Consider the following 57297-nt stretch of genomic DNA (forward strand, 5'->3'; position numbering starts at 1 on the left):
TCCCCGGAGAGGTTCAGGTTCGCCGTCAGGTCGGAACGAAGCTCGTATCGGCCGGTAAGGCCGAAAAAGACCTTCCTCTCGACGTCGCGCGGCACCTGTTGCTCCTTCTCGTATTTCGACCAGGAGGCGGTGAAACTCGCGAAACCGCGCGGGAAGTTGCGGCTTAAGGTGGCGTAGTGGTTTATGTTCCTGGTGGAAAGCGTCTGCGGGTCCTCGGTGTACTGCACCTTGGTCCCGATAGCCGCAACCAGAAGACCGAAATCCCGGCTGGCCCCGAGGTCCCAGAAGGGGTCGCTCTTGTTCAGGCCGCTGTCGAAGGACTGCCAGTCGTAGCCTCCCTTGGCGTACAGGAAATTCCCCGTGCCGAAGTCGTATTTGAGCCCGGCGAATGCCTCGTGGCGGTCGAGAGCGTCTGCATCGGATTTAACGCGGGCGAAGCTGTAACCTGCAGAAAGAACGAGCCCGGAACTTATCTCGTGACTCCATTCGGCATAACCGTCGTGCTCCGTCTTGTCGACCCCATCGCCTCCCCAGTAGCGGGTGTCGCGGTAACGGTAACCGGTTTTCAGGGTGGAACTGTCGGAAAGATGCCAGGTTAAAAAAGGCGAGACGATGGCGTTATTCTGCAGCGTCTGATTGACGACAAGGCTCTCGCCGGTGAGGTCACGCGCCAACTCGGAGGAGACCCGGCTGTAGGTGTCGGAGAGGTCCACGTGGAAGAAGTCGTCGAAGAAGCGGAGGTTGCCCAGCATGGCGGCGCGGTGGTCGAACTGGTCGCTGCGGCTATTCTTCGCGAAATAGCGGTAGTCGACGCCGTAGGAGAGACTGGTAGTGTACCCCCCCCCCTCGGCCGACAGCGCGATGGTCGGCTGTACGCGGGTCACGAAATCCGTTTTCTCCCGGTGGGCGGTCTGGAACAGGTTGTCGTTGTACTCCTCACTGAGCGAAAGCGAAGGGGTAACGCGGAAATCGGCTGCTAGGGCCGGGGAGGTGGCCAGAACTGATGCGGCGAAAAAGGTCGCCGCGGTGCGGCGTGTCGGAAAGGTCCCTGTCATTTTTTCACCCCGATATTGCTGACTCCGTCCATCAATCGGCGCGCGAAGCTCGCGGCGGCTGGACGCCCCGCGGAGGAGAGGACCAGGCTCTCGATAGCGTAGGAGACCGTCTCCAACTGCTCCGCGATGCCGGTAACCTTCTTCTCGTTACTCTCGATGCGCCTCGAAAACTCCCCATGCATCCGCTGCATCGCTTCCTCGAAGCTCTTCAGGGCCCTGGGGAGGCGCTCACCCAGGTCCTCCTCGATAACCTCCAGGCGCCCCTCGACCCGCGCGAGCGTTTCGCCACCGGCCTCGTTCACGGGCTCTGGCGCACCAACCCGAGCGGGGAACCCCACTCCCCAATAGGTGCGCTCGAAATCGAGATCGTCGGCCACCTCGTGCGTCATCGCGGCGGTGACGGTGCGCACCTCGTCGGCGAAGGCCGCGAGCAGCAGGAAGTCGCAGATGATGTTCACGAGCCTCGGAATGCCGCGGCTGAAGCCGTGGACCAGGTCGAGCGCCTCCTCGGTGAAGACTACGGCCTCCCGGTTCCCCGCTACCTCCATCCGATGCATGATGTAGGCGGTCGTCTCGTCACGCGAGAGCGCGGTCAGGTGGCAGCTGACGCTGATCCTTTGGCGCAGCTGCATGAGTTCGGGCCCCGCCATGGTGTCGCGCAGTTCGGGCTGCCCCACGAGGACGATTTGCAGAAGCTTGTTGTGCGAGCTCTCGAGGTTTGAGAGCAGACGCACCTCCTCCAGGAGCTCCGCATCCAGGTTCTGCGCCTCGTCGATGACGAGGATCGGCGCGTTCCCCTTCGCGTACTGCTCCAAAAGGAAGTCGTTCAGGTCGCGGATCAGGGCCACCTTGTCCTTACCCGAGACGTCGAGGCCGAAGTCGTCGTTTATCATTGCGAGGAGCTGTTCGACGCTGACGCGCGTGTTGAACACCTTGGCAAGCACCACGCGCTCGTACTTCTTGCCGATCAGGTCCCTGATCAGGGTGGTCTTGCCGCTTCCCACGTCGCCGGTCAGAAGAAGGAACCCGGCCCGCTCCCTGATGCCGTAATCGAGGTAGGTGACCGCCTTTTTGTGCGACCGGGAGAGGAAGATGAAGTCCGGGTCCGGCACGAGCTCGAAGGGCTTTCTGGTGAAGTTGAAGAATTCCTCGTACATAACAGCTCCCGGACCTACTGTCCCTGCCCCTGGTAGTGCTTGTAGTAAGCGTAGCGCTCGTCATTTCCGGACTCGCACGCCGCGTTATACACGACCCCTAAAAGCCCCGGCCCCTTCACCGACTCGTACGCCTCCAGCACCTCTTCCTCGCTGGCGAGCCGTTCCATGACCACGAGCAATACCCCGTCCACGATATTGGCGAGGGCCCGGCTCTCGGCAAAGGGGAGCAAGGGAGGGGTGTCGAAGATGATGTAGCGATCCGGGTAGCGGTTTTTAAGCTCGTCCACGAGGGCGCGCATCTTCTGTGAGGAGAAAAGCTCCACCGGGTTCTCCACATGGCCTCCCGAGCGGATCAGCGAGAGCTTCCCGAGACCGGTCTGCACGATGGTGTCGGGGATCTCGGCCTTGCCGGAGAGGATGTCGGCGAGGCCAGGGCCCTGCTCGATCTCCAGGTATTTGTGCAGGGACGGGCGGCGCAGGTCTGCGTCGACCAGAAGCACGGTGTGGTCGAGCCCCTGGGCAAGGCTCGCGGCAAGGTTGAGAGCCGTGAGGCTTTTGCCTTCCCCGGGGACCGAGCTCGTCACCATGATCGAGTTTTTGAACCTGTCCCCGTCGGTGAGCTTCACGAGGACCGACTTCAGCTTTCGGTACTCCTCGGCAGCCGGTGAGTGCGGGTCGAGGATGTTGACCAGGAAGGGGTGCCTGGGCATCAGCACCCGCTCCGGCGGAACTGCCGGCGGCGCCGTGGCGACGCGCGTCGCATTCCCCGGCGGCGCCGCCGTCGCAACCTCCGTGGTGCCGCTCCCCTCTGCCGCCTCGCGGGGAGCCCCTTCCTCTCTGAGCCGTGCCGCCTTTTCCATCGCCATCTCAATTCTGCTCATAATATCCTCGCTGCCGCTCTCCCCGCTCCCGTGTCGGGACGCGGCCGGTTCGTTATCGCTAGTGCAGCATCCCCCATAGCCCCTGGCTTATCGGCGTCAGGTGGTCCAAAAGCCTGTCCATGTACGGCAGTTGCAGAAGCTCCATGACCGGGAACACCAGCAGAAGCAGGAAATAGACCGCTGCAACCGCGATGATGCGGTGTGTCCTTCTGCGCATCGTTATCGCCTGCTGCGCATCGACCATCCTCGGGACGACGGCGAGAACCGGTACCCCCAGGGCCTTCACGAAGGAGAGCTCCTTAACCGAGCCGTCGAACTGGTCCCGAAGCACCAGGAGGCCGAGACTGCCGGCGAGCCCGCCAAATATCCCCGCCAGCATGATCATGATCCGGTTCGGGCTCGAGGGCTTGACGGGCAGGACCGCCGGATCCACGATGCGGAAGGTGGTGGATTTGTCCTGCACTTCCATCTGCTTGGAGACCTCGGACTGCCCGTGCCGCGCATAGAGCTCGTCGTAGAGCTTTTTCTGATTCTCCCGCTCCACCTCGAGCTTCGCGAGCCCCGCCTTCGCCCCCGGGATACTCTGCAGGACCTCGCGGTTCTTCTGGATATGCCGGTTAAGCCCCTCCTCGACCACCTTCAGGGCCGCGACCTCGGAGTCGATCTTCGCCACTTCCTGCGGGTCGAGCGGCTGCGGCTCTCCCCCCTTGCGGGCTTTGAGCTGCTCCTGCACCGTCTCGATATCCCCCTTCACGGTGAGCACCTCCGGGTAGCTGTCCGTGTACTGCACCCGCAACTCTTCGAGCCGCTTTTGCAGGGCGATCAACCTGGACTGAAGGGGGTCGTTGGCTCGCCTGGTCACCTGGCGCATCCCCTCGAGCTGGCGCCTTCTTAACTGCAGGTCGTAGAGTTTTTGCTGGGCCGTGTTGATCTCCTCGAAGAGCTTGCCTTCGTCGATCGAGATGATCCCACCCTTCTCGCGCTTGTAGGCGTTCACCTCGCCCTCGCTCTTCTCCAGTTTCGTGTTGAAGGTCTGGATCTGCTCGGCCAGGAACTTGGTGGCGTCGTACGATTCGCCCCGCTTCGACGAGGTATTCTGCTCGATGTACAGCCGCACCAAGGTGTTCACGAAGTCGCGCGAGATCCTCGGATCGCTGTAGGCGAAGGAGATGATGAAGAGGTTGTTCTTCTCCTTGACCTTCACCGTGATGTTTTTCTGCAGATCCCTGATCAGCTCGTCATTCCCCTCCTTGCCGAGGTTCATGTCCAGGCTCTCCATCGCCTTGGTCAGAAGCGACCGGCTGGTGATGGCGTAGGTGAGTACGTTGATGGTGTCGTCCATGGAGGGGGTGACCGTGATCCCCTTCACCAGTTCGCTGATCACGTTTTTCTCGATGAACACGGTGCTCGAGGACTCGTACTTTCTCGGCAGAAGGTAGCTCACCAGAAAGACGAGGGTCATGATCAGCAGCGCCCAAAGAACGAAGCGTTCCTTGTGCCTCGTGACAAGCTGCACGTATTTCTTGTATTCAGATTCCTGCACGGCTGCCCCCTATGCCTAAAAAAATGCTTCCTTGACCAGTATGTAATCCCCGGCCTTCAGGTCGATGTTCTGGGAGAGATCCCCCTCCTTGAACAGCTTCTTCGCCTTGACCTCCAGGGAGCGGGGCTTGTCCCCCTCCTTCCTGCGCACCACCACGTCGTTTTGGTCGGCAAACTTGGTGAAGCCCCCCGCCTCCAGGATCGCCTCCATCACCTTCATCCCCTCCCGGTACTCGATGGATTTCGGAAGGTTCACCGCACCGAGAACGTAGACGCTGCGGTCGGTAAGAAGCGGAACGAACAACGAGTCGTTCGACTCGAGCTGCAGGTCCTGGCTCGTGTCCCCCTGGATAAACAGGCGGTGCAGATCGACCTTCATCTTCTGCCCCTCGCGCAAGAGGTAGGCGTTGCGCAGGTCGGCGGTCTTCACCTCCGGCAGCATGCACAGAAGCTGCAAGAGCGTCGTGCGCCTCGAGAGGTCGTAGACCCCCGCCTTCACGCCGGAACCGAAGATGTACACCTTGGAGTTGGTGATCTCGCGCACCGTGACGGTGACGATAGGGTTCTTCACCAGCTCCTTCAGCCGCCCCCCGAGGTACCCCTGAAGCTGGCTCGGGGTGCTGCCGCTCGCGGTCACCTCTCCAAGGCCCGGGACGGTGATCTTGCCGTCGGGGCGGACCCGGACCTGGAAATTCAGGTCCTTCACCCCCCAGACCGCGATGTCCAGGAGATCCCCCTCCCCGATCTGGTAATCGCCTCCGAAGAGGGCGGCGGGGAGGGAAAAAAGCGCGACCGTTATCAGTACCAGCAGTCTCAGTCTCATTGTTTCCTCCTTTTAACTCATCTTCCGCGTCCGAAAAGCACCACCTTGACCGTCTCGAAGATGATCCGGGTGTCGAGGAACACGGAAAGGTTCTTGATGTAGTAGAGGTCGTAGCGCAGCTTCTCGATGGCGTCCTGCGCCGTGGAGCCGTACGGGTAGCGGACCTGCGCCCAACCGGTCACACCGGGTTTGATGGTGTGGCGCTTGGAGTAGTAGTAGATCTCCTGCCTCAGCTTCTCAACGAACTCCGGGCGCTCCGGCCTTGGGCCTATGAAGCTCATCTCGCCGCGCAGCACGTTTATGAGCTGCGGGATTTCATCGATGCGCGAGTTGCGCAGGACGGCGCCCACCCGGGTAATGCGCGCGTCGTTTTTCTGCGCCCAGACGGCGCCGTCACGCTCCGCATCTTCGCGCATGGAGCGAAACTTGTAGAGGGTGAAGATCTTCTCCCCGAGGCCTACGCGCCTTTGCCTGTAAAAGAGCGGGCCGGGGGAGTCGAGCTTCACGGCCAGGACGACAAGGGGCAACAAGGGGGCGCTCAGCAAAAGGCCGGTCAACGACAAGAGGATATCGATGCAGCGCTTGTACACGTTGATGAGGGCGGTGCGGCGAAAGCCGCTTGAGAATATGATCCAGGAGGGGGTCATCTCCTCCAGCAAAAGCTTTTCCTGTACCAGCTCGTAGAAGGTAGGCGCGTCGAGGACCTCGATGCCGTTTAGCTTGCAGCGCATCATCTCCTGTAGAGGCAGCACGCCGCGCCGCTCGGCTAGCGCCACCACGATCACCGACGCCTTTTGCTCCCGCGCGATCTGCAAGAGATCGTCCTGGGCCGGGATGATCAACGACCGGAACCGTTCCGGGTCGTGCACCGTCTGCTCCGGGCGATGCCCCGGGTCGCACTCGAGGTAACCGGCCAGGGTGAAGGAGCCGCTTTGCGAGGTGAGAAGCCCCCCGAGCTGGCAGGCGAGGTCGCCGGTGCCGAGAATCAGGACGCGCTGGGCGAAAGGGACCTTCCTTGAGTTGACGTTGGTGAGCGCGTACCAGGAGGCCTGCAGCACCACGAAAAAACCCAACGCGAAAAAGAGGAGCCCGCGTCCAAGCATCAGCTCCGGCCAGAGGTAATAGACCACGGAGAGGAAGAAAAAGGCGGCGCATCCCCCCTGGGTGCAGGCGGCGAGGATATCGCGCTTGCGACTCTCCCGGGGGAGCGAGTATACCTCCATCAGATAAGAGGAAAAGAGGGTGACGGAGACGAACAAGACGCCACCCATCACCCCCTGTTCCGGGCGCCATTCCTGGGCCAGGACCGGGCTGCCGAAGCGCACCCCGGCAGCCAAAAGCAGTGCGGCGATGGCGAGTACCGCGTCGGTAAATATGTAAAAAGCTACACGCAGGTCCATACAGGTTCGGATTTCCTCCCCGCCGCGGGGCTCGCGCGCCGGGCATCTATTTTCTCAACTGTGCTAAAAGCGCCTGAGCCGCCTTGCGGTCCGGGTACTCTCCCATGGCAAGGGATTCCTGGAGCGCCTTCTGCGAACGGGCCAGATCCCCCGTCTGACGATAGGCAAGCGCCAGGTGGTAGCGCACCGTGGGGTTCCCCGGAGCGAGCACGGCCGCCCGCTCCAGCACTTTGACGGCATCCGCGTTGCGCCCGTTGCGGTAAAGGGCGTAGCCAAGGGTGTCGGTCACCAAGGCGTTGCCCGGATCGATGCGATAGGCCTCGAACGAATAACGAAGCGCCTCTTCCTTGCTGCCGTACCCATCGGCGCAGAGGTAGGCAAGGTTGTTGAGGGCCGGCAGGTACGCGGCATCGCATTTAAGCGCCAGCCGGTATTTGGCGGCAGCCTCTTTCTTTTTCCCGGTCGCGTCGAGGATCTCGGCAAGGGCGGTGTGGGCGGGCGCGTAGTCCGGTCTCAGCTTCGCTGCCGCGAGGTAAGCGGCCTGGGCCTTGTCGTACTCCTTCGCGGCCTTGTAGATGTTCCCTTGCGTGATGCGCACGTCGGCGCTTTTGCCGTCCGCCTGGACCGCCTGATCCGCCTCGGCCAGCGCTTCGGGTACGGAGCCCAAGTTCAGGTACACCGAAGCGAGCAGCAGGTGACCGTCTGCGGCGCCGGGCCGCTTGGCTGCCAGCCTGCGGGCGTTCTCGATCGCCTTGGCGCGGTCCTTCATGGCCGCATAGGTGGCAACCTTTAGCCTCAGCCCGCGTTCCTGGTTCAAAAGTTCCATGTCGTCGGCCACCTTGAGCGCCCTGCGATAATCCTTCTGTGCCAGGTAGATGCGGGCCTTGAAGTCGAGTGGAGCGACTGCCGACGGCAAAACTTTGATCGCCTCGTCGAGCACCTCGATCGCCTTGCCGTCCGCGCGCTTCTTCTGGTGGTAGGCAGCCAGCGCCAAAAAGGCCTCGGGCGCCTTGGTCTGAACCGCCTTCCGGTAGAAGGAGAGTGCCTCTGCTTCCTTACCGGTCAAATCGTTCAGTGCGGCAAGCCCGAGCATGGCGCGTACGTTTCTCGGGTCCTTGGCAAGCAGCGCATTGAACTCGCTGATCGCCCTTGTGTAGTCGCCGGTAGCAGCATAGTAACTGGCCAGATTCTGGTACGAGGCGGTGAAGGCGGGGTCGATTCGTTTCGCCTGTTCCAGGTTCTTAAGCCCCTCCCCCCTGTTTCCCGAGCCCAGTTGCACAGCCGCGATGGCGTTGTAGAGCGCCGCGTCCGACTTCGCACCTTTAAGCCCACCCTGCAAAACCGAAATGGCTTTTGCCGGGTTCTTCTCGCGGCTGTAGTAAGAGGCGAGCAAGAGCCTGCCCCCCGTGGCATTCGGCGCGGACTGAACCGCTGCTGCGAGTTCAACCTCCCCTTCCCGCCCTTTCCCCTTGGACAGGTAGAACGCGCCTTTCTTTAGGTGCGCCGCCACCAGCTTCGGATCGAGCCGGGTGGCGCGATCGAGTTCGCGCACCCCCTGGTCGAAAAGGCCCTGGGACATGTACGCAGTCCCGAGCATGGCGTGGGCAGCGGCATCGGATTCGTCGGCGGCGAGGACCTTTTTGATCTCGGTGATGCCGTCCTCAGTCCTTTGTTGGGCCAAAAGCGTCTGTGCCATCACGAGGCGCGCCTGGCGCGCCGACGGCATCCTGTCAAGGATGAAGCGGAACTGGCTCAGGGCGTTCTCGAATTCCCCCTTACTGTAGTAGCTAAGCCCCAAGAAGTGGTACCCGTCGGGGTTGGGAGAGAGTTTTACCGATTGCTGCAGCAGCGTGATGGCCTCGGCGTAGTCTTTGCGGTAAAACGCCACGATTCCCTTCAGACGATAGCCGTCACCGTTTTTCGGCGACCTGTCGATCATCCGCTCCGCTGCGGCGTTAGCCTGATCAAGCTCTTTTCTCTCCACCTGAATCAGCCCGAGCTTGTATACGGCCTCACTGCGGTTCGGGTCGAGCTTGAGGATCTTCTCGTAAAGGGAGACCGCCTTGTCAGTGTTGCCGGCCACCTTTTCCAGAGCAGCCAACTTGAACAAGGCCTTGAAGTTGTCCGGTTGCGTCTGGAGCAGCGTGTTCAGCATGCCCCTCGCCTGCTGAACGTCTCCCAGGGCCTGGTACACGTCGGCAAGGTACAGCTTTGTTTCAGGGCGCTTCTGATCGGCCTGAAGCGCCCGTACCAGGTAATCCCGGGCATCCTGGTACCTGTCCCGAACTACGAATGAGATGCCGAGAACCTCGAGTCCCTGGGCATCCCCTGGATGCCTGGAAAGGTACTGCTGCCCCATTGTGAAGGCCTGGTCCCCTTTTCCCATGGCGTTGCTAAGCCGTGCCAGTTCAAGCATCACCTCATCGCGGGAGGGATTCTGGGTGAGAACCTTGGCAAATTCCTTTTCCGCCTGGCTGTTTTTACCCAGCGCGGCGTAAGCCTTGCCCAACTGGTATCTCGCTTCCAGGAAGTTGCCGTCCTTGTCGAGGGCGTTTTTGAAGTAGACAACGGCCCCGGCGGGGTTGGCAGCGTCCATCTGCTTTACACCTTCGTTGTATAGGTCTTCTTTCGTCTTGCTGCCACATCCGGGTAAGACGACCAACAACGCCAGCAGCAACAAAAATAATTTCATGGGGTTCCTCCAATTCGCTCCAACAAGGGACGCTCCCATTGACTGCTCCGTAACACCAAAGGTACGACGACGCCTCTGTCGGATATTCTTACATAGCCCGGCTGTGACGCAAGCAGGTAACACTCATTTCTTGGCAGATTATAAAAAGATAATAAGTGACGGGATCTTTTTGGTAATTGCCGGGAGGTGAGGGGCCGGGTTTAGTGAAGCCTGCGACAACGTTGAGGAAGGCCCGGCTGTTAGCTACCGGGTTTGCTGCAATGTGGGGATGCACCGGCATGGCGCTCGAGACTGCCACAGAAAAACCCGCCACTGTTCCAAGCATACTGGAATCGGTGGCGGGTCATTCTTTCATCTTCCCTATTCAGGGGTCGTCAACCATCGATGACTTTGTCTAGTCCCTCTCTTCATCTTCTCCGCGGTACGGCAACTAGCTGCGTTGACGACGTTTGCCATAAATTGCCAGGCCAAGGAACCCTGCGCCGAGCAGTACTATGGTTCCCGGTTCGGGAACGGGCGGGTTACCGCCACCTTCTGCATCATGTGAGAAGGGAGCGAAGAGGTAGCTTACGTGGTTCCCGGAGAGTATGTGGTCGTACGCATCGAAGTGGACGCCACTTGCGTAACCGGTGATATCTACGGTATAGGCGTTGATCTGCCCCGGGGTGGAGAGCGTGGACAGGTCAGGTGCGGTGACGCTGAAGTCGCCTATCATAGAGTCCGTAAGGGTGAAATCGCCGAGGCCGAAGGAGACCCAACTAGTCCCAGCACCATAGATGCCGTGGCTAGGAAGCAGGCTGCCGTCACCAAGTACGGGTTGATCGCCTACACCGCTCGGGCCTACGGTCGGGGCTGAGGGCGTTGATGGATCGATAACAGGGGAAGCCGCCGTTGTCGGGGTTAAAGTGATGGTGCCGGTCTCACCGGTCTTGAACGCGGCGGACAGGAAGACGTTGGTGATAGGCTCCTTGTTTCCCCAACCTAAAACCCAGAGGGTGAAGGAATTACTGGTTGTGACCCAGGTCTCGGTTGAATCGTAAGTAGCACCAGGGATGTACAGTTGGAGAACCGGCTCAGCAAAGGCTGATGTTGAGAACATCAGCGCGGCAGCGGCTGCTAGTATCAACTTTTTCATGACCTACCTCCTTTTTTAACCTCATTTTCCTTGAAGGGACATTAAGTTGCTTTTCCTACTGCACCAGCCGTGCCATAACTCCAAGTAGCCGTTTTTACATCGGACCTATCAAACCGGCATGCCGCCTTCTGTAAGGTATCTCGACAAAGGCAGAGAGGCTTTCAGAGCGAAGTGAGCCGAAATCACGGGAAAATCCGGGTGAGGACCGCCCGACGGGAAGGCAAATAACCCGTAACAGGCCGATTCAAAAAGGATTGGCGCTTTGCGCGGAGATTCTGTCGATTTTTTTTACAAAGAGATGGACGTCCGGGAAATGGTTTTAGACGGAGGGGATAAACGTTGGAGATGTTCTTCAGTGAAGCCGAACATGGGTGTTGCAGTGGGAATCGCACATCGCGGTGATCGTGTCGCAAAAGGGAAGTGTAGGACGCCGCCGGCGTCTTTTACCGCAGCAACAATACCGCTGCCAAAGGGGCTGTTAGAAAATCCGACAGTACCACGTCGAAGCGTCCTGATAGACGGCGTTTCATGCGGCAGCGCTTCCTATGTGCCTTCTTTCCGGACCGCCGTAGGACTTTTGATGCTTCGACCTGCGAATCGGATCGATGCCGATGGTCACCCAGCCGGAAGAACGGAGAAATCTGGCAACGACACCGGCCTCTATCAGGCTGTCGAGCATGTAATCCTTCACGTAGTCGTATCTCTTGTTTGTCCAATGCACCTGAACCAGCATGACCGCCCCCCTCGAGCCACATTCTCTGTAGCTACAGGTTAAATGCAGGACTTCTGTCAATGCCCTTGCAATATTCAGACCCCGCTAAGACTGAAGGAGCCGGATGGACAGGTCACCGGTGCTGTGGTAAATACCGCCAATATGATTGATCTAGTCGCCAAATTCTTGCGTGTGGAGCGTGCTGTCATCGCACGCGTACTTCCCTTCGCCCTTTTTATGGCCTTCATAGCGCTCGAGGAAGGGTTGCGCGAGGCCACACAGCGGCAGTGGGTCACCCTGACCGACCAGTCCTTCTACCTGTTGTATCCGCTAAAGACCATAAGCGTGGCATTGCTGCTTTACGTTGTGCGCTCTGAATTCAAGGAAGAACTGCGATGGAGGGAGCTGCTGAAGCCCGCGGCTTCGTTGGCGGCCGCAGGTGCCGGGGTAATCACCTTCCTGCTCTGGATCAACGTTCAGACGACCCTGCCACTGGTGGGATCCTCGCCCGGCTTCAACCCGATGCTTCTTCCAGAGGGGGCGGTACGGCTCCTTCTAACCGCGACGCGGGTTGCGGGGGCCGTGCTCGTGGTCCCAGTGATGGAGGAGCTTTTCTGGCGCTCCTTTCTGATACGCTACCTGATCCGTCCGGATTTCCGATCCGTGCCGGTCGGGACCTTCAGTTGGGGTTCCTTCCTGATCACCACGGTCCTCTTCGGACTCGAACACCACTTCCTCCTTGCCGGTATGCTGGCAGGCGCCATCTTCAACGTCGTCCTTTACCGAACCCGAAGCCTCGCCCTTTGCATCCTCTCCCACGCCGTCGCAAATCTTGCCCTCGCCATATACGTCCTTAAAAGCGGCGCCTGGTACTTCTGGTAGCGCAGCTAGAACTGTCCCAGCACGGTGCGGGCCTGTCTCGATGAGGCGCTGAGCGGGTTCTGAGCCTGTTGGTGCGCTTCGGCAAGGCGCAGCATGTTGAGACCTTCCTGCCTCAAATCGCAGGAAACCGCCCCGAGCTCCCCGGAGAGGCCGGCTTCATGCCATGCTGCGGAAGACGTGGTTTCGGAGGAGAAGCCCGGCCCGCTGCACGGCTTGGATCGGCGCTGTTCCCGACAGGGTGGTCTGCAGCCCGGATTTCTCATGTCGCCTCCTTGAAGGGTGGGATGGGCGGGACGGCGTGCGCCGCCCCGCCTTCATGACTAGAACAGCCTGAGGATGGACTGCGCAGCCTGCGAGGAGAGGCTGAGCGAGGTGGTACCGAGCGACTGGCGTGTCTGCAGCATCAGCATGTTCGCCCCTTCTTCGTTCATGTCGGCGAGGGTGAGGTTGTCGGCCCCGGTCTGCAGCGTGTTGATCATCTCGTCGGTGAAGCTCTGGCGGGTGGTGATGATGTTCAGGTTCGCGGCGAGGGCCTGGGTGTTCACCCTCAGCGTGGAAATGGCGGTATCCATCTTCGCGGTGTCAGTGGTGATGTCAGAAACGCTCTGCCAGTTGCCGCTGGCCGTGGTGAGGCTCAGGCCGTCCGAGCTGGCCAGGAAGCCGACGACGTCGAGGGTCGAGCTGGCATCCTCATTGAAGTTCACCGTGAGCGTGTTGATCGAACTCAGGAGATTCAAGCCCCGGTACCCGGAGTCGGAGGAGATGTTGTCGATCTGGCTGCGGATGGTGTTGTACTGGTCGGCCAGCTTCGCCTGGACCGTCGTGTCGCTCGTGGAGAGGGCGGACTGGGCGACACCCTTGGCGGCGTTGATGAGGCCGGTGATGGCGGAGATGCCGGCGTTGGTCGCACTCACCGTCTGCACCGCTTCAGACATCCCGTCCTTGCGGTCGGAGAGGTCGCTCGCCCTCTGGTTCGCGTTCTGGGCTGCAAAGTAGTTGGTCGGGTTGTCGAGCGCGCTGTTCACCCTTTTCCCCGAGGAGAGTCTCTGCTGGGTGCGGTTCAGCAGCTGGCTCGTGTTCTGCAGGTACAAAAGGTTGGTCCTCATGCCGGCGGTCAAAGAGATATCACTCACTGTCATGGCGTAGCTCCTTTTCTAGGCGACCCGGCGTTCTGCCGGTGGTTTTCCAACCGATGGTCGTCGCAACGGGAAGTATCGCGGAGTGGCCGGTTCCGTGCCCCTCCCGTGCACGACATCTCTCCTTATCGACCGCGGAGAATTATAACTTAAATATTTTTAATTCGTGAATGCAAATAAAAATACAAGCGGGGTAGTGGCGAGGAGCACCCCTGGTGCGCAGGGGGCGGCTTGCGAGGGGCAGCGAAGAAGAGGACGAAAACGAGGCGCCGCACGCACGTGACGGCGCCCTAAGGACTCGAAACTACGGACTGTTTACTTGGCCTGAAAACGCACCACCGCCCCCCCGCCCGCCGCAGCCGCGGTCCCCTTGCGGCGGTTGACGCCCCCCGCGAAGTACAGGGAGCCGTACTTCCCGTAGTGGGTTACCTTCGGCGCGTACTGGAGCGCGGCGCGCTCCGATCCCGGGAGGAACAGGGCGACCGCCCCCGTTTCCGGCACGTGGCGCATCAGCACCTGGAAGAGCAGGGAGTCTGCATCCCCCTCCCCTGCCGTGCCAGGTAGTTCCGCGCCGGCCGGGATCAGGGAGCGGTCCGCGGGCATGCCGCAGATGACGAGGTCGTGGCGCGCCGCCTCCGTCGGCGTCAGTGCGGCCTCGCCTACGATGGGGGCCGTCCCCTGGGAAAGGGAGGCCAAGAAGGCGCGGAAGGTCTCCGGACGCGCCCGGCAGTCGCGCGCTACCACGCCCATAAGGCGCGTGGAGCCCTTCACGCTGTTCACCGTGGCGGGGATCTCGTCCTTGGCGAGGATCCGGAACAGGTCCGCGGCGGGATCGAGAAGCAGGCGCCCCGGAGCGGTCGTACTAGTAAGCGTGAACGGGGTCTCTTCACGCGCAGCGACCCGAACGACCTCGGTCGTCGCCCCGCCCGCCGACTCAAGGCGCAGCGGAAGATCCACGGCGAAAAACGGCGCGGACTGCCGCACCACCCCGTTCACCCGCCACCCCTTACCGTCGCGGCGCAGCGTCACATCCGCCAGCGCGAGACGCGGGCCGCCGGGACGGGTGAGCCAGGTCCTGAAAACGGATAGGTCGGCCCCGGAGCGCTCCGAGAAGGCACGCAGGAGGTCGCTCCATGAGGCGTCCCGGTACATCCGCTCCCGGGCCACCTGCCTAAGCCCCGCGAAGAAGGCTTCGTCCCCGATATGGCGCCGGATCATGTGGAACACCATGGCCCCCTTGCCGTAACCGATGGCGCGCGAGGCGGGATCGCTGCGGCTGGCAAAGGAGGTGAGCGGGAAGTCGTTTTGCGGCGTGACCAGTGAGGCGTAGTCGATGAGGAGCTGCCTGCGGTAGTCGCTCCCCTCCGCCTCCGAGCGGCGCTCCTTCAGCAGGTAGTCCGCCAGGTAAGTCACCAACCCCTCGCACCAGTTCCCCTCGGACGCGTCGACGTCGACGCCGTTGCCCCACCAGCTGTGCGCGATCTCGTGGGGAAGGCTCGTATCGGCGATGAACGGGAGCCTGATCACGGAGCCCCCCAGAAGCGTGAAGGAGGGGAAGCCGTACCCCGTCGGGAAGAAGTTTTCCACCACGGCGTACTTCTCGAAGGGGTATGGGCCAAAGAGTTCCTGGTACATGGGGAGGTACCTGGCGACGGCGTCCAGGTAGCGCGGGGCGAGTGCGGCGTTGTCGCGCGAGAGATAGCTGTAAAGCTTGATCCCTGCCACCTCCCGTTCCTCGACGAGGTAGGGTCCCGCGCAGAGGGAGAGGATCCCGACCGGCCGCGCCTCGCGCCAGACGGAGCGGGTCACCCCGCCTGAAGTCTCCCGGGAGAGGCGTGCTCCGAAGGTGACCGCCTCGATCCCGGCGGGGGCCTCGACCTTGACCGTCCGGCTTTGCGGCACCTGCTCCGGCACCGGGTACCAAAGTGCGCCCCCCCCGAGGAAGGTACCCTCTTCGCCTATGGACGCGTTCACCCCGTAGCTCGGGTCCTCGGCCGTCTGGTTGCGTGAGACTTCGTCATGGAAGCTCGCCCGCCATGAAACGGTCACCGTGGCCGCCCGGCCGGCAAGATCGAGGGTAAGAGAGCCCGAGTCGAAGCGCCAGGGGACCTTCTCCCCCCCGGCGTCTTGGACGGACTCGACGCGCGCCGCCGGGGCGAGGCCGAGCCTGGCCTGCTTCGCCACTCCGGCAAAGATGACCGTGGTCGCACCACGCAGCTCGTGCCTTGCCGGGTCGAGGGCGACCCTTATCTCCTGGCTCGCGACCTGGGGTGCCGCGCCTTGTGCACCAAGGGCGAACAGCAGCTGAAACAGCATGACCAAAAGAAAGCAAAGGAACCCGATTCCCCTCACGCTCACCTCCGGGCGCCAGGCGCCGGCTCCTCCGATGCGGGAGGAGCAATTATGTTTGTGATCTCGCATGCATTGGTGTAACCTGCAGCGTGCCATTTCACGGGGCAACACCCCCACGGGAGCCGCATCATGTCCAAGTTAGCCGCTTGCCTGCTCTTCATCATCGTTTCCCTGGTGCTTCCGGCTGCCGCACCGGCCGGAGAGAACATCACGCGCCTAAGCGACGGAAAGCAGGTCGCCATGCGACAGGTCGTCGCCCAAGCTGAAAAGGCGGACCTGGTCCTCGTCGGCGAAGTCCACGACAACAAGGCGCATCACGCCCTGCAGCTCGAGGTGCTCCGCGCAATGAAGAAAGAGGGTATCCCCATCGCTATCGGCATCGAGGCTATGCAGTCGGACAGCCAGGGGAATTTGGACGCCTTCATCGCCGGGAAGATGAGCGAAGAGCGGTTCAAACAGGTCTTCGCCCAAAATTGGTCTTACGACTGGGGGCTTTATCGGGACATATTCGTCTTCGCGAAGGAAAACGGGATCCCCATGATCGCGCTCAACCTCCCGAAGGAGCTGGTGGTCAAGGTTTCGCGCCGCGGCTATGCGGCGCTCACCGATGAGGAGAAAAAGAGCCTCCCGCAGGGGACGATGTGCGACCTGAACAACCCGCACACCGAGTTTCTCAAGAAATCTTTCGGCGAGGTGTTCAAACACGTCACCAACGGGCGCGTCTTCGAGTACTTCTGCGAGGCGCAGACCCTGCGCAACAGCGGCATGGCGACCAACATCCGCGCTTACCTGAAAAAGGCGCCCAAGACGAAGGTGGTGGCGTTCACCGGGATCTGGCACGCCGTAAAAAATGCCATCCCGGAACAGCTTTCCCGCAACGGCTCACCCCTTGCGAGCCTCGTCATCATGCCGGAGATCAACGAATTCAAGGGAGGCGAGGCCTCCCCCGAGGTGATCGACTACCTGGTGAGCTTCACCTCTCCGTAACGCGTGCCACATTAAGTCCATTTCCCGCCGATTGCAAGCGCACATCACAGAAGCTTGTTCCACATGAGCGTGAAGCCGCTGCCGGAGCGTCCCTCGCGCATCACCCCGGATTCGTAACTCCACGCGAGGTAGAGCGAGGAGTTCCACAAAAACGCGCTGTCCAGTGCGACCGTTGCAGCGCCACCCTGGCGGTCCCTGAAGGCCACCCGGTCCACCGCCTCGGCACGAGAGCGGTCCGCCCAGATGTACGACCCCAGGGCGCTCAGGTAGAGGAAAAAGGTGAGCTCCCGGCGGTAGCCGGCAGTGGCGGTCGCGTACCCCCGGGCCAGCACCTCGTCGAAGACGACACCGCTGTAGTGCGGCCAGGCAAGGTCGTACTGCTCGCTGGGAAAGGGCGTGCCGTTGATGCGGAAGGCGTTGAAGCGGTCTCCCTTCCCCGCACCGGTGATCCCGCCGTACAGGGCGAAAAGGAGCCGGTCCCTATCTGAAGAGATCCCCGGCACGCCGTAGGCACCGACCAGGTGCCCGCGAAACTGCGCGTAATTGCGGTTACCGCTTCCTCCCTCCTCGCCGCGCCACCGGTCCCGGTGCGTGAAGTCCGCATCGAACCCGGCCGCAACCCCCTTGTGGGGGAGCTCCAGGAGGTTTCTGCGCAGGCCATCGAAGCGACAGCGCAGCCTGGCGCCGAGAAGCGCCGTGTCCGGTGGGACCCAGAGCCCGGGGGAGGTATCCCCTTCTCGGTGGGCGTAAAAGTATCCGGCGCGGGCTAAAAGCTGCACCCTGAAATCGTTGTCCACCTGAAAGGGCGACACGGGGGTCCGGTAGCCAATCCCCGCCGCACCGACGAGGGTGCCGAAGTAGAGCGAGGTCCCCCGCACATCTTCACCGTGGTTGATCTCACGCTCCGCCACCGGGAGGGTCTCGTTCTCGAACTGCGCCACCAGGTCCAGGCCGCCTGCGTCGCGGTCATACTCAATTTCGTTCACAAAGAGCGCGATCATGGCGCGGGCGTGCGAGCGCTCGGTGACGCGCCGGTGAAAGAAGGCGGCGACCGGCAGCGCAGATGTCTGTCCCTGGGGGGGCTCAAGAAGGGATGCGCCGAGGGTGATGGAGTTCATCCGGGCGCGATCGACCGCCGGGATCTCGACCTCGCGCCCCATGAAGGTGACCCGTCCCGGCTCACCCGCCAGAGGGGTGTGGTACTCACCGTCCCCATCGGCGCTGCACGGTGAGGCGAGCACGCAGAGGATGCAAAAAGGGAGCACGCCGCGCAATATAGCCCCTATAAGGCTTCCCGACCGTAACGAGCGCGCCGTGCCGCGCGCCACTCTTTCCTCGCCCCCGTTTCCCCCACTACTACGTCTTACGACCCGTCTCCATGTCCCTGTAGTCCTTCCGTCCACGCTTGTCATGGCCGCCTCCTAATCCTGGTGGTTGACATCCCCCGCACGAACACCCGCTACACTATAGTTGGATTTCCCTAACCATCAACCGAAGAGCTTTTTTCCGGCTTGACAGGGCATGGTTACCATACGGTAAAGTTCTCATCAGATAACCAAGAGTAGGAGGTGGGCTAAATGGAAGAATTGACCGCACGGCAAAAGGAAGTGCTGGAGATCGTGTCCCGGCACATAGAGGAGTACGGCTACCCCCCCACCTTGCGTGAGATCGGTGCGAAGCTCGGGGTGAGCGGCACGCTGGGGGTTCTGAAGCACCTGGACGCCCTGGAGCGCAAGGGATACCTGCGCCGGCAGGAGGGAAGCACGCGCGGCATCACCTTGAGCCAGCAGGGACAGGGGGTCCCCCTCCCCATCGTTGGCCAGGTACGGGCGGGCACCCTGCACCCCGCGATAGAGGACATCGAGGGGCACTTCACCATCGACCGCTCGCAGATGGACAAGGGGGGGACCTTCTTCCTGCGCGTGAAGGGGGATTCCATGATCCACGCCCACATCGTGGAGGGGGACCTCGCGCTGGTGCGCCCGCAGCCCGACGCCCACAACAAAGACATCGTGGTCGCCATGGTGGGTGGGGAGGCGACGCTGAAGCGCTTTTACCGGGAGGCGGACCGGATCAGGCTCCAGCCGGAAAACCCGAACTACGACCCGATCATCGTGCACGAGGGGGATGGCGAAGTCTCCATCGTAGGGAAAGTGGTTGGCATCTACCGGCAGATGGAGTAATTTCATGCAGCGCTTTTGTGAGAGCATCAGGGTGGCCGCGGTTTTCTCCCCGGGGACGCGGGTAAAGCCGGTCTGGTTCGAGTGGCGGCGGCAGCGGCACGCGGTGACGCGCTGGCCCTATTTCTGGAAGGACAACCTCGGAGGCGCGACGAGGCTGCACTTCGCAGTCTGCGACGACAGCAACCTCTACGAAATCGTGTACGACACCTCGGACCAGAACTGGACCCTCGTGGGGGTCGAGGAGCAGTAAGACGTGGCAGAGCACCGGATCATCCTGCACATCGACATGAACGCGTTCTTCGCCTCGGTGGAGCAGCAGTCAAACCCAGCCCTGCGCGGCAAGCCGGTGGCGGTGATCGGCGCGGCCAAGCGCACCATCATCACCACCTGTTCCTACGAGGCGCGCGCCTATGGGGTGAAGACCGGGATGAACACCTGGGAGGCTCGGCAAAAGTGCCGGGAGCTGATCTTCGTGGTCGGCAACAACCGGAAGTACTCCTACACCTCAAAGCAGATCATCGGCATCATGCGGGAGTACACCCCGCTCGTCGAGGTGTTCTCCATCGACGAGGCGTTTCTTGACGTGACGGGGTGCCTCAGCCTCTTCGGTTCGCCGGAAAACATCGCGTGCCTCATCAAGGAGCGCATCCGGGAGCGTTTCGGCCTTACCTGCTCCGTCGGCATCGCCCCCAACAAGCTCCTCGCAAAGCTCGCCTCCGACATGCAGAAGCCGGACGGCCTCACCGTCATCGCACCGGAAGAGGTGGCGCGTGTCATGGAGCGGGTCCCGATCAAGGATCTCTGCGGCATTGGGGCGAAGACGCACCAGCAACTGACCAAGTTCGGCATCAAGACCTGCGGCGAGCTCGGGCGCTTTCCGATGGAGGTGCTCAGGAAGGCTTTCGGGGTGACCGGGGAGAAGCTGCACTACATGGGGCTCGGCGTCGACGATGCTCCGGTCGTCGCCGAAGAGGATGCCGAGGAGGTGAAAAGCGTCGGGCACAGCACGACCCTCGACACCGACATCACCGAGCGCGCCGAGATCCTTCTGTACCTTTTGCAGCTCTCCGAGATGGTTGGGAGAAGGGCGAGAAAGCACGGGGTTGCGGGGAAGACGGTGACCCTCACGGTGCGCTACGCGGACTTCACCACCTTTTCCAGGCAGGCAAGCCGTGCCGAGCCTACCAGCAACAGCGACGAGATCTACCGCGACGCGGTGCAGATCCTCGACCAGCTCGACCTGACCCAGCCTGTGCGGCTTTTAGGCGTCAGAATCACGAACCTCACCTACCACACCGAACAGCTGCCGCTTTTCGATACCGAGCGCAAAAAGGCGCTCGTAGCGAGCGCCATGGACCGCGTCAACAACCGGTACGGGGATTTTTCGGTCACCTTCGGGACCCTTTTAGGCAAGGAGTGCGGAGCGAAGGTGATCTCCCCCGCGTGGAAGCCGGAAGGGGTGCGTAACGTGGATGCGGATTGAGAAGAATGTGCCCATAAGCTCCGACAACCTTAGCTACTTACCCCCCTAGAACCCTGGTACGCCTGTGGGGATCTGGTCCCAGTAGGTCACCGAACCATTGTGCCACCGCACGATCTGCACCGTCTCGTCCTGAGAGATCACGACGGCGATCGCCTGGTGCAGCTTCTGGCAGATCCGGTAGGCGGCCCGGTGCCTCGTCCCTACCCCCTCGCTCAAAACCGGCTCGCACTGTTCCCCCTCGGTGTCGAGGGCATGCGACACCATGCCGACGCTGTCCAGATCCCCCGAGATAACCCCGCCGAAACCAAGCAACTCCTGACGCTTGGTGATGACGACCGCCCCGTCCACCGCCGAGAGTGCCGCGATGAAGTGCGCCACGTCGAAGATCGCCTCGTCCAGAAGCGCGATCGATTCGTTCTTGCTCGTCACGTACTCCTGCCACCCCACTTTCCGTTCGGGATGTTCCGGGTCGCCGTAGCTCTCGGCCAGGGTGTTCATGATGCGCAGGGTGAGGGAGAGGAAGCGCTGTCTGGAATCGAGCTCCAGGAACTGGTACTTAACCGTGAGATACTGGTTCTCCTGCATGATCTCATCGGCCAGTTCGGGGGGGAGGTAAACGAGCAGCCCCCCGTGGTTCGAGTTCCTGATCACGCTGATGATGCGCCTGAGTGCCTGCTGCCCTATGTTGCTGCCGAAGTCAGGGTCGAGCTCGGCCCAGGGTCGCTCGGCGCGCCTGCGCGCGCAGCGGTGCAGCGCGAAGGTCTCCTCGTTCAGGGCGGCGAGGCTCTTTCCGAACCAGCGGGAGTTGAAGACGTCGATGGACGGACAGTTGATCTGCCCGCCGTTTAAGGACGCGATGATTTCGTCACCGGCGCACACCGAGATCTGCCCCGGGCCGGTGACGTAGACCACGAGGCTCTGCGGCAAGGGGGGAGAGGTCTTCCGGCCGCCGTACACGGCGTGCATCCAGCGGGTTCCCGAGTGGAGCAGCCCCCAGATCTGGGCACCGTGCGCCGGGTCGATACAGATGCCGATGAGGGTCCGGTAGAAGTCTGCGGCCGGGGCCAAGCGATGCAGCTCGTATTCGTTGAAGGGACGGGTTCTCGAGAAGATGAGCCGGTGCATCCCCGTGGGGGGACCCTCGTGGGCGGCGAAGAGGTAGGAGTCCCGGATGATCAGGCGGAACATCACCGGGCGCTCCTCCTCGCGCAGAAGGCTCGCCTGGTAGCAGGTCGAGATCACCTGCTCGAGAACGTCGCGCTCGGGAAGCCGGAAGCCTCCCGGCTCGGCCTCGTGGCAGACCCGCGCCACGAAGGCGCGGTCCTGCCACCTCTCAAAGACGAAGGCGACGAGGTCCTTGGGATAGCAGTGCCCGGCGGCCGGGCTGTGGACTTGGCTCCGTTTCATATCACCACCTCGGCTACAGGCACCAGATCCGGATGCCGGCCGATGCCATCTGCCGGCCGTCGTAGATCCCTTTCACGTCGATCAACACCGGGTTTTCCACCATGAGGCTCGCGAACTTGGCCGGCGTCCAGTTGCGGTAGACGTCGTGCGCCACCGCCACGATGACCGCGACCGCCGGCTGCAGCCGCTCCGGCTCTTTCAAGCTGACGCCGTAGGCGCTCTTCGCCTCCTGCGGGTCCGCCATCGGGTCGCAGACCTGCACGTTCAGGCCGTAGTCCCAGAGCTCGCCCAGGATATCGACCACTTTCGAGTTCCTGAGGTCCGGGCAGTTCTCCTTGAAGGTGAGTCCGAGCACGGTGACGTAGGAGCCGAGCACGTGGTGCCCCGCCCGGATGATCTCCTTCACCGCGCGCTGCGCCACGAACTTTCCCATGCCGTCGTTGATGCGCCGTCCGGCTAAGATCACCTGCGGGATGTAGCCGATCTTCTCCGCCTTGTGGGTCAGGTAGTAGGGGTCGACCCCGATGCAGTGCCCACCGACGAGCCCGGGACGGAAGTTCAGGAAGTTCCACTTGCTCCCTGCCGCGGCAAGCACCTCACCGGTGTCGATCCCCATCCGATCGAAGATGAGGGCGAGTTCGTTCATGAGGGCGATGTTCAGGTCGCGCTGCGTGTTCTCGATCACCTTCGCCGCCTCGGCCACCTTGATGGAAGGTGCCCGGTGCACGCCTGGCGTTACCACCTCCGAGTAGACCTGCGCCACGATCTCGAGGGTGGCGGCGTCCTGCCCGGAGACGACTTTCAGTATGTTGGTGAAGGTGTGCTCGCGGTCCCCCGGATTGATCCGTTCCGGGCTGTACCCCACGGTAAAGTCCTCAGGGCTCTTGAGCCCCGATACCCGCTCAAGGATCGGAAGGCAGACTTCCTCGGTCACCCCCGGATATACCGTCGACTCGTAGACTACCACGTCCCCCTTCTTAAGCGCGCGCCCCACCGTCTCCGAGGCGCTGCACAAAAGCGAGAGATCCGGCTGTTTCGCCGGATCGACCGGGGTCGGGACCGCGACGACGTGGAAATCCGCCTGCTTGAGATCATCGATCCGGTCGGTGAAGACGATGTCGGTTTCGGTGAGATCCGCCCCCTCCACCTCACCTGTGCGATCCTTTCCGGAGCTCAGTTCCTCGATCCTTTTCGCGTCGATGTCAAACCCGATGGTACGCTGCACTTTTCCGAAGGCCACCGCAACCGGCAGCCCGACATAGCCCAGCCCCACCACCGAAACCTTGCGTCCATGTCCCATACAGCACCTCCCTTGCCGGCAACCGGTTTGCCGGCTTTCGCGACTGCTGCTCCTGCAGAATTCATCCCGCCGTGCGTACCGCCCCGAGCGGGTCGGCCGCAAAACTTTAGGCGATTCTAAGTCATATAGGCCAAAACTCCAGAGATAGAAGGCAAAAAATTGGCATTAAACCATTTATCCCGCCATGAAGTCGGACATCCCGGGCACGAGACTGAGCTCAGCCACCCCGAAACGGATCGCAACGACACTGACTTCGGAGGCGAGCCTGCGAAGCTTTACATGGTGCCGCGATTTTGCTAAGATGCCCCGCGTTTCTCTTCCCCCAAAAGGTTCCCAAATGTCTGAAATAACACCCATGATGCGGCAGTTCCTCGAGATCAAGGCTGAACATCCCGACGCGATTCTCTTTTTCAGATGCGGCGACTTCTACGAGATGTTCCTCGATGACGCGGTGAAAGCCTCCCGCATACTCGGTATCACCCTCACCTCGCGCGGCAAAAACGCTGACGGATCCGAAGTCCCGCTTTGCGGCGTCCCCTATCACTCCTGCGCCCCGTACATCGCGAAGTTGGTCGAGGCGGGCGAAAAGGTGGCCATCTGCGAGCAGGCCGAAGACCCGAAACTCGCCAAGGGGATCGTCAAGCGCGAGGTGGTGCGGGTAGTCACCCCCGGCCTCGTCGTCGAGGACGCCTCGCTCTCCCCGAAGGAAAACAACTACCTCTTGGCCCTTTGCTGCGACGGCGAGTGCTACGGCCTTTCCTACCTGGACCTCTCCACCGGTGAATTCCGGGTCACCGAACTCGCCGGGCTGCAGGCAGCACTCGCCGAGGTGGCGTGCATCGCGCCGCGCGAGATCATCCTCCCCGCCACCTTCCGCGAAGAGCCGAAGGCGAAGGATGTGGCGCATCTGAAAAACGACCGCAGCCTCACCTACTTCGAGGAATGGGTCTACGACGCCGATTACTGCAAGCGCCTGATCGGCAACCAGTTCAAGGGCGCCACCGCCGAGACGCTCGGGTGCGAGGGGCTCCCCACTGCCCTCCTCGCCGCCGGAGCGATCCTGCACTACCTGGTCGACACCCAGAAGGGGAACGCGCCGCACGTGACCGGGATAACCCCGTATAGCGAGAGCCAGCACCTCCTCCTGGACGAGTCCACGAGGCGCAACCTTGAGTTGACCGCCACCATCTCCGAGGGGAAACGCAAGGGGTCCCTGCTGGGGCTCATGGACCGGACCGTGACCGCGATGGGGGGGAGAAAACTCAAGCAGTGGATCAACTACCCCCTGATGGACCTCGCGAAGATCCGCCTGCGTCAGGACGCGGTGCAGGAACTGATCGAGGCCCCCGGGGTGCGTGCAGAGCTGAAAAACCTCCTCTCCGGGGTCTACGACCTCGAGCGGCTGAACGGGCGCATAAGCCTCGCCTCCGCCTCGGCCAAGGATATCGCTGCCCTCAATTCATCGCTCTCGAGGCTTCCCGCCATCAAGGAGAAACTCGCCGAATGCGCCGCGCCGTATCTAAAAGAGCTTGACGCAGGCATCGACCCACTCACCGAGATCTGCGACCTGATCACCCGCGCCATCGTCGAGGATCCTCCTTTCGTGCTGCGCGATGGGGGCATCATCGCAGACGGCTACAACGGCGAGCTCGACGAGCTGCGCGCCATAAGCCGCGAGGGGAAAGGGTTCATCGCCCGCCTCGAGGCCCAGGAGAAGGCGCGCACCGGGATCACCTCGCTGAAGATCCGCTACAACAAGGTGTTCGGCTACTACATAGAGGTAACGAAGGCGAACGTCTCGTCCATCCCCGAGGACTACATCAGGAGACAGACCCTCGCCAACGCCGAGCGCTACATCACCCCGGAGCTAAAGGAGTACGAGGAGAAGGTGTTGGGCGCCGAGGACCGGATCAAGGACCTCGAGTTCACCCTGTTCCAGGAAGTGCGCGAGGCCGCTGCGGCCCAGGGTGAGCGGATCGCCAGGAGCGCGGACCGCCTCGCCTGCCTGGACGTCCTCGCCTCGATCGCCGAGCTCGCCCACGACAAGGGGTACTGCCGTCCGGAGGTGCACGAGGGGACCGAGCTCTCCATCACCGAGGGGAGGCACCCCGTCATCGAGGACCTCTACGCCGCCGAGCGCTTCGTTCCGAACGACACGCTCCTCGACAACGGCGAGAACCAGCTGATCATCATCACCGGCCCGAACATGGCGGGTAAATCGACCTTCATGCGCCAGGTGGCCCTCATCACCCTGATGGCGCAGATGGGGAGCTTCGTTCCCGCCGAGCGGGCGCGCATCCCGCTCGTGGACAGGATCTTCACCCGCGTCGGCGCCTCGGACAACCTGGCCCGCGGGCACTCGACCTTCATGGTGGAGATGATGGAGAGCGCCGCCATCTTGCGGGGAGCCACGGCGAAGAGCCTCGTGATCCTGGACGAGATCGGCCGGGGCACCTCCACCTTCGACGGCGTCTCCATCGCGTGGGCCGTCGCCGAATTCCTGCACGACAACAAGGCGCACGCGGCGAAGACGCTCTTTGCCACCCACTACCATGAGTTGACCGAACTCGCCGTCACGCGCTCCGGCATAAAGAACTTCAACATCGCGGTCCGCGAGTGGAACGAACGCATCATCTTCTTGAGAAAGATCGTTCCGGGCGGCGCCTCGCACTCCTACGGCATCCAGGTCGCTCGCCTGGCCGGGCTGCCGCAGGCGGTGATCGACCGGGCCAAGGAGATCCTTCTCAACCTGGAAAAGGGGGAGTACGGCGAGGGGGGAGTTCCGCGCCTGGCGCGCGGCAAGAAGGCCCCCACCCCGTCCCCGCAACTCTCGCTTTTCGATGCCGGCGAGGATCTCATCAGGGAGAGGCTGAAAGAGGTGGAAGTGGCGCTCTTAACACCGCTCGAGGCGCTCAACCTCGTGGATGAGCTGAAAAGGATGATGTGAAATGAAACGCAGGGAGTTCGTTAAATACCTCGGGCTGGTCCCCCCCTACTATCGCTGGCTCGCCTGCCGTGCCCTCGCCGCCCAGGGGGGGATGCTCCTCACGCCCTGGCTTGCAGAGGCGGCCGGCACGACGCCGCTCGCCGGCCTCGTGCCGGTGACAGAACTCAGGCACTGGTCCACCCCGGACTACACCCGCGTCTCCATAGCCGCCGACAGGGAGGTGGCCTTCGAGCATCACAAGCTTCCCGGCCGGCTCTACCTGGACCTGCCGGGCACTCACCTAAACACCGGGGTGAAAGATCTCTCCGTAGGTGACGGCCTTTTAAAAAGCGTCCGCATCGCCCAGTTCGCCCCCTCCACGGTCAGGGTCGTCCTCGATCTGGACAGCATCAAGGAATACAAGGTCTTCACCTTCTCGGATCCCTACCGCATCATCATCGACATCAAGGGAGACCGCAGGCAGGAGATCTCGGCGTCGCGGGAGGTGATCGAGAACGCCCCGGCCGAACCGAAACAGGCCGACAAGCTCGCCCAGCCCGAGAAGCCGCAAAAGGCAAAGGAGCCCAAAAGGTTCAAGCCGGGTAGGATCAGGAGGATCGTGGTCGACCCGGGGCACGGCGGGCACGACCCCGGCGCGGTCAGCCCTTCGGGCACGAGGGAGAAGGACATCGTGCTGCAGATCGGCCTGGACCTGGCCCGTAAGATCCGCGAGGAGCTCGGCATCGATGTCGTGATGACCCGCTCCACCGACGTCTTCATCGAGCTGCAGGAGAGAACCGCGATCGCCAACAAGGTGGGAGCCGATCTTTTCGTCTCCATCCACGCGAACGCCTCGCTGAACCACGGCGCCAACGGCATCGAGACCTACTATCTGAACCTCGCCAAGACTGAGAAGGTGGCGCAGTTGGCCGCGAAGGAGAACGGCACGAGCCTTGAGAAAGTGAGCACGCTGCAGGCAGTCCTTTTCGACCTGATGGCGAACTACAAGCTGAACGACTCCGCGCATCTCGCGGAGGAGGTACAGAAGGCCCTGCACAAAAAGGCGCTCTCGGCGTACCCGACGGTGAAGAACCTCGGGGTGAAGCAGGGCCCCTTCTACGTACTCGTGGGTGCTACCATGCCGAGCATCCTTGTAGAGACCGCGTTTTTGAGCAACGAGCGGGACGAACAGAAGCTCAAGGACCCGCACTACCAGGATGTGACCGCCGACGGCATCCTTGCCGGTATCAAGGGGTACATCACCGCACTGAACAAGGCACCCGCCTGAGAGAAGAAGACACACTCCAAACGCAAAAAGGCCGGCTTTTAAGCCGGCCTTTTCCATTTTTCATCCCCTACCAGTTTTACTGTCCGGCAGCCACCGTGGAGCCGACCACCTCGACGCCGAAGTCCGCCGCCTCTTTGGGGACGTTGGCGAGGGCGACGACGAAGCCGATGGACTGGTCCGGTTTCACCCCCAGGTTCGAGAGGGAGTCGCCGAACTGGTTGTTCATGATCGATTCGAGCTTCACTACGGGAAGCGTACTCAGCTGTTCGTCGGAGAGCCGGTTCCCGCAGTAGGCTGTCTTTTGCAGCAGCACCCTGCCCGCCTTGTCGAAGATGCTCACCTTCACCTGGATCGAGGCGCGCGCCTTGCGGAAGGAGTTCACCGCCTCGCCGGTTACTACGAAGAGTTCACCGGCCTCCTTGTTCTGGTGGAAGGAGGCGAGAGGGTTCTTGATGGTGATGCGCCCCTCTTCCGGGACCTCCATGCCGAACCACTTGGCGACGAAGCCTATGCCGAGCTTGTCGAGCTTTTTAAGCGCATCCGGCCCGCTTTGCAGCACGTAAAGCCCGGCGCCGGTGAGGGCGAGCACCACTATCATGCAGATGGTCACGACGGCGATGGTGAGCACCGAGCGCCCCTTGCGCCTCGAGGATATGGAGAGAGGCGGAAGCTCGTCGTCAAAAGCCTCATCGGGAACCGAAGCGGCAAACGATTTATCCCCGAAGCTGAAATCAAGGGACGAGGACTTGGCGGCCGTTTTGGCGGCCTCGTCTTCGGTCGCCGCGGCACCTGCCGGCGCCACGGGTTCAGCAGGTGTCCCCTCCCCGGCAGAAGCCTCCTCGGATTTCGCTCCGAAAGAGAACCCGCCCAAGGAAAACTCACCGGCTGCGGCAGTAGGAGGTGCCGGCTCGGCGACCGCGGGCTGCTGCGGCGCGGGCACCTCTTCTTCAGCCGCGAAGGACTCAAAGCCTGCGGACGAAGGTCCGGCGGGCTCTTGCGCCTCGGCTGCTGCCTGCTCTTCGAAGGAGAAATCGCCAAAGTCGAACGATTCCCCGGCCGGGGCTTCCTTCACGGCGGGAGCCGCCGGTTCATCAAAGGAAAACTCACCGAGATCCGGCGCAGCGCCGACCGGAGGAGTCTCCTCCTTGGCAGCGGCAGGCGTCTCGTCGAAAGAGAACTCGCCGAAATCAAAATCATCGGTCGCGGTAGCGGGGGCGGGAGCGGGCTCTTCCTTCGCCGCAGCGGGCGCCTCATCAAAGGAGAGTTCGCCGAAATCGATCGCTTCGCCCGCAGCCTCCGGGGCCTTTTCCGCAGGTGCCGCAGGGGTCTCGTCAAAGGAGAATTCGCCGAAGTCGACCGAAGCGGACGTTTCCGCGGGAACTGCCTCCTCTTTCACCGCTGCGGGGTTCTCCTCGAAGGAAAACTCACCGAAATCAACCGACGTCGATGCCGCCTCAGGAGCAGGGTGCTCTTTCACCGCCGCAGGCGTCTCGTCGAAAGAGAGTTCACCGAAGTCGAGCCCGCCGGTTGCAGCGGCGGGAGCCGGCTCCGTCTTCGGTGCGGCGGGCGTTTCGTCGAAGGATAACTCCCCGAAATCCAGATCCGCTGCAGCAGGAGCCTTCGGGGCAGCAGCCACCGGTTCCGCGCTGAACTCGAACTCGTCAAAAGATGGCTCGGCAGCGCCGGCTGCAGGCTCTTCCTTGCCGGCAGGAACCCCGGTCTCGATGTTTATGGAGCCAAAATCGAGGCCACCTTCCTCTTCGGCGGCTTTGGGAGCCTCGGTTTCGACTTCGGACTCGGTCTGCGGCGCGGCAGCGGAGGCTTCAGCCTCAGCCTCGCCTTGGCCCGGCGCCGGAGCGCCCAACCCCGAGAGCAAGGCATCGAAGTCCGATTCTTCCGGCTTTTGTTCCGCTCCGGCAACGAAGACGTGTCGGCACTTGGAACAACGTACCTTCACGCCCCCCGGCTTAAGCTTAGAGTCGTCCAGCCTGAACTTTGTATTGCATTGGTCGCATTGGAGTATCATCGACCCTCCGAACTTGGTGGCACAGCGTCACATTAATTTTTCCAACGGTTTCCTATAACAGAAGCAAATTATAGTGTCAATCATTCTGGTCGCTCCAGCACCTTTGTGGTATATATCTCCGATGTGCTAAATCCCTCAAATGATGAAGAGGTACCACATGAAATTGCGCCGCATCCTTTACGCCCTTCTTATTAATCTCCTCACCGTCACGATGGCCTGGGCTGCACCGGAAGTGATCGTCGACCAAGGCAGCTTCAATTTCGGCAGCGTTGCCCAGGGAAGAAAGGTACAGCATACCTTTAAAGTCAGAAACGGCGGCGATGCGCCGTTGCAGATAAAGAAGCTGGAGGCGTCCTGCGGCTGCACCGCCGTGAAGCCGTCCACCACCGTCGTCCCCCCCGGCAAGAGTGCCACCATCGAAGTAACCTTCGATTCAACCTCGTTTTCCGGAAAAGTGGTCAAGACGGTTACCCTCACCAGCAACGCCGGGAAGAGTCCGAGCTACACCTTCAGCATGGAAGGGACGGTGACCGAAGAACTGCAGGTGGTCCCGCGCCAGTTGAGCCTCGGTCCGGTGAGCAGCAGCTTCGCCACCAAAGGTGTACTGAAAGTCACCAACAACGGGACAGGTAAGGTAAAGCTTCTCGCCGTGAATGTCACGTCCTCATCGCTGCAGATCAAGCCGGTGATCAGGAAGGGAGAATTGAATCCCGGAGAGACCGGGACGATAGAAGTTTCGGCACAGGCGAAACCGGAAGCGAAGGTGCTGAGCGGCTACCTGCACATAGTGACCAGCAGCGCGCAGAAAAAAGAGATCACCGTCCCGGTGTACGGAACGATGACCAAATGATTTTAAACTTTCACCTTGAGTTGGTCCCAGAAATAGTGTAGTAAATAGATCTTTCCCGGGCGGGTAGCTCAGCTGGATAGAGTACTGGCCTCCGAAGCCAGGGGTCACGGGTTCGAATCCCGTCTCGCCCACCATTTTTAAAAACACATCCCTGTGAACAAAAGGCCCTGAGCGATCAGGGCCTTTTTGTTTTTCAACGATGCACTCCTGATACGGAGTTTGCCTTACGGAATCATCGCTCCGAACTCCTTTTCGACCTCTTTCGGGGCATGGAGCAACCCTTTGCGCACATCCAGTGACATCGCATCCGGGAAGATGTACTCTTCGTCTTTCGCGATGCCGTCCAGGATCATCTTGGCAACCTGAGACGGAGTCGCTTTTTCCATCTCCTGCCCGGCGGTCATCCTGGTGTCGACCGGGCCGGGATACACCCCGTAGACCTTGACGCCGCGCGGCGCCAACTCGGCGCGCACCCCCTGCAGCAGCGAGTGACCGGCCGCCTTGGAGGCTGAGTAGGTTCCGTTCACGGGGAGGTTCACGAGACCGAGGATGGAGCAGACGTTCGCTATCGCCCCGCCGCGTGCGGCCAGTACCGGCGCGAAGGCACGGCACATGGAAAGGGTGCCGAGGTAGTTGACCTTGATCTCCTGGCGGGCGCAATCGAGCCCGTCCGGGTCGAGCAGGCTCTTGCAATGGTTGACCCCGGCGTTGTTGATGACGAGATCGACATCCTGGCATTGCGCCGCCGCCGTTGCCACGCTCGTCTCATGGGTCACGTCGATCCTCAGCGCGACCACGCGCCCCGGGTCGAATTTCGCCATTTCGGCTACCGCCTGGATATTGCGGGCCGCCGCATATACTTTGGCCGCTCCACGTTCCAATAACTCCTGCACCAGTGCCCACCCTATGCCGCCGTTGGCGCCGGTGACCAAAACTACCTTGCCTGCCAAGTCCATTTTCTTCTCCTCTTCAGTCTTACTGTTTTTCTGCCCACAGCAGCCGGTGCGGATGCATTTGCACGTCCCCTGCATGACCGGCTGATCCTACCTCTGCGTGTGCTACGTCCTTCATCACCGCCCCATCTTCCAAGACAGCGTAAAGGGCGCGTGCCGCACGGCTTAACAGCTGCCCGGCATTTTCAGGTTGAGGGGCCAGGACGGCTATCGCCATCAGCGCCTCCCTTATGATCCGTTCCGATGTCGGGGCAAGATCCTCTCTCTCCAGTTTTTCACGCAGCGAGATGATGCACGCGGCCATGCCGAGCGCGGTCACCCCGCCCTCGACGGTTCTTAAATGCTCCGGGTCGTGCCGCGCGGCCATGTCCACCAAACGGATCACCCTGTGGTGCAGCCTCTCGCGCGTTCGGGCCATGACCTGCGGCGACCCGTCCTGCGCCATGCGCACGAGGTCGCGGGAAACGGCCGCGAGAATGGACCGCATGCGCAGACGAGGGTTGATCGGAACCAGCAAGGTATAGGAGATCCATGCGGTTCCCACACCCGCCACCATGGCTACGGCGCCGATGGCCAGGTCGATATTGGCGACGTGAACCGCTACCCCCGGCTGAACCACGAAAAGGAAGAAGAGGGTTGCGTCGGTCGCGGCCAGCACCGTTTTCCGGTACTGCATGGCGATGAAACCGAGCAGCACAAACGGGGCGACGACGGCGATGGTCAGGTACGGGTCAACCACACCCGGGAGCAGGAATATCCTGCAGAGAACCGCGGCCGCGGAGCCGATCGCCGCACCGACGAAGATGTTGCCGACGAAGTGGGCGGGATGGTCCTTGTTCGAGAATACGGTGGTCATGATGGAAAGGGCCATCAGCATGAGCGGTCCCTTGCTCCAGCCGGTGGCGCTCCAGGTAAAGCCGACGGCCGCGATGACGAGGCCCGAGCGGAAGGCCGCCCTACCCGCTTCAACCCAGTCCCGGTGCCGAATGAGCCGATGCTGCGGCTCGCTTTCCTGATCGTAGGCAACCGCCTCGACTCCGGAAAGGACGTCTTCCAGTGCAGCCACCAGTCCGTGCAGCGTCTCTCCCAGAAGCGGCAGGTGGGAGCGCGCTTCGGAGGAGAGAGCGGCTAGTTCGGTGGAAAAAGCCGCTCCTTCGGAAGATTCGAACGTCGCCGCAGCTTCGTTCAAACGCCGCGCCAGGAGCTCACGCCACTGCGCGTGCCTGCCGTCCTCGTCTTTGTGACGCTCAAGGTGTTCCGCGGAAAGGCGCCCGACCGAGAGCAGGGATAAAAGCGCGGCGATCAGGCTCTTTACCTGCCGCTTCCTTCTTCTGAAGCCGGGAGCTGCCGCCCCCGCCGCATCCAAAAGCACCTCCAGGTCGGCCAACTCGAGGAGCAACGCATGCTCAAGTCTCGCAACCTCCTCCGTGCGTCCGTGACGGATGAGCGAGGCCAGCCAGGACATGGCGTCCGAGACCGCCTCCCGGAGGCGCCGCTCTAACTCCTCTCGCTGCGAAGGCGGCGTGAAGAAGGCGGTTACCGCCGTGGAGACGATGATGCCTACGACGATGCAGGCGATCCGGCCGAAGGCGATCTCATTCATCCGTGAAGGGTTCATGAAGCCGCTCATCACGATGACGGCGCAGGTGCAGGCCGCCATGAGAAAGGCGTAGGAGCGCAGACCGTGTAAGAGATTCCCGATGCCGACGCAACCTGCGAGCCAGAAGACGAGGGCTAAGGTGAGCATGGACGGGGATACGGTGTGCCGGAGGAGAAATAGAGCGGCCAGCGAGCCGAAGACGGTGCCGACCAGGCGGTAGAAGCTCTTCTCGAAAAGAAGGCCTCGGGTCGGCTGGATGACGATCAGTGCTGTCATAGCGGCCCAGTAGGGATTCTCGATCCCCAGGAACTGGGCGACGCCAAGTGCCGTAAGCGCGGATAACGTTCCGCGCAGGGCGACGATGAGTTTCAAGCGGTGGTGCGAGTTCATCCTTTAAGTCTCGAGCGGGTTTCCTGCAGCCTCTTCTCCAGTCGCTCCACGAAGTAGCTCATCTGCTCGATCTCCGTGTCATCGAACGCACTGAGGAGGTCATGCTCGAGGGCCGACACCTTGCCGGTGATCTCGGTGACCATCGCCCGCCCTTGCGGTGAGAGCGTGAGCAGTTTCGCCCGGCGGTCGCTCGCGTCTTCGACGCGCTCGATAAAACCTTTCGCGATCAACTGGTCCAGTATGCGTGTGAGAGAGGGGCCTTCAATGCCGAGGGAGGCCGCAAGGTCCTTCTGCTTGATGCCGTCACCCAGATGGTGCAGGTGCAGCAATGGGCGCCATGCCGCGTCGGTTAGCCCCAGGGACTGGAAGGCCGAGTCCAGCATCTGCCGCCAACGCCTCGTCAGGAACCCCATGCGGTAGAGGAGGCTTTGCTTGTCGATTTTTTTTGTGAGGAGAGTCATAGAAAATAGATAGCATGCGAACTATTATTTAGCTATCTATTTTTTTCGAATCGGATCTTTCGTGGAGGAAGTTGAAACAGCGAAAACTGCAATCGGCACAAAATCAGGCAGTTAACATTGCGTCCGGTTCATATAATTCCGCAACGCGGTGCCAACACAGAAAATTCAGAATTCTCCATCGCGGGGGGGGGAGAGATTGCAACGGGGGGAGACCTCTGGCGGGTGAAAAGTCTGCAGTATCAGGGACTTCGTAAGGAGGGAAGGCATGAAAGGATGGCGAAGCATTGCCTGCTTCAGCCATCCCCTTTCCTATTGTTTCTTCAGGGCCCCGCGCACTTCCGGGTGGAGCTTATCGAGGCAGCTCTGGCAGATGCCGTGGGAGAAATCGACCCCGACGTATGTGTTGAAGTACTCCTCAACGCTATGCCAGTAGTCCTGATCGTCGCGGATCTTCTTGCAGTGCATGCAGATCGGAATGATGTTCTTCAGCATGGTGAACTCACTGATGTCTTCCAGCATAAGAAGAACCAGCTTCTCGCCGTTCAGCTCAACGGGACTGGTCGTTATCAGCAGCTCCAGCTCCTTTTTGGAGTCTCCGACCTGGATCTCGAACTTCGTCCGGCTCTTGGAAACCGTCTGGCCGCCGAAGCTCAGCTCAACCGAATTTCTGACCACGCAGCTCTTGCAGATCGGCGCCCTGCCGCATCCTTCCGGCACGTCGTGGGAATGCAGGCAGTGAAAAACCTCTCCTCCGCGCTTGTTGAAGATCGCATCTTTGTCGAGACCGAAGGTCGTCGCCGCAGTCTTGTTCAGGTCGCGTATCCGCACATCATTGTCCACCACAAAAATTATGAGCGGTATTGAGTTCAGCACTGACAGACAGCAGGCGTTTACATTTTCCATGGCTTCTCCTTTGCCTGAAGCCTGAGGCTCCTCTACGGCATGCCCATTCCGGGCCCATGGATATCGCATGTAACCCACCCTATGTCAATGATTTACAGCATCCTCGGCCACCAGAGCCATTTCCCGCCTCTCCTTCGCAAGGCCGCGGACAGGAAGGCGCGAAAAACACCGTCCCCTAGGACATGGCCGGTGCAGCGACAAAATACGATGGCCCGGCTTCCACTGTCTTCTCTAACTCAAGGTAATTATTGTCCCGCTGTCCAGTTCGGAAGCGGCTCACAACGAGTTTTAGGAGCGGAAGTCCCGCGTACCACTTCATGGCCACCCCTTTTCTTCCCGTTCCAAACGCGCCGCTCAAAGGCCGCTTTCTCATAGCAACTCCAACCGTCTCCGCCCTGTCGGGGCCATCGCAGGCTCAGCCTTGACTGAAGATGGGAAACTCTTGTGGCATGCCGCGCAGCAGACTTCCTTCTCACTCACTCTCACCCACGGCGTCACGTTCTTCGTGTCGCACCAGTCGCAGTACCAGATGTAACGATCACCTACCGGCATAAGATCCATGTGTTCTCTCCCTCTCTCTTCTCATTTTTGAAAGAAAAGGATAGCGCCGGTATGTTGCAGCGGTGTTGCAGTCGCGTTAATTCGATCAGAAGATTTCGCTCGCTCAGTCATCGCCACCAGGCAAAGTCCCCACACCCTTCTGGCCGGGCGCTGACAGTAGCGCAGGCAATCCGGTTTTAACGCTCTCTTAATGCCTTCGGGACCCATTTTGACGCCATCTTAAGGCTCCGAAGACTATCTTTGACAGTGCGGTAAACTGAAAGGTGGAGAGAGATAATGAATAACTACGGATGGATGCAAATCATCTTCTTTTTCGTGGTACTCCTGGCGGCGGTCAACCCGTTCGGGAGTTACCTGGCCCGCGTGTTCCGTGGCGAGCGGACCTTCCTGTCGCCGCTGCTCGTCCCGTGCGAAAACCTCCTGTACCGGGTGTGCGGCGTGGACAGAAACGAGGAGATGCCCTGGCGGCGTTACGCGCTGTCGCTGGTCCTTTTCAACCTGGCAGGGGGCGTAGCACTCTTAGCCATCCTGCTTTTGCAGGGCGTGCTCCCCTTCAACCCGCAAAAGCTCACCTCCTTTCCCTGGCACCTCGCACTGAACACTGCGGTGAGTTTCATGACCAACACCAACTGGCAGGCTTACTCGGGTGAGACATCGGCGAGCTACTTCACCCAGATGTTCGGCTTCACGGTGCACAACTTCCTCTCGGCCGCGACCGGGATCGCGGTGGCCATCGCCACGATACGCGGTTTCGTAAGGCACCGCTCCGATCTCATCGGCAACTTCCACGTCGATCTCACCCGGTCCATCCTCTACGTGCTCCTCCCGGTCTCGCTGCTCGTGGCGCCCCTCCTGGTTTCCCAAGGGGTGATCCAGAACCTGAGCCCTTACAAAAAGGTGCCCCTGGTCCAGCCGCTCACCTACGAAAAGGCGAAGCTGGACGGCGGCGGCAACGCGGTGCGTGACGCGCGGGGTAACGCAGTCACCGAGCGGATTACCGTGCGGGAGGTGACGGTACCGATGGGTCCGGTGGCCTCGCAGGAGGCGATCAAGGAGCTCGGGACCAACGGAGGCGGCTTCTTCAACGCCAACTCGGCCCACCCCTACGAGAACCCCACCCCTCTCACCAACCTGATCGAGGCCTTCCTTATCCTCCTGATCGGCGCCTCGCTCACCTACACCTTCGGGGAGATGACCGGGAACACGCGCCAGGGGTGGGCCATCCTGGCGGTGATGCTCGCCCTGCTGGTCCTGGCCGTCGGGATCAACTACGGAGCCGAGTCCGCCGGGAACCCGCTTGTCGCGAAGCTCGGCGTGCACCAGGTGAACCTGGAGGGTAAGGAAACGCGCTTCGGTATGGCGGGAAGTGCCCTTTTCACCAGCGCCACCACCGGCACCTCCTGCGGCGCGGTAAACGCCATGCACGACTCGATGACACCGCTTGGCGGCATGGTCCCCCTGTCGCTCATCCTCCTCTCCGAGGTGGTGGTCGGCGGCGTGGGAACCGGGCTTTACACCATGATCGCCTTCGTGGTGATCGCGGTGTTCGTGGCCGGGCTCATGATCGGGCGCACGCCGGAGTTTCTCGGCAAGAAGATCGAGGTGCGCGAGATGTGGATGTCCATCGTGACGGTGATGACCTCCGGCGTCCTGGTGCTCTTCTTCACGACCCTCGCCCTTTGGACCCCTCAAGCGATCGCCTCCATGGCGAACCCCGGCGCCCACGGCCTTTCCGAGATCCTTTACGCCTTCGCCTCCATGTCCAACAACAACGGCAGCGCCTTCGCAGGTCTCTCCGCGAACACCCTCTTCTACAACCTGACCGGCTCCCTCGCCATGTTCGTCGGTCGCTTCGCTCCCATCGTCGCCTCGCTCGCCATGGCGGGGTCGCTCGCCGGGAAGAAGTACGTCCCGCCGAGCCTCGGGACGCTCCCGACGGACAAGGTCCCCTTCGCCCTGTGGCTCTCCCTGGTCATCCTCGTCGTCGGCGCGCTCACCTTCTTCCCCGCTTTGAGCCTTGGGCCCATCGTCGAGCACGTGACCATGCTGGGAGGGAAATAACCATGTCCAAACACGCACCGACACCTGTTTCCATGTTCGCCCCCAATATCCTCAGACCCGCGTTCGTCGAGGCCTTCAGAAAGCTCGATCCCCGCATGCTCTGGCGCAACCCGGTCATGCTGAGCGTCGAGGTGGCGAGCCTTATAACCCTCTGCACCTTCGCCCTGTCCCTCGCGGGCAAAAACGGCGAGCCTCCCTTTTTCACCGGCCTCGTCTCGCTCTTTCTCTGGCTCACCGTGATCTTCTCGACCTTCGCCGAGTCCCTGGCCGAGGGGCGCGGCAAGGCGCGCGCAGCGAGCCTACGCAAAAGCCGCACCGAGGTGACGGCAAAAAGGCTCAGGCGCCCTGAACTGGACGCACCCTACGACGCGGTCCCGGCAGAACAGCTAAGAAAGGACGACTACATCCTGGTCGAGGCGCACGATATGATCGCCGGCGACGGGGACGTTGTCGCCGGAGCGGCCCTTGTGAACGAGGCGGCGGTGACCGGAGAATCGGCCCCGGTGGTGCGCGAATCCGGCGGTGATCGAAGTGCCGTCACCGGCGGGACCGAGGTGATCGCAAACAGCATCGTGGTGCGCATCACCGCGAACCCGGGGGAGACCTTCCTCGACCGGATGATCTCGCTCATCGAGGGGGCAAAAAGAAGGAAGACGCCGAACGAGATCGCGCTCGAGGTGCTCCTCATCGCGCTCACCCTGGTCTTTTTCCTGGTCTGCGTGAACATCCGCCCGCTGTCGCTCTACAGCGCGGGTGCCGCGGGGCATGGCGCGCCGGTCTCCCTCACCGTACTCGTCGCCCTCTTCGTCTGCCTGGCCCCCACCACCATCGCCGCCCTCCTCCCCGCGATCGGCATCGCCGGGATGGACCGGCTCTTCCAGAAGAACGTCATCGCCCTCTCCGGGCGCGCCATCGAGGCGGCCGGGGACGTGAGCGTGCTCCTGCTCGACAAGACCGGCACCATCACCCTCGGCAACCGCGAAGCGGTGGAATTCGTCCCGGTCGGCGGTCACACGGAAACGGAGGTGGCGCAGGCGGCACTCATGGCGTCGCTTTCCGACGAGACCCCGGAGGGGCGCAGCATCGTCGCCCTCGCCCGGGAGAAACACGGCCTTGGTGCCGAGCTTCCGGCCGACGCAAGGAGCGTCCCCTTCTCGGCCGAGACCCGTCTTTCGGGGCTGGACACGGCGGGGGTGAAGTACAGAAAGGGCGCTTCCGACTCGACGGTCGCCTTCGTTACGAGCCTCGGTGCGCCAAACGTTCCGGCCGACCTTCCCGTCATCGTGGACCGCATCGCCCGTGCCGGGGCGACGCCGCTCGTGGTGTCGCGCGACGCCGACGTGATCGGGGTGATCAACCTGAAGGACATCATCAAGGGGGGGATCCAGGAGCGCTTCCAGCAACTGCGCAGCATGGGGATCAAGACGGTAATGATCACCGGGGACAACCAGTTGACCGCGGCCGCCATCGCTGCCGAGGCCCAGGTGGACGATTTCCTCGCCCAGGCCAAACCCGAAGACAAGCTCCGCCTGATAAGAGAGCACCAGGAGGCCGGGTTCATGGTGGCGATGACCGGAGACGGCACCAACGACGCGCCTGCCCTCGCACAGGCGGACGTGGCGGTTGCGATGAACACCGGGACCCAGCCCGCGCGCGAGGCGGCCAACATCATCGACCTCGACTCGAACCCGACGAAGCTCCTGGACATCGTCGAGGTGGGGAAGCAGATCCTGATGACCCGCGGCAACCTGACCACCTTCTCGATCTCCAACGACGTCGCCAAGTACTTCGCCATCATCCCCGCGATGCTCCTCTCCATCTACCCGCAGCTGGGTGTGCTGAACGTGATGCGGCTCGGCAGTCCGCTCTCCGCGATCCTCTCGGCGGTTATCTTCAACGCCCTGATCATCCCGTTCCTCGTGCCGCTCGCACTCAAGGGGACGAAGTTTCGCCCCATGCCCGCCGAGAGGCTCCTGATACGCAACCTGCTCGTTTTCGGCGTCGGAGGGGTCGTCGCCCCCTTCGTCGGCATCAAGCTGATCGACATCCTGGTCGGCATGATGCTATAGGAGAACCGACATGAAAGACATGCGCCCGACGCTTATGCTGTTCATCGCCTTCACCCTGCTTTTGGGTGGCGCCTACCCGCTCGTCGTAACCGGCATCGCCCAGCTCGCCTTCCCGAGCCAGGCAAGCGGCAGCTTCATTGCCGATGCCGGTGGAGTCAGCGTCGGTTCCCGGCTGATCGGCCAGCCCTTCACCGGGGCGAAATACTTCTGGCCCCGTCCCTCGGCCACCGACGGTTTTCCCTACAACCCGATGGCCTCGGGGGGCTCCAACGCGGGCCCCACTAACCCGGACTACCTGAGAACGGTGGCGCAAAGGGTGCGGGCCTTAAGGGAAAGCGGCGTGACTCGGACGCTGCCTGCCGAGCTGGTGCAGGCGTCCGCGAGCGGTCTCGACCCGGAAATCTCGCCGCAGGGGGCCGCCATCCAGGCGGAACGGGTGGCGCGGGCGCGTGGGATGAAGGCGGTCGACCTGGAACGCCTGATCGCCAAGCACACGCGGGGGCGGCAGCTCGGCTTCATAGGGGAGCCGCGGGTGAACGTGCTGGAGTTGAACCTGGCCCTTGACGCGATGAAATAGGAGCCTCGATGCGAGACGACGAGACATCAAGACCGTCACCGGAGACGCTGCTCAAGGTGGCGCAGGCCGAGGAGGCCCAGGCCGCGAAGGGGAAGCTGAAGATCTTCCTCGGTTACGCCGCCGGGGTCGGCAAGACCTACGCCATGCTGCAGGCCGCGCACGAGCGCCTTCACGACGGCCGGGACGTGGTGGTAGGGTACGTGGAATCCCACGGCCGCAGCGAGACGGACCTCCTGCTCGAGGGGCTCGAGGTGGTCCCCCGGGCACAGGTCGAGTACCTCAGCGTCGCCCTTCCCGAGCTCGACCTCGACGCGGTGCTCGCGCGCAGGCCGCAGCTCGTCCTCGTCGACGAGCTCGCCCACACCAACGCCCCCGGAAGCCGTCACCCGAAAAGGTGGCAGGACGTGGAGGAGATCCTTTCCGCCGGAATCGACGTCTACACCACGGTCAACATCCAGCATTTCGAGAGCCTGAGGGACGTGGTGGCGCAGATCACCGGGGTCGTCGTCAGGGAAAACGTCCCCGACTCGATCCTCGACCAGGCCGTGGAGATCCGGCTGGTGGACATCCCCCCCGAGGACCTTCTGCAGCGCCTCAAGGAGGGGAAGGTCTACATCCCGGAAAAGGCGGCGCACGCAGCGGAGAACTTCTTCAAGCCCGGGAACCTGATGGCGCTGCGCGAGCTATCCATGCGCCGCGCCGCCGCCCGCGTGGACGACCAGGTGCGCGCCTACATGGAGTCCCGCTCCATCGCCGGGCCCTGGCCGGTGGCGGAGCGTCTCCTCGTCTGCGTGAGCGGCAGCCCTTTCAGCGAGACCCTGATCCGCACCACGAGGCGCCTCGCCGACGACCTTAAGTCCACCTGGCACACGGTCTACGTCGAGACACCGGGCGGCGGAAAGCAGATCCAGGAGAACCGGGAGCGGGTCTGGAAGGACCTGCGCCTGGCCGAGAGCCTGGGAGCCCAGGTGACGAGCCTCACCGGCGCCTCCGTTCCCGAGGCCCTCATAGACTACGCGCGCAAAAACCACGTCACCAAGATCGTGGTGGGTAAACCGACCAAACCGAGGTGGCAGGAGTTTCTCCGTCCCCCCCTCGTGGACCAGGTGATCCGCCTTTCCGGCAGCATCGACGTCTACGTGGTGAGCATCGCACCGGCCGAGGCGGCGACGAAGGAGGGGGTGCTGCACGCGGCGAAAAAACGTCCACCGCTGTCCGGTTACCTGAAGAGCCTTTTGCTCGTGCTGGCCGCCTCGCTTTTGTGCCAGCCCGTCCACGCCTTCCTCGCGCCGACGAACCTCGTGATGATCTATCTCCTCGCCGTGGTGCTGGCGGCGCTGCGGTTAGGGCGCAAGGAGGCGACCTGCACCGCGTTTCTGAGCGTCCTCGCCTACGATTTCTTCTTCGTCCCCCCGAGGTTCACCTTCGCGGTCTCCGACACCCAGTACCTGATCACCTTCCTCGCGCTCTTCGTTGTCGGCGTAGTCATCAGTACCCTGGTCTCGCAGACGCGCGAGCGGGCCGAGGCGATACGCCAACGTGAGGCGCAGACGGCCACCCTTTACTATCTAAGCCGCGACCTTGCGGCGGTCTCCGGCCTCGAAGCGATCCTCGACGCACTGGTGAGGAACATCGAGGAGAACCTGCAGGCGCAGGTGGTCGTGCTTCTCTCCGAAGGGGAGCGTCTCGAGGTGCAGGCCGCGAGCGGCGGTTTCACCCTGGGCGCCAAGGAGGCCGCCGTCGCGGATTGGGCCTTCAGGAACCGTGCAGCCGCCGGTCGGGGGACGGAGACGCTTGGTTCCGCGAAGCTCCTTTACCTCCCCTTGCAGACAAGCGGCGACGTCCTCGGCGTCATCGGCATCCGGTTTCGCGAGGAGCGCGAGTTCACCTCGCCCGAGTGCCGCCGGCTGGTGCAGGCCTACGCCGCCCAAGCTGCGCTCGCCGTGGAACGGGCTCAGTTCGCAAGACAGGCGGAACAGGCTCAGATCCTGAAGGCCCGCGAGAGCCTCGAGCGTGCGCTTTTGAACTCGGTCTCGCACGACCTGCGCACCCCGCTCGTCACCATCACCGGCGCGCTCGGCGCCCTGCGCGAGAAGGATGTGGCACTGGCGTCCGAGGCGAAGAGCGACCTCTTGGAGGCTGCGTGGGAGGAGGCGGGGCGGCTGAACCGTTTCGTCGGGAACCTCCTGGACATGACGCGGCTTGAGTCCGGCGCCCTGAAGGTGAAAGAGTCCCCCACCGACGTCCAGGACCTGGTCGGGTGCGCCCTGGCGGTGCTGGAGCCGCATCTGGGGCGGCGCAGCGTGCACATCGCGGTCCCCTCGGGGCTCCCCCCGGTGCGGATGGACATGGTGCTCATGACCCAGGTGCTGGTGAACCTATTGGACAACGCGCTCAAGTATTCTCCCCCTACAAGTCCGGTCGAAGTGTCAGCCGACATCGCGGGGGACTGGCTCACACTGGAGGTGTCCGACCGGGGTCGCGGCGTTCCCGCTGGGGATCTCTCCCACATCTTCGACAAGTTTTACCGGGTGCCGGTACCGGAAGGCGCGGGAGGGACCGGGCTCGGGCTCTCCATCTGCCGGGGCATCGTCGAGGCCCACGGGGGCACCATCGAGGCGCACAACCGCTCCGGCGGCGGCCTGCGCGTCTCGGTCTCGCTTCCCGCGAGCTGAAAAGGAAGGTAAAAACATGCAAAAGTTGAAAACAGATAGCGGCCGCCCCCGCATCCTCGTGGTCGACGACGAGGCGGCCATCCTGCGTTTCCTGAAGAGCGCCCTGCCCTGCGAGGAGTACTCGCTGCACTTCGCAGAAAACGGGCATGCGGCACTCGCCGCCGCCGCTGCGGCGCGTCCCGACCTCATCCTGCTCGATCTCGGGCTTCCCGACCTGGACGGTGTGGAGGTGATCAGGCGTATCCGCGAATGGTCACCGCTTCCCATCATCGTGTTATCGGTGCGCGACCGCGAGGACGACAAGGTAGCCGCGCTCGACGCGGGCGCCGATGACTACCTGGTGAAGCCGTTCGGGGTGGCGGAGCTGCAGGCGAGGATCAGGGTGGTGCTGCGCCGCTCGCTGCAGCAGGCCCCCGAGCCGGTCTATCGCTTCGACGAGCTGGAGATCGATCTGCAGCGCAGAAAGGTGACGCGCGGCGGGACCGAGATCCAGCTCACCCCCACCGAGTACGACCTGCTGCGCCTGCTGGCGAACCACGCGGGGCTGGTGCTCACCCACGGCCAGATCCTGAAGCAGGTATGGGGGAACGCCTATGCCGACCAGCAGAACGTGCTCAGGGTGACCATGAGCAACCTGCGCCAGAAGATAGAGCCCGTCCCCTCCCGCCCCCGCTACATCATCACCGAACTCGGCGTCGGCTACCGGCTGAAGTCGGCGTAAACGCCCTCCGTCGGTCGCCACGCCGCAAGTCTCACCAAAACTTTCACGCCTTCGTAACACAACCACAAGAATTCTCACTTATGCTGCGACCATCTCTAAGGAGGAGGCCACATGCAGCGAAGCCGTGCCAGGCTGGCCGACATAAGCAGGGGTGCCGTCGGCGCCCCACCGCACCTTCCGGTGCAGAGGGTGCTCGCACTGTTTCAAAAGGATCCGGATCTGCTGAGTGTCGTCATCGAGGAAGAGGGGGACTTCCTGGGGTGCGTGAACCGCAAGGAGCTCCTGACCCTGTTGAGCCGCCCCTTCGCCATGGAGCTATACGCAAAGAAGCCGGTGCTCACCCTCATGCAGGACCTGAAGGGAAAACGGATCGTACTCCCGCCCGAGCTCGACGTGGACGAGGCCGCGGTGCAGCTCCTCTCGCTTGACCCCACCCTGCAGACCGACGCGTTGGCCCTGGTGGATGACAGGCGCTGTCGCGGCATCGTATCGGTTTCCGACCTGATGATGACGGTGGCGGAGCGGCAAAAGGAGCTGCTGGGGGCGCTGGACTGCCTGAGTTCCCGCCTGCGAGAGGAGGTCACCCTCGGCATGAAGATCCAGCAGGACCTTCTCCCCCCGCCCGACTATCGCTTCGGCAGCCTGACGGTCGGGGCCGGCATAGCCACCTGTTCCGAGATCGGCGGTGACTTCTTCGACTATTTCAGTGCGGGCGACAACATCCTCGGCATGGTAATCGCGGACGTAAGCGGCCACGGCGTGCAGGCGGGCATGGTCACCACCGCCGCCAAGGCAAGTCTCCACACCCTGGTATCACTCGGCGTCACCACCCCCTCCGGGCTTCTGACCGGTATGAACAGGGCCATTCTTGCCACGGCGCGTCGCACCCTCCTGATGACATGCCTGATCGCCTGCGTCGACCTCGGCCGGGGTGTGATCACCTTTGCCAACGCCGGACACAACTACCCGCTTCTGCTGCGTCGCGAGGCGGCGCACGCCGAGCTGCTGGAGACGGACTCCGGGTTCCCGCTGGGGTTCGACCGCGAGGCCTGCTACCCGGAAACGAGCAGCGCTTTCGCACCCGGAGACCTTCTATTTCTTTACACGGACGGACTCGTGGAGAGCGCTGGGCCCGGGGGTGAGGAGTTCGGTTACGGGCGGCTGGAAGAGCTGCTGGTCCGCGGCAGGGAACTTCCCGTGGGGCGGATGCACGACTACCTCATGAGCGCCATGGCGGGCTTTACCGGGAGCGGAGTGTTGGAGGACGACGTCACCACCTTGACCGTACGGTTCGACGGGTAACAAACCGTTCAACGTCCCCTCTCCCACCGGGAGAGGGAACCAGGACACTCATATCGGAAGACGACGCGTAATTACAGGGAGAAACAATGCAAAAGATAGCCGTGCTCTACCTCGATGAGACGGACCGCAAGGGATGGGACGACGCCTTCCTGGGGATGCCGCACGTCATGACCGTAACCGCGGAGAACGGCCTGACCCGGGCGCTGGAAAGCGTACGCGCCATGGGGGAAGACCTGCGTGTGGCGGTGATTTCCTCAAGGTTGTACCCGTACCCCCACCCGGGACTGGTCGGCTTGCTGCGCGAGCTGAACCCGGACCTCGAGGTGCTCCTGATCTCGCGGGAGGCCTGTGCACCAGCGCTTAAGCCCTTGCTCGAAGACCACATCAGACACCTCTGCATAATGCCTACGCAAGCAGGGGTGAACGAGGAGCGCCTCCCGGCCGTGATCGACATGCTGCTCAAGCAGCGTGGCTGGGACATCTCCTGCTGCCTCAAAGAGGGAACCGTGCTGCACTCCTACCGGTTGAGCTCCAGCGAGGAAAAAGAGGACCTCATCGCGAAACTCGAAGAGCTCCTGGACGGCGAGGGCGAGGAGATGGAACTGCTCAGGCAAAAAGGCGCGCTTCTCGCCGACGAGCTCCTGGAGAACGCGATGTACGACGCCCCCCGGAGCGGCCGCGGGGACCGTCTTTTCAGCAAGGGTGAGCGGCGCAGCATGCTCCCGCGGGAGGACATCGTCTTCAGTTTCGGTTTCGACGGCGAGACCCTGTCGCTCGCCCTAACCGACAACTGGGGCAGCCTGAACCCGGACGAGGTGCTCGAGTACCTGACCCGAAACGAGGAGGAGTCGCTCGATTGCGGCGACCCCGGCGGCCGTGGGCTCTTCATCGTGTGGCGCTTCCTGGACCGCTTCCACGTCGCCGTGACGCCGGGCCACTCGACCAGGGTCGGCGGGCACCTGCATCTAAGGTCAACACTTCCCCCCGAAGCACCGCGGGGGGTCCACATAATCAACGGTTGTGAGGAGGTAGCTGCATGAATCTGGCAAATTACGTATCAAACGGAGAGGACTGCTTCATCCTTGAGGGGATCATCGACGCGCACGCCGAAGACGCGCTGAACGCGATCCCGAAGAAGGTCAAACACCCGGTCGCCAGGTTCGACTTCAGCCTGGCCGGTCGCATCAACTCCATGGGGATCGCCCTCATCCTGCGCTGTTTCAAGGAGATCAGCGACAAGGCCGAGATCCGCATCGAGGGGCTGAACCAGACGCACAGCATGCTGTTCAAAATGACCGGAGTGTTCCTGCTGGCGGCACCGGCAAAGGCTCATAGTGGGCGGAAGGAGGGGACGGCATGAAGGCGATCAATTACTTGTTCGGCAGGCTCTTTAACGACATGGACCGGCCGCTTGAAAGGCTGCGGGAAATTCGGGACTCCTACAGGGAGCTCAACGTGGAGATCTACGGCGAGCAGTTGGCCCGCATCCTGAACGAATGGTAACGGCATCCGGAGCCCGCACCGACGAACGGTTCAGCATGGAGAACGAACAAATGATGCAAGAGCGGTCAACGACCTGCCACGACAATTACAGCGCCGACACGGGCAACATGCCTCTGGACGGCATCGCTACCGTACCGATCCGGCGACTGCGCAGCTTCACCGGGCTTTCCAGTCGACGCAACGACGTCAGTTCGATGCTCTCCGCCACTATCGAAGCCACCCTGGACGGCATCATGGCCGTCGACGCGGGGGGCGAAATCGTCGCATGCAACCGGCGCTTCCAGCAGATGTGGGAGATCGACGAGGAGATCCTGGTATCGGGCGACTCGAACCGGATGCTGATCTCCCTGCTCGGCCAGGTGTGCGATCCTGTCCTTTTCTTCGAGAAAGTGACCGAACTCTACTGGCAGCCCGATCTCGAGAGCTACGACCTGGTGGAGATGCGGGACGGCCGGTGGCTGGAGCGCTTTTCCAGGCCGCACTACGAGGATGGGAAACTCGTCGGCAGGGTCTGGACCTTCCACGACATCACCGAACTTAAGAAGATGGAAAGCCAGCTCCTCCACGCGCAGAAGATGGAGGCGATCGGCACACTCGCCGGCGGCATCGCGCACGATTTCAACAACATCATGACCGCGGTCATCGGCTACACCGATCTCCTGATGATGGAATTCAACCCTCCCGCTCCTTTCAAGGGATTCCTCGAGAACATCCACACCTCTTCGAACCGGGCCATCGCGCTGGTGAGAAACCTGCTCGCCTACAGCAGGCAGGACCCCGTCTACACCGCGCGCATGGACGGCAACACGCTGGTGGAAAACGTGGTTGTGCTGTTGGAAAGGCTTGCGGGCCAGTCCGTCGCCTTCGAATGGCGTCCGTCCCGGTCGCTGCAGACAGTGCTGGTGGATCAGGCGCAGATGGAGCAGGTCCTGGTGAACCTGGTGACCAATGCCCGCGACGCCATGCCGGACGGGGGCAGGCTCACGATGACGGTGGACGGCGCGGTCCTCGGGGCCGACGACGTGGACGGCTACGCCAAGCCCGGCCCCTACGTCCGCATCTCCGTTTCGGACACGGGTTCCGGAATCGACGAGGCCACGCGGGCCAGGATCTTCGACCCCTTCTTCACCACCAAGGAGGTCGGCCAGGGAACGGGTCTCGGGCTGTCCATCAGCTACGGCATCGTGAAACGGCACGGCGGCTTCATCAAGGTGGAAAGCGAAACCGGCAGGGGTACCACCTGCACCATCTTCCTCCCCAGGACCGATGCCGCCTTAACCCTTTCCCCCTAGTCCTTCCCCACCCGAGCGCCTTTCGAACCGGCCAAACATCGGTGAAAGGTTCATAAACATTTAGCCAATCTGTAACAACGCTGTAACATTTCTCCGGCATCCTAGGACGCATTGAAGGTTCGAGCGCGACGCGGCTGCTGCCCTTTACCGGGATACGCGGCTGCCACTTGGCGACTCGAAACGCTCCCGGAGGCAACACTTGAACAGTGACGTGCGCAGTTCCTACTGCGGCAGTGAAACGGAGAAAGACGTGGCACGAGCGACGACGAAGACACGTGAGCCGGACACGGCGAAGAGGCTGAACGGGGACGCGGTATTCCGCTACCTCACCACCTTCTTCGCCTTCAGCATCCTCGCGATTCTCGCTCTGATGCTTTACGAGATGGCCGGTGAGAGCATGCCCGCCATCAAGGCGTTCGGGTGGAAATTCGTAAGTTCGAAGGATTGGGATGCCGTGCAGGAAACCTTCGGCGCCCTCCCCTACCTGTACGGGTCGGTGGTTTCCTCGGTGCTGGCCCTTCTGCTCGCCACCCCCTTGAGCATCGGGGCGGCCCTCTTCATCACCGAGATCGCACCGGGGCGCCTGGGCTCCATCGTGGCGCCGCTCGTGGAACTGCTGGCGGCGATACCCTCGGTCATCTACGGCCTCTGGGGCGTGCTGGTCATGGCGCCCTGGCTGCAGACCACGGTGCAGCCCTTCCTGATCGAGCACTTCGGGTTCATCCCGCTCTTTGATGGCGCCCCTTACGGCGTCAGCATGCTCGCCGCCATCTTCATCCTGATGATAATGGTGGTCCCGATCATCACCTCGATCACCCGCGAGGTGCTCCTCGCCGTACCGCAAAGCCAGAAGGAGGCGGCGATAGCGCTCGGCGCCACGCGTTGGGAGACCATCAAGGTCGCCATCCTCCCCTACGGCAAGTCCGGCATCCTGGGCGCTGCGATCCTGGGGCTCGGCCGCGCCATCGGCGAGACCATGGCGGTCACCATGGTGATCGGCAACGCTCCGAATATCTCGCTGTCGCTTTTGTCCCCTGCCTACACCATGCCGAGCGTGATCGCGAACGAGTTCGCCGAGGCGACCACGAAGCTGCACTCCTCCGCGCTCATGGAGATCGGCCTCATCCTCATGGTGGTTACCCTGATCGTGAACGCACTGGCGAGGCTCTTGATCTGGAGCGTCTCGCGTGAAGCGAAGGGAGGTGCGGCATGATGAACGGCATGGCTTTCCGCAAAGCGAAGAACCACCTGATGAGCTTCGTCATGCTTGCCTGCACCCTGGCGGTGCTCATCCCGCTCGCGCTCATCTTCGTGCACATCGTGAAGATGGGGATCAGTTCGCTCTCCCTGGACTTCTTCACCCACATTCCGGCCCCCACCGGTGAAGCGGGCGGCGGAATGGCCAACGGGATGCTCGGCTCGCTCATCATGATCGGCGGAGCGTCGCTCATCGGCCTCCCCATCGGCATCCTGGGCGCCATCTACCTCTCCGAGTTCGGCGGCTCCAGGATGTCGACGACAATCAGGTTCGCCGCGGACGTCCTCTCCGGCACCCCCTCGATCATCACCGGCATGGTCGCCTACACCCTGCTTGTCGTCCCGATGAAAGGGTTCTCGGGGCTTGCCGGTGCGGTGGCGCTCGCCATGATCATGATCCCGATCGTGCTGCGCACCACCGAGGAACAGTTGAAGATGGTCCCGGGTTCGCTGCGCGAAGCGTCGCTCGCCCTCGGCGTCCCCTTCTGGCGCACGAGCCTCAAGGTGACCTTGAGAAGCGCCATGTCCGGCGTGCTCACCGGCATCCTGCTCGCGGTGGCGAGGATTGCGGGCGAGACCGCACCGCTTCTTTTCACCGCGCTCGGCAACCAGTTCTGGAGCAAGAACGTCATGCAGCCGATGGCGGCACTCCCCCTGCAGATCTTCAGCTTCGCGATAGCACCCTACGAGGACTGGCACAAGCTGGCCTGGGCCGGCGCCCTCGTGCTAGTAAGCGTCATGTTCGGCTTAAGCCTCACCGCCCGCTACTTCAGCAGAAGCAGGCAGGCGCACTAGTTCCACCCACGTTTTCAAGGAAAGACAGAGGATACGATGAACAACAAGGTAAAACTGGACCAGGTAAACATACACTTCGGCAGGACCCACGCGGTGCGCGACATCAACATGAGCTTCCCGGAGAACAGCGTCACCGCCATCATCGGGCCGTCCGGGTGCGGCAAGTCGACCCTCTTGCGCTCGATGAACAGGATGCACGACCTTGTCCCCTCGGCACGGGTCACCGGTAAGATCCTCGTCGACAACGGCGACATCTACGAAAGGGGTGTCGATCCCGTCGCTATCAGGCGCCGCGTCGGCATGGTGTTCCAGAAACCGAACCCCTTCCCCGCCATGTCGATCTACGACAACGTCATCGCGGGTTACAAGCTGAACGGGAGGCTGCCGCGCGAGGAGGCGGACGAGATCGTCGAGAGCTGCCTGAAGCGCGTGGCGCTCTGGGACGAGGTGAAGGACCGTCTGAAAAGCAACGCGATGATGCTCTCCGGCGGGCAGCAGCAGCGCCTCTGCATCGCGCGCACCATCGCGGTGAAGCCCGAGGTGATCCTCATGGACGAGCCCGCCTCGGCCCTCGATCCCATCTCGACCCTGAAGATCGAGGAGCTGATCGAGGAGCTGAAGGAGCGCTACACCATCATCATCGTGACGCACAACATGCAGCAGGCCGCCCGCGTCTCCGACTACACCGCCTTTCTCTACATGGGAGACCTGGTCGAGTGTGGCGAAACGAAGAAGATATTCACCACCCCGGAAGAGAAGCGCACCGAGGACTACATCACGGGCCGTTTCGGCTAACACATAAGCAGCGCCACCAAGGAAAGCGGAGAAGACATGGAGAGAGAACATTTCAGCAGACAGTTCGACAACGAGCTGAACCAGATACGCGAGAAGCTCCTTGAGATGGGGGGTAAGGTCGAGGTGATGATCGCCAATGCCATGAAGTCCCTCGTCGAGCGGGACACGGAGCTCGCCGAGCGGACCATCGCCTTCGATCACGAGATCAACACGCTGGAGATGGTGATCGACGAGAAGTGCCTCGAGGTTTTGGCCCGCCGTCAGCCTGCCGCGCGCGACCTGCGCTTCATCACCCTGGCGCTGAAGATCGTGACCGACCTGGAGCGTATCGGCGACCAGTGCGCCAACATCTGCAAGAGGGCGCGGGAGTTGAACCAGGAGCCGGCCCTGAAGCCGTACATAGACCTGCCGCGCATGGCGCAGGCGGCCTCGGACATGGTGAAAGAGGCGCTTGATGCCTTCGTCCGCGGCGACGACGCCCTGGCCATAAAGGTCTGCCAGGACGACCAGTGCGTGGACGAGCTGAACGAGCAGATCCAACGCGAGCTTTTGACCTTCATGATGGGAGATCCGAAGTGCATCAGCCGCGCCATGAAGATCATTCAGGTCTCCAAGGGCCTTGAGCGCATCGCGGACCACGCCACCAACATTGCGGAGATGGTCATCTTCATGATCAAGGGGAAGGACATCAGGCATACCATTGCATAGGTACGCTGGTCGTCCAAGCCCCCCTCTCCCTCCGGGAGAGGGGCAGGGGTGAGGGCATCGGCAGCGACAACCTCGTCCCTTCGCAGCAACGCCCTCACCCGCCCGTCGGGCACCCTCTCCCGGAGGGAGAGGGGGAATGCAGCGGAACCTGACGCTTGATCACCAACGAAAATGCCACGGCGGCTGCCGTGGCATTTTCGTTAACGACACTATTTTTCATGACGGCTATTCCACGTGGTGTTCTCCCGGAACGAGCAGTACCGGAACTTCGATGCGGCGGGTGACCTGCTCGGCGGTGCTCCCTACCATGACTCGCTTCAGTGCCCCCTTACCTTGGCACCCCATGACGACTAACGAATAAAGCCCTGCTTTTCCCCTATTGATCACTTCATCCGCCGCTTCGCCGCGCACAAGTTCGATGCCAACCTCGCTTGCCCCAAGCCGCTCAAGACGCCTTTTCTTCGCTTCCAGCAGATACTGCGCATCCTCTTCGGTTCGTCCATCCTCGGCATCCTCATCACTGGGAAGGACGTGCAAGAGCGTGATCGCGGCGCCATGCTGCTCCAGTGCGATCTTACCGAGGTAGTCAAGCCCCCGCTCAGACGCATCCGAGAAATCGGTAGGGAAAAGGATATGCCTGAACAGGCTGCCGCACCCTTCGTCTCCGCCCCCTCCCCCTACTCTTTCCGCGGCATCAACACGATAAAGCAGCAGCGGGCGCAAGGTCCGGGCCAGGAGAGCCGCGGACACGCTCCCCAAGGTGGCAAGCGCGATCACAGCCTTGCTGTGCGAACCTATAACGATCCCGCGCACATCATGCTTCTCCGCAGCCGCGTCCAGGACCGAAGCAGGCACGCCATGAAGCACTTCGGCGGCAACGTTGATACCATGCTCTTCAAGCAGTTCCTTCTGCCTCCGAAAAGCTCCCTCTGCCTCGGATGACAAAAGCGTTCCAGCAGAGGCCGCGACCGACTCTACCACGTGTAGCAACACGATGTCTTTTGTACCGATCTGCTGTAACTGAGCGGCACATGCGATGAGGGAAAATGAAGCAGGAGTCAGATCGGTGCAAACCATCATTTTTCTGAACATGCTTGCCTCCTTTTTTTACTGCTCATTACATTTTCCAAGCTCTCGCACAAATATCAAGTCAACAGCTCGATCACAGTAAGTTAGCACTTACCTTTCAGAGAACGCTAACAGCCCCCCAGATCCTTTAAACTCCTGCTGTACCGGCAAGATGCAGTTCCATTCCACGCCAGCGAGCTCGTCTTCACGATGGTGAAACACCTGGTCTTAAGAACGCTGCGCGTGGTGACGATGACGCTGCATGCGGTGACGATGACGCTGCGCGTGGTAACGATAACGCTGCGCGCGGTGACGATGACGCTGCGTGTGGTGACGATAGCGCTGCGCGTGGTGACGATAACATTGCGCGAGGTGACGATAACACTGCGCGAGGTGACGATGACGCTGCGCGCGGTGACGATAACACTGCGCGCGGTGACGATGACGCTGCGTGTGGTGACGATAACATTGCGCGTGGTGACGATGACGCTGCGTGTGGTGACGATAACATTGCGCGAGGTGACGATGACGCTGCGCGCGGTGACGATGACGCTGCGTGTGGTGACGATAACATTGCGCGAGGTGACGATAACGCTGCGCGCGGTGACGATAACACGGCGTGCGGTGACGATAACGCGGCGCGTGGTCGCGATGACAAGGCTTGCGGTCGTGATGATAAAAGCGCGTGGTCAGGATTGTAAGGGGTTGTAAAGAGATTCTTATAGAAGGCGGGCTCTACCGCGTCGCTATGTGAACAGTTTATTCCGCGATCCGCGGATTCCTGCGGACAACGAAAAATCCGGGTGGCGGCAAAGCCGCACACCCGGACGTGTTGTTCTTCTTGTTTTTGAAGCGGACTACTTGATGGTCTTTATCGTCTTCTGAACCATCTTCACTACGCTCTCCGGCAGCGGCGCGTAGAGCATGGGGGCGGCCATCTTCTGTCCCCTGGTCATGGCCCAGTTAAGGAACTCGGCCAGGTGTTTACCCTTGGCGGCGTCCTTCTGGTTTTCGTAGACGAGGAGCCAGGTGAAGCCGACCACCGGGTATGCGTCCTTGCCGGGCTGGTTCACCAGGGAGATGCGGTAGTCAGCCGGCATGTTTTTAACCGCACCTGCCGCGGCGGCGCTAGTCGACTTGATGGAAGGTGCCACGAAGACACCTGCCTGGTTCTTGAGCGATGCGTAGGGGAGTTTGTTCTCGAAGGCGTAGGCAAGCTCGACGTAACCGATGGAATACGGGGTGGTCTTGATCTGTCCGGCTACCCCCTCGTTACCCTTGCCGCCAAGACCTACAGGCCACTTCACCGCGGCGCCCTTGCCGACCTTTTTCGCCCACTCAGCGTTCACGCCGGAGAGGTAATCGGTGAAAATGCTGGTGGTGCCGGACCCGTCGGAGCGGTGCACGACGATGATCGGTTTGGCGGGGAGGTTCACACCTTTGTTGTCGTCAGCGATCCTCGGATCGTTCCATTTGGTGATCTTGCCGAGGTAGATGTTGGCGACGTCCTCGGAGTTCAGCTTGATGCCAGAGGGAACGCCGGGGAGGTTGTAGGTGACAACAACGGCGCCCATCACGGTCGGGATGTGGATCAGTTTGCCCGGGGCGCCCTTAAGCTCGGCGTCAGAGAGGAACTTGTCGCTTGCGCCGAAGTCAACGGTCTGCGCGGTGATCTGTTTGATGCCGCCGCCCGAACCGATGGACTGGTAGTTGAACTTGACGCTCTTGTCCACCTTGGCGTACTCGGTGAACCATTTGGAGTACAGCGGATACGGGAAGGTTGCGCCGGCTCCGTTTATGAGTGTTGCTGCGTTTGCCTGGCCTGCGCCGCCCACTGCGGCTACCAAAGCGAGAGCGAAAAATGCCTTTTTGATCGTCTGAATCATTCATTTTCTCCTTTGTCTGTTTGTGCAAACTATAGGAGCCAAATGTTGCGGTTTCGTTACAGCCTCAGCAAGAATCTGTGAAGACAGATAAATCATCATTGACTACATCCGCCAATGCGGATATAGTCCTCACCCATGAACGACATCCTGCTTCTCTACAAATCGCTGGCCGATGAGACCCGACTGCGCATCCTCGCGCTGCTTCTTGGCGAGGGTGGTGAGCTCTGCGTCTGCGACATCATCGCCGCTTTGAAACTCCCACAGTCTACCATCTCGCGCCAGCTTGCCATCCTGAAGAAGACCGGATGGGTGAATGACCGCCGCTGCGGCCTCTGGATCTATTATTCCGTGCGCGAGAACGCGGGACCGCAGAGTGAGCTCATCCCGCTTCTGAAAAAACAGCTCCTGAAGACCGGCACCTCGGCGGACGATCGCGAAACACTCGCCGGCTTCGGTTGCGACAACAGCTGCGCCTAAAAAAATTTTGCCCGCATATATCCGCCGGAACGGATATTGGAGGCCGCACATGCCCCGGAAAAAGATCCTGTTTCTCTGCACCCACAATTCCTGCCGCTCGCAGATGGCCGAGGGGCTCGCGAACCATTTCCTTGAAGACGAGGTGGAAGCCTTCTCCGCAGGGACCGAGGCGACCCGCGTGAACCCGCTCGCGGCGAAAGTCCTCACCGAAATCGGCATCGACATCTCCGGCCAGTACTCGAAGACCGTCGATGAGTTCGAGGGGCAAAGCTTCGATCACGTCATCACCCTCTGCGGGGACGCCAACGACAAGTGCCCTCTCTTCATCGGAGGTGTCACGCGCACCCACTACGGCTTCGACGATCCCTCGCGTATCCAGGGAAGCGAGGAGGAAGTCCTGCCGCAGTTTCGCCGCGTGCGTGACGAAATAAAGAACTGGATCATGGAAACCTTCGGAGGCACCAAGTGAGCGAACATCTTTCCCGCAAACTCTCTTTCCTCGACCGCTGGCTGACCCTTTGGATCTTCGCCGCCATGGCGCTCGGCGTGGGGCTCGGCTACTTTGTCCCGGGTGTCGAGACACTCGTCAACAGTTTCCAGGTCGGCACCACGAACATACCGATCGCGGCGGGACTCATCCTGATGATGTATCCCCCCTTCGCCAAGGTTAAGTACGAGGAGATGCCCGAGGTCTTCCGCAACAAGAAGGTCCTCGCACTGTCTCTCATTCAGAACTGGTTGATCGGGCCGGTGCTCATGTTCGTCCTTGCCGTGCTCCTTTTGCCGGACAAGCCGGAGTACATGGTCGGCCTCATCATGATCGGTCTCGCCCGCTGCATCGCCATGGTGGTGGTATGGAACGAACTCGCGAAGGGTAGCACCGAGTACGCAGCGGGCCTCGTAGCCTTCAACAGCATCTTCCAGGTCCTCTTTTACAGCGTCTATGCCTGGTTCTTCATCACCGTGCTGCCGCCGCTCGTGGGTCTTCAGGGTGTGGCGGTGGACGTAAGCATCGGCGACATCGCGAAAAGCGTCTTCATCTACCTCGGCATCCCCTGCATCGCCGGCGCCCTGACCCGTCTTTTCGGCGTGAAGTTCATGGGCAAGGAGCGCTATCACCGGGAGTTCGTCCCGAAGGTCGGTCCCATCACCCTGATCGCCCTCCTCTTCACAATCGTGGTGATGTTCAGCCTGAAGGGACAGCTGATCGTGCAGCTCCCCATGGACGTCGTGCGCATCGCGATCCCCATGCTGATCTACTTCATCGTCATGTTCCTCGTCTCCTTCTGGATGGGAAAACGGATGGGAGCCGACTACAGCAAGACCACGACGCTTGCCTTCACCGCGGCGAGCAACAACTTCGAGCTCGCCATAGCCGTCGCCGTAGCGGTCTTTGGCCTGAACTCCGGGGCCGCCTTCGCCGCGGTCATCGGTCCCCTGGTCGAGGTGCCGGTGATGATCGGCCTGGTCAACGTCGCCTTCTGGTTCCAGCGCCGAATGACGGCAGCATAGGGGGATTGATATGCTGAAACAAGCGGCGGACTACCTCACCTTCGATCTGCTCGGCCTCGTTCCCGGTTCCCGCGGCGGCGAGGCGCTCAACTTCTTTCTCTACGACACGGTGAAGATCTTTTTCCTGCTCACCTCCATCATCTTCGTCGTAGCGGTGATCCGCTCCTCGTTCCCGCCGGAGAAGACCAAGCGCATGCTCGCGCACAAAAGGGAGTACGTCGGCAACGTGCTCGCCGCCCTTTTGGGCATCGTCACCCCCTTTTGTTCCTGCTCGGCGGTCCCCCTCTTCATCGGCTTCGTCGAGAGCGGAGTACCGTTAGGAGTCACCTTCTCCTTCCTCGTCTCCTCTCCGATGGTCAACGAGGTGGCGCTCATCATGCTCTGGGGGCTCTTCGGCTGGAAGATTGCCGCCATCTACATCGGGACGGGACTCGTGGTCGCCATAGTCGCCGGAATCATCATCGGGAAGCTGAAGATGGAGCGGTACGTCCAGGACTACGTCTGGCAGATGCAGGTGGGACAGGCCGACCTAGTCATTCCGGATTTTCGGGGGAAGCTCGATTACGCCCGGGAGTACACCTTGGGCCTTCTGAAGAAGATCTGGCCCTACGTGATCGTGGGTATCGGGCTCGGCGCCTTCATCCACGGCTATGTCCCCGCCGACTTTCTCGCGCGCTGGGCGGGACGGGACAACCCTTTCGCGGTGCCGGTCGCGGTGGCACTTGGGGTGCCGCTTTACAGTAACGCCGCCGGAGTGATCCCCATCGTGCATGCGCTCATGGAGAAGGGTATGGCGATGGGAACCGTGCTCGCCTTCATGATGGCGGTGACGGCGCTTTCGCTCCCGGAGGCGGTGATCCTCAGCAACGTCCTCAAACGGCCGCTTCTGGCAACTTTCTTCGGCATTGTCGCCGTTGCGATAACGATAGTGGGGTATCTCTTCAACGCCATCCTCTAAACACCCAGAAAAGGAGAACGACATGAAAATCGAAGTGCTCGGAACCGGCTGCGCCAAATGCAAGACCCTCTACGAACACACCGTTACCGCCGTCGCCAACAGCGGCAAGGACGCCGAGGTCGTGAAAGTCGAGGACATCCCTTCCATCATGAAGTACGGCGTCATGAGCACCCCCGCCCTCGTCATCGACGGCAAGGTCGCGTTCTCCGGCAAGGTCGCGTCGATCATAGAAATCATGGCGCTCCTGTAGCCGCCGACACACAGAAAGGGAATCCGCCATGAAAATCGCAGCCACCCTCGCGCTTTTACTCGTCTCCGCCGCTCTCGCCCACGCCGAGCTCCCCGCAGCAACGGACGCCGCCGTGGCGAATGCGCTTCGCTCCGGGAAACCGACCGTCATCGACCTCGGAGCCCGCACCTGCATCCCCTGTAAAAAGATGGCACCGATCCTGGAGAACCTCGCTGCCGAGTACCGCGGAAAAGCCTCCGTCCTCTTCATCGACGTTCACGAAAACCAGGCGGCCGCTGACAAGTTCCGCGTGCAGATGATCCCGAC

At 61.9% G+C, this 57297-nt stretch carries 51 protein-coding genes and 1 tRNA gene (2 of these 52 only partly in view); 30 read left to right on the plus strand and 22 right to left on the minus strand.

Annotated features, from left to right (window positions below; all coding sequences use genetic code 11):
• The 9 genes from E4633_RS11395 to E4633_RS11435 all read right to left on the minus strand — a co-directional run.
• Nucleotides 1–1055: the 5' portion of a TIGR03016 family PEP-CTERM system-associated outer membrane protein gene (locus E4633_RS11395; RefSeq protein ID WP_135870354.1), read on the minus strand. 193 nt of this gene lie to the left of the window's left edge; the window shows 1055 of its 1248 coding nt (coding positions 1–1055); its start codon is at nt 1053–1055; the stop codon falls past the left edge of the window.
• Complete coding sequence (locus tag E4633_RS11400) at nt 1052–2212, minus strand: XrtA/PEP-CTERM system-associated ATPase (protein ID WP_135870355.1); 1161 nt, start codon at nt 2210–2212, stop codon at nt 1052–1054. Before E4633_RS11400 ends, E4633_RS11395 begins: the two co-directional genes overlap by 4 nt.
• 14 nt (nt 2213–2226) lie before the next feature.
• A complete protein-coding gene (locus E4633_RS11405; protein WP_135870356.1) occupies nt 2227–3093 on the minus strand; it encodes an XrtA-associated tyrosine autokinase in 867 nt (288 codons plus the stop codon).
• A gap of 58 nt (nt 3094–3151) precedes the next feature.
• Complete coding sequence (locus E4633_RS11410) at nt 3152–4636, minus strand: XrtA system polysaccharide chain length determinant (RefSeq protein WP_135870357.1); 1485 nt, start codon at nt 4634–4636, stop codon at nt 3152–3154.
• 15 nt (nt 4637–4651) lie between these two features.
• Nucleotides 4652–5458: a polysaccharide biosynthesis/export family protein gene (locus tag E4633_RS11415; RefSeq protein ID WP_135870358.1), complete on the minus strand. Its 807-nt coding sequence runs from the start codon at nt 5456–5458 to the stop codon at nt 4652–4654.
• 17 nt (nt 5459–5475) lie between these two features.
• Entirely contained in the window at nt 5476–6858 is a 1383-nt protein-coding gene (locus E4633_RS11420) for a TIGR03013 family XrtA/PEP-CTERM system glycosyltransferase (protein ID WP_135870359.1), read from the minus strand.
• Nucleotides 6859–6904: 46 nt separating this feature from the next.
• Nucleotides 6905–9550: an XrtA/PEP-CTERM system TPR-repeat protein PrsT gene (prsT, locus tag E4633_RS11425; RefSeq protein ID WP_135870360.1), complete on the minus strand. Its 2646-nt coding sequence runs from the start codon at nt 9548–9550 to the stop codon at nt 6905–6907.
• 430 nt (nt 9551–9980) lie between these two features.
• Nucleotides 9981–10685: a choice-of-anchor N protein gene (locus tag E4633_RS11430; RefSeq protein WP_135870361.1), complete on the minus strand. Its 705-nt coding sequence runs from the start codon at nt 10683–10685 to the stop codon at nt 9981–9983.
• 526 nt (nt 10686–11211) lie between these two features.
• Nucleotides 11212–11418 (minus strand): GSU3473 family protein, encoded by a 207-nt coding sequence (locus E4633_RS11435; protein WP_135870362.1) that lies wholly within the window; start codon nt 11416–11418, stop codon nt 11212–11214.
• A 141-nt stretch (nt 11419–11559) separates the two neighbouring features.
• Between E4633_RS11435 and E4633_RS11440 the strand changes: the two genes are divergently transcribed.
• Nucleotides 11560–12279 carry a CAAX prenyl protease-related protein gene (locus tag E4633_RS11440; protein ID WP_135870363.1) on the plus strand — a complete coding sequence of 240 codons (720 nt, stop codon included), beginning with the start codon at nt 11560–11562 and terminating at the stop codon, nt 12277–12279.
• A gap of 5 nt (nt 12280–12284) precedes the next feature.
• Here E4633_RS11440 and E4633_RS11445 read toward each other — a convergent pair whose 3' ends face one another.
• The 3 genes from E4633_RS11445 to E4633_RS11455 form a co-directional block, all read right to left on the minus strand.
• Entirely contained in the window at nt 12285–12542 is a 258-nt protein-coding gene (locus tag E4633_RS11445) for a hypothetical protein (RefSeq protein ID WP_135870364.1), read from the minus strand.
• 57 nt (nt 12543–12599) lie between these two features.
• Nucleotides 12600–13418, minus strand: coding sequence for a flagellin N-terminal helical domain-containing protein (locus tag E4633_RS11450; protein WP_135870365.1), 819 nt, complete (start codon nt 13416–13418; stop codon nt 12600–12602).
• Nucleotides 13419–13730: 312 nt separating this feature from the next.
• On the minus strand, nt 13731–15767 hold the full coding sequence (locus E4633_RS11455) for a M1 family metallopeptidase (protein WP_246038039.1): 2037 nt from the start codon (nt 15765–15767) through the stop codon (nt 13731–13733).
• Nucleotides 15768–15896: 129 nt separating this feature from the next.
• Here E4633_RS11455 and E4633_RS11460 point away from each other — a divergent pair, with 129 nt between their 5' ends.
• A complete protein-coding gene (locus E4633_RS11460) occupies nt 15897–16754 on the plus strand; it encodes a ChaN family lipoprotein (RefSeq protein ID WP_135870366.1) in 858 nt (285 codons plus the stop codon).
• A 44-nt stretch (nt 16755–16798) separates the two neighbouring features.
• Here the strand turns inward: E4633_RS11460 and E4633_RS11465 are convergent, their stop codons facing one another.
• Nucleotides 16799–18019 (minus strand): porin, encoded by a 1221-nt coding sequence (locus E4633_RS11465; protein ID WP_246038065.1) that lies wholly within the window; start codon nt 18017–18019, stop codon nt 16799–16801.
• A 312-nt stretch (nt 18020–18331) separates the two neighbouring features.
• Between E4633_RS11465 and lexA the strand changes: the two genes are divergently transcribed.
• From lexA to dinB, 3 genes are read left to right on the plus strand one after another with little or no spacing between them, the layout of a single operon-like run.
• Nucleotides 18332–18937, plus strand: a complete 606-nt coding sequence (gene lexA, locus E4633_RS11470) for a transcriptional repressor LexA (RefSeq protein WP_135870367.1) — start codon at nt 18332–18334, stop codon at nt 18935–18937.
• A 4-nt stretch (nt 18938–18941) separates the two neighbouring features.
• Nucleotides 18942–19187 (plus strand): hypothetical protein, encoded by a 246-nt coding sequence (locus E4633_RS11475; RefSeq protein ID WP_135870368.1) that lies wholly within the window; start codon nt 18942–18944, stop codon nt 19185–19187.
• A 3-nt stretch (nt 19188–19190) separates the two neighbouring features.
• Nucleotides 19191–20420, plus strand: coding sequence for a DNA polymerase IV (gene dinB, locus E4633_RS11480; protein WP_135870369.1), 1230 nt, complete (start codon nt 19191–19193; stop codon nt 20418–20420).
• Nucleotides 20421–20465: 45 nt separating this feature from the next.
• Here the strand turns inward: dinB and E4633_RS11485 are convergent, their stop codons facing one another.
• Together E4633_RS11485 and E4633_RS11490 are read right to left on the minus strand one after the other, a co-directional pair.
• Nucleotides 20466–21827: a putative sensor domain DACNV-containing protein gene (locus E4633_RS11485; RefSeq protein WP_135870370.1), complete on the minus strand. Its 1362-nt coding sequence runs from the start codon at nt 21825–21827 to the stop codon at nt 20466–20468.
• 13 nt (nt 21828–21840) lie between these two features.
• Entirely contained in the window at nt 21841–23127 is a 1287-nt protein-coding gene (locus E4633_RS11490; RefSeq protein ID WP_135870371.1) for a nucleotide sugar dehydrogenase, read from the minus strand.
• A 337-nt stretch (nt 23128–23464) separates the two neighbouring features.
• Here E4633_RS11490 and mutS point away from each other — a divergent pair, with 337 nt between their 5' ends.
• Both mutS and E4633_RS11500 read left to right on the plus strand, forming a co-directional pair.
• Nucleotides 23465–26074 (plus strand): DNA mismatch repair protein MutS, encoded by a 2610-nt coding sequence (mutS, locus tag E4633_RS11495; protein ID WP_135870372.1) that lies wholly within the window; start codon nt 23465–23467, stop codon nt 26072–26074.
• Nucleotide 26075: 1 nt separating this feature from the next.
• On the plus strand, nt 26076–27341 hold the full coding sequence (locus tag E4633_RS11500; protein ID WP_135870373.1) for an N-acetylmuramoyl-L-alanine amidase: 1266 nt from the start codon (nt 26076–26078) through the stop codon (nt 27339–27341).
• A 76-nt stretch (nt 27342–27417) separates the two neighbouring features.
• On the opposite strand, the gene E4633_RS11505 is transcribed toward E4633_RS11500, so the two are convergent.
• Nucleotides 27418–29367: a DUF3426 domain-containing protein gene (locus E4633_RS11505; RefSeq protein WP_135870374.1), complete on the minus strand. Its 1950-nt coding sequence runs from the start codon at nt 29365–29367 to the stop codon at nt 27418–27420.
• A gap of 157 nt (nt 29368–29524) precedes the next feature.
• Here E4633_RS11505 and E4633_RS11510 point away from each other — a divergent pair, with 157 nt between their 5' ends.
• Nucleotides 29525–30217, plus strand: coding sequence for a DUF1573 domain-containing protein (locus E4633_RS11510; RefSeq protein WP_135870375.1), 693 nt, complete (start codon nt 29525–29527; stop codon nt 30215–30217).
• Between the two features lie 57 nt (nt 30218–30274).
• Nucleotides 30275–30351, plus strand: a tRNA-Arg gene (locus tag E4633_RS11515).
• Between the two features lie 90 nt (nt 30352–30441).
• Here E4633_RS11515 and E4633_RS11520 read toward each other — a convergent pair.
• The 4 genes from E4633_RS11520 to E4633_RS11535 all read right to left on the minus strand — a co-directional run bounded on the left by E4633_RS11520 (nt 30442) and on the right by E4633_RS11535 (nt 34524).
• Nucleotides 30442–31173, minus strand: coding sequence for an SDR family oxidoreductase (locus E4633_RS11520; protein WP_135870376.1), 732 nt, complete (start codon nt 31171–31173; stop codon nt 30442–30444).
• A gap of 19 nt (nt 31174–31192) precedes the next feature.
• Nucleotides 31193–33160, minus strand: coding sequence for an FUSC family protein (locus E4633_RS11525; RefSeq protein WP_135870377.1), 1968 nt, complete (start codon nt 33158–33160; stop codon nt 31193–31195).
• Nucleotides 33157–33621, minus strand: coding sequence for a MarR family winged helix-turn-helix transcriptional regulator (locus E4633_RS11530; RefSeq protein ID WP_135870378.1), 465 nt, complete (start codon nt 33619–33621; stop codon nt 33157–33159). Before E4633_RS11530 ends, E4633_RS11525 begins: the two co-directional genes overlap by 4 nt.
• Before the next feature lie 309 nt (nt 33622–33930).
• A complete protein-coding gene (locus tag E4633_RS11535; RefSeq protein WP_162604982.1) occupies nt 33931–34524 on the minus strand; it encodes a PAS domain-containing protein in 594 nt (197 codons plus the stop codon).
• Nucleotides 34525–35361: 837 nt separating this feature from the next.
• Here E4633_RS11535 and kdpA point away from each other — a divergent pair.
• The 14 genes from kdpA (at nt 35362) to phoU (ending at nt 50840) form a co-directional block, all read left to right on the plus strand.
• Nucleotides 35362–37146, plus strand: a complete 1785-nt coding sequence (kdpA, locus tag E4633_RS11545; protein ID WP_135870381.1) for a potassium-transporting ATPase subunit KdpA — start codon at nt 35362–35364, stop codon at nt 37144–37146.
• A gap of 2 nt (nt 37147–37148) precedes the next feature.
• Nucleotides 37149–39215, plus strand: a complete 2067-nt coding sequence (gene kdpB / locus E4633_RS11550; protein ID WP_135870382.1) for a potassium-transporting ATPase subunit KdpB — start codon at nt 37149–37151, stop codon at nt 39213–39215.
• Between the two features lie 10 nt (nt 39216–39225).
• Entirely contained in the window at nt 39226–39792 is a 567-nt protein-coding gene (gene kdpC / locus E4633_RS11555; RefSeq protein ID WP_135870383.1) for a potassium-transporting ATPase subunit KdpC, read from the plus strand.
• An 8-nt stretch (nt 39793–39800) separates the two neighbouring features.
• The gene (locus E4633_RS11560) at nt 39801–42467 is read left to right on the plus strand and encodes a sensor histidine kinase (RefSeq protein WP_135870384.1); all 2667 of its coding nucleotides are present in this window, start codon (nt 39801–39803) and stop codon (nt 42465–42467) included.
• Between the two features lie 16 nt (nt 42468–42483).
• A complete protein-coding gene (locus E4633_RS11565) occupies nt 42484–43188 on the plus strand; it encodes a response regulator (RefSeq protein WP_135870385.1) in 705 nt (234 codons plus the stop codon).
• A gap of 111 nt (nt 43189–43299) precedes the next feature.
• Complete coding sequence (locus E4633_RS11570; RefSeq protein WP_135870386.1) at nt 43300–44490, plus strand: PP2C family protein-serine/threonine phosphatase; 1191 nt, start codon at nt 43300–43302, stop codon at nt 44488–44490.
• Between the two features lie 86 nt (nt 44491–44576).
• Nucleotides 44577–45530: a hypothetical protein gene (locus E4633_RS11575; RefSeq protein ID WP_135870387.1), complete on the plus strand. Its 954-nt coding sequence runs from the start codon at nt 44577–44579 to the stop codon at nt 45528–45530.
• Nucleotides 45527–45850: an STAS domain-containing protein gene (locus E4633_RS11580; protein ID WP_135870388.1), complete on the plus strand. Its 324-nt coding sequence runs from the start codon at nt 45527–45529 to the stop codon at nt 45848–45850. The genes E4633_RS11575 and E4633_RS11580 overlap by 4 nt, the downstream gene beginning before the upstream one ends.
• Complete coding sequence (locus tag E4633_RS20595) at nt 45847–45993, plus strand: hypothetical protein (RefSeq protein ID WP_198419423.1); 147 nt, start codon at nt 45847–45849, stop codon at nt 45991–45993. The genes E4633_RS11580 and E4633_RS20595 overlap by 4 nt, the downstream gene beginning before the upstream one ends.
• Nucleotides 45994–46043: 50 nt before the next feature.
• Nucleotides 46044–47285, plus strand: coding sequence for a two-component system sensor histidine kinase NtrB (locus E4633_RS11585; protein WP_246038041.1), 1242 nt, complete (start codon nt 46044–46046; stop codon nt 47283–47285).
• 250 nt (nt 47286–47535) lie between these two features.
• A complete protein-coding gene (pstC, locus tag E4633_RS11590; protein ID WP_407925455.1) occupies nt 47536–48498 on the plus strand; it encodes a phosphate ABC transporter permease subunit PstC in 963 nt (320 codons plus the stop codon).
• Nucleotides 48495–49337 carry a phosphate ABC transporter permease PstA gene (pstA, locus tag E4633_RS11595; RefSeq protein WP_135870391.1) on the plus strand — a complete coding sequence of 281 codons (843 nt, stop codon included), beginning with the start codon at nt 48495–48497 and terminating at the stop codon, nt 49335–49337. Before pstC ends, pstA begins: the two co-directional genes overlap by 4 nt.
• Nucleotides 49338–49373: 36 nt before the next feature.
• On the plus strand, nt 49374–50132 hold the full coding sequence (gene pstB, locus E4633_RS11600) for a phosphate ABC transporter ATP-binding protein PstB (RefSeq protein WP_135870392.1): 759 nt from the start codon (nt 49374–49376) through the stop codon (nt 50130–50132).
• A gap of 36 nt (nt 50133–50168) precedes the next feature.
• The gene (phoU, locus tag E4633_RS11605) at nt 50169–50840 is read left to right on the plus strand and encodes a phosphate signaling complex protein PhoU (protein WP_135870393.1); all 672 of its coding nucleotides are present in this window, start codon (nt 50169–50171) and stop codon (nt 50838–50840) included.
• A gap of 225 nt (nt 50841–51065) precedes the next feature.
• On the opposite strand, the gene E4633_RS11610 is transcribed toward phoU, so the two are convergent.
• A complete protein-coding gene (locus tag E4633_RS11610; RefSeq protein WP_135870394.1) occupies nt 51066–51932 on the minus strand; it encodes a universal stress protein in 867 nt (288 codons plus the stop codon).
• A gap of 338 nt (nt 51933–52270) precedes the next feature.
• On the opposite strand from E4633_RS11610, the gene E4633_RS11615 reads away from it, so the two are divergent.
• The gene (locus E4633_RS11615) at nt 52271–52609 is read left to right on the plus strand and encodes a hypothetical protein (RefSeq protein ID WP_407925456.1); all 339 of its coding nucleotides are present in this window, start codon (nt 52271–52273) and stop codon (nt 52607–52609) included.
• 156 nt (nt 52610–52765) lie between these two features.
• Here E4633_RS11615 and pstS read toward each other — a convergent pair whose 3' ends face one another.
• The gene (pstS, locus tag E4633_RS11620; protein WP_135870396.1) at nt 52766–53794 is read right to left on the minus strand and encodes a phosphate ABC transporter substrate-binding protein PstS; all 1029 of its coding nucleotides are present in this window, start codon (nt 53792–53794) and stop codon (nt 52766–52768) included.
• A 135-nt stretch (nt 53795–53929) separates the two neighbouring features.
• Here pstS and E4633_RS11625 point away from each other — a divergent pair, with 135 nt between their 5' ends.
• The 6 genes in view from E4633_RS11625 to E4633_RS11650 are tightly spaced (at most 49 nt apart) and all read left to right on the plus strand, a layout consistent with a single transcriptional unit that may run on beyond the window.
• Complete coding sequence (locus E4633_RS11625) at nt 53930–54271, plus strand: ArsR/SmtB family transcription factor (protein ID WP_135870397.1); 342 nt, start codon at nt 53930–53932, stop codon at nt 54269–54271.
• Between the two features lie 49 nt (nt 54272–54320).
• Nucleotides 54321–54740, plus strand: a complete 420-nt coding sequence (locus E4633_RS11630; protein ID WP_135870398.1) for an arsenate reductase ArsC — start codon at nt 54321–54323, stop codon at nt 54738–54740.
• Complete coding sequence (arsB, locus tag E4633_RS11635; protein WP_135870399.1) at nt 54737–55783, plus strand: ACR3 family arsenite efflux transporter; 1047 nt, start codon at nt 54737–54739, stop codon at nt 55781–55783. Before E4633_RS11630 ends, arsB begins: the two co-directional genes overlap by 4 nt.
• A 10-nt stretch (nt 55784–55793) precedes the next feature.
• Nucleotides 55794–56741, plus strand: coding sequence for a permease (locus tag E4633_RS11640; RefSeq protein WP_135870400.1), 948 nt, complete (start codon nt 55794–55796; stop codon nt 56739–56741).
• Between the two features lie 22 nt (nt 56742–56763).
• Entirely contained in the window at nt 56764–56991 is a 228-nt protein-coding gene (locus E4633_RS11645) for a thioredoxin family protein (protein WP_129126023.1), read from the plus strand.
• Between the two features lie 28 nt (nt 56992–57019).
• Nucleotides 57020–57297, plus strand: partial view of a thioredoxin family protein gene (locus tag E4633_RS11650; RefSeq protein ID WP_135870401.1) — the 5' portion only. Its footprint extends 103 nt past the window's final position; only the first 278 of its 381 coding nucleotides appear in the window; its start codon is at nt 57020–57022; its stop codon lies beyond the right edge, outside the window.

The organism is Geomonas terrae, assembly GCF_004791675.1.
In the GTDB taxonomy this organism is placed as follows: domain Bacteria; phylum Desulfobacterota; class Desulfuromonadia; order Geobacterales; family Geobacteraceae; genus Geomonas; species Geomonas edaphica.

Excerpts from the sequence above, each read along its gene's own strand:
- E4633_RS11400 (WP_135870355.1), bottom strand. The coding sequence starts at position 2,212 with ATGTACGAGGAATTCTTCAACTTCACCAGAAAGCCCTTCGAGCTCGTG.
- E4633_RS11405 (WP_135870356.1), bottom strand. The coding sequence starts at position 3,093 with ATGAGCAGAATTGAGATGGCGATGGAAAAGGCGGCACGGCTCAGAGAG.
- E4633_RS11415 (WP_135870358.1), bottom strand. The coding sequence starts at position 5,458 with ATGAGACTGAGACTGCTGGTACTGATAACGGTCGCGCTTTTTTCCCTC.
- E4633_RS11420 (WP_135870359.1), bottom strand. The coding sequence starts at position 6,858 with ATGGACCTGCGTGTAGCTTTTTACATATTTACCGACGCGGTACTCGCC.
- prsT (WP_135870360.1), bottom strand. The coding sequence starts at position 9,550 with ATGAAATTATTTTTGTTGCTGCTGGCGTTGTTGGTCGTCTTACCCGGA.
- E4633_RS11430 (WP_135870361.1), bottom strand. The coding sequence starts at position 10,685 with ATGAAAAAGTTGATACTAGCAGCCGCTGCCGCGCTGATGTTCTCAACA.
- E4633_RS11435 (WP_135870362.1), bottom strand. The coding sequence starts at position 11,418 with ATGCTGGTTCAGGTGCATTGGACAAACAAGAGATACGACTACGTGAAG.
- E4633_RS11440 (WP_135870363.1), top strand. The coding sequence starts at position 11,560 with ATGATTGATCTAGTCGCCAAATTCTTGCGTGTGGAGCGTGCTGTCATC.
- E4633_RS11445 (WP_135870364.1), bottom strand. The coding sequence starts at position 12,542 with ATGAGAAATCCGGGCTGCAGACCACCCTGTCGGGAACAGCGCCGATCC.
- E4633_RS11450 (WP_135870365.1), bottom strand. The coding sequence starts at position 13,418 with ATGACAGTGAGTGATATCTCTTTGACCGCCGGCATGAGGACCAACCTT.
- E4633_RS11460 (WP_135870366.1), top strand. The coding sequence starts at position 15,897 with ATGTCCAAGTTAGCCGCTTGCCTGCTCTTCATCATCGTTTCCCTGGTG.
- lexA (WP_135870367.1), top strand. The coding sequence starts at position 18,332 with ATGGAAGAATTGACCGCACGGCAAAAGGAAGTGCTGGAGATCGTGTCC.
- E4633_RS11475 (WP_135870368.1), top strand. The coding sequence starts at position 18,942 with ATGCAGCGCTTTTGTGAGAGCATCAGGGTGGCCGCGGTTTTCTCCCCG.
- E4633_RS11485 (WP_135870370.1), bottom strand. The coding sequence starts at position 21,827 with ATGAAACGGAGCCAAGTCCACAGCCCGGCCGCCGGGCACTGCTATCCC.
- E4633_RS11490 (WP_135870371.1), bottom strand. The coding sequence starts at position 23,127 with ATGGGACATGGACGCAAGGTTTCGGTGGTGGGGCTGGGCTATGTCGGG.
- mutS (WP_135870372.1), top strand. The coding sequence starts at position 23,465 with ATGTCTGAAATAACACCCATGATGCGGCAGTTCCTCGAGATCAAGGCT.
- E4633_RS11500 (WP_135870373.1), top strand. The coding sequence starts at position 26,076 with ATGAAACGCAGGGAGTTCGTTAAATACCTCGGGCTGGTCCCCCCCTAC.
- E4633_RS11505 (WP_135870374.1), bottom strand. The coding sequence starts at position 29,367 with ATGATACTCCAATGCGACCAATGCAATACAAAGTTCAGGCTGGACGAC.
- E4633_RS11510 (WP_135870375.1), top strand. The coding sequence starts at position 29,525 with ATGAAATTGCGCCGCATCCTTTACGCCCTTCTTATTAATCTCCTCACC.
- E4633_RS11520 (WP_135870376.1), bottom strand. The coding sequence starts at position 31,173 with ATGGACTTGGCAGGCAAGGTAGTTTTGGTCACCGGCGCCAACGGCGGC.
- E4633_RS11525 (WP_135870377.1), bottom strand. The coding sequence starts at position 33,160 with ATGAACTCGCACCACCGCTTGAAACTCATCGTCGCCCTGCGCGGAACG.
- E4633_RS11530 (WP_135870378.1), bottom strand. The coding sequence starts at position 33,621 with ATGACTCTCCTCACAAAAAAAATCGACAAGCAAAGCCTCCTCTACCGC.
- E4633_RS11535 (WP_162604982.1), bottom strand. The coding sequence starts at position 34,524 with ATGGAAAATGTAAACGCCTGCTGTCTGTCAGTGCTGAACTCAATACCG.
- kdpA (WP_135870381.1), top strand. The coding sequence starts at position 35,362 with ATGAATAACTACGGATGGATGCAAATCATCTTCTTTTTCGTGGTACTC.
- kdpB (WP_135870382.1), top strand. The coding sequence starts at position 37,149 with ATGTCCAAACACGCACCGACACCTGTTTCCATGTTCGCCCCCAATATC.
- kdpC (WP_135870383.1), top strand. The coding sequence starts at position 39,226 with ATGAAAGACATGCGCCCGACGCTTATGCTGTTCATCGCCTTCACCCTG.
- E4633_RS11560 (WP_135870384.1), top strand. The coding sequence starts at position 39,801 with ATGCGAGACGACGAGACATCAAGACCGTCACCGGAGACGCTGCTCAAG.
- E4633_RS11565 (WP_135870385.1), top strand. The coding sequence starts at position 42,484 with ATGCAAAAGTTGAAAACAGATAGCGGCCGCCCCCGCATCCTCGTGGTC.
- E4633_RS11570 (WP_135870386.1), top strand. The coding sequence starts at position 43,300 with ATGCAGCGAAGCCGTGCCAGGCTGGCCGACATAAGCAGGGGTGCCGTC.
- E4633_RS11575 (WP_135870387.1), top strand. The coding sequence starts at position 44,577 with ATGCAAAAGATAGCCGTGCTCTACCTCGATGAGACGGACCGCAAGGGA.
- E4633_RS11580 (WP_135870388.1), top strand. The coding sequence starts at position 45,527 with ATGAATCTGGCAAATTACGTATCAAACGGAGAGGACTGCTTCATCCTT.
- E4633_RS20595 (WP_198419423.1), top strand. The coding sequence starts at position 45,847 with ATGAAGGCGATCAATTACTTGTTCGGCAGGCTCTTTAACGACATGGAC.
- E4633_RS11585 (WP_246038041.1), top strand. The coding sequence starts at position 46,044 with ATGATGCAAGAGCGGTCAACGACCTGCCACGACAATTACAGCGCCGAC.
- pstA (WP_135870391.1), top strand. The coding sequence starts at position 48,495 with ATGATGAACGGCATGGCTTTCCGCAAAGCGAAGAACCACCTGATGAGC.
- pstB (WP_135870392.1), top strand. The coding sequence starts at position 49,374 with ATGAACAACAAGGTAAAACTGGACCAGGTAAACATACACTTCGGCAGG.
- phoU (WP_135870393.1), top strand. The coding sequence starts at position 50,169 with ATGGAGAGAGAACATTTCAGCAGACAGTTCGACAACGAGCTGAACCAG.
- E4633_RS11610 (WP_135870394.1), bottom strand. The coding sequence starts at position 51,932 with ATGTTCAGAAAAATGATGGTTTGCACCGATCTGACTCCTGCTTCATTT.
- pstS (WP_135870396.1), bottom strand. The coding sequence starts at position 53,794 with ATGATTCAGACGATCAAAAAGGCATTTTTCGCTCTCGCTTTGGTAGCC.
- E4633_RS11625 (WP_135870397.1), top strand. The coding sequence starts at position 53,930 with ATGAACGACATCCTGCTTCTCTACAAATCGCTGGCCGATGAGACCCGA.
- E4633_RS11630 (WP_135870398.1), top strand. The coding sequence starts at position 54,321 with ATGCCCCGGAAAAAGATCCTGTTTCTCTGCACCCACAATTCCTGCCGC.
- E4633_RS11640 (WP_135870400.1), top strand. The coding sequence starts at position 55,794 with ATGCTGAAACAAGCGGCGGACTACCTCACCTTCGATCTGCTCGGCCTC.
- E4633_RS11645 (WP_129126023.1), top strand. The coding sequence starts at position 56,764 with ATGAAAATCGAAGTGCTCGGAACCGGCTGCGCCAAATGCAAGACCCTC.